Raw genomic sequence first — 57,671 nt, forward strand, 5'->3', positions numbered from 1 at the left:
TCACAAGTACATGAAGCAAGTAACAGGTTCTGACGACGTTGCGATTGGTCACTTCTCTACCCTTTCTTACGTACTAGCGGGCTTTATTGGCAGCAAGTTCGGTAACAAAGAACACTCTACTGAAGAGATGAACGTACCTAAGAGCTTATTGTTCCTACGTGATACGCCAGTGGCAATCTCGTTCACCATGGGCATCATCTTTATGGTGACATGTATCTTCGCTGGCGGCGACTTTGTACGCGAAGTCAGCGGTGGTAAGCACTGGTTCATGTTTGCGCTGATGCAATCCATCACATTCGCCGGTGGTGTGTACGTTATCCTTCAAGGTGTACGCATGGTTATCGCAGAAATCGTTCCAGCGTTTAAAGGTATCTCAGACAAACTAGTACCAAACGCAAAACCTGCACTTGATTGTCCGGTTGTATTCCCATATGCACCAAACGCAGTATTGGTTGGCTTCCTATCGAGCTTTGCGGCGGGTCTTTTGGGCATGTTCCTACTTTACGTGATGGGTCTTACTGTGATTATCCCAGGTGTCGTTCCACACTTCTTCGTGGGTGCAGCAGCAGGTGTATTTGGTAACGCTACAGGCGGTCGTCGCGGTGCAATCTTGGGCGCTTTTGCACAAGGTCTACTGATTACCTTCCTACCTGTATTCCTAATGCCAGTACTTGGTGACCTAGGCTTTGCTAACACGACCTTTAGTGACGCAGACTTCGGCGCTGTTGGTATCCTACTGGGTCTGATTGTTCGCTAAGTGGTTAGTCTGAATATGACTAGCTGATAACTGACTTGATTGATGCGGGAATAGGCTCAACGGCATCAATCCTAAACAATCTCAAGTCATAGCAAATGACTGACTTTAGAAGAAACCAGTTATAGAAAGTAATCATAGAAAGAAAACAAACGCCCCTCACGTGAGGGGCGTTTTTCTTTTTGGCACTATCTTAAGAAAGCTTGGCTTATTGAAGCGTAGTTCCGTTAGATAGCAGCTTTCTTGTCGGCTCTTGCTCGGTATATTCGACCGCATCGTGATCCGCGAGCTTCTCGACTTCCGCCTGTTCGCCCACCACAACCAAGACGTGTTGTTTCACCAGAGCGTCGACCACTTCAATGTTGTGCTGACGAAGAAGCGCTCTCACTTCGCTCTCTTTCCCTTCATGATACTTAACAAAGTAACGTGCAGGTTGCTGCTCGGCTTGATCTTGGCGTTCATCCGCGAGAGGAAATCCTTGATTGTTTGCCAAGCTGCTTGAGCTCAGTCCGATTGCCAATAGTGCGGTAGCGCCTACCGCAGACAAAGAAAGTAAGGTCAACTTCTTCATAGTCACTCCTTATTGAAAGGTCAGAGTCCAACTGTTGATGGTGCCTGTGTCTCTTCTGGCATTGTCCACCGCTTTAAGTTCCCATGTGCCTTGTGATTCAAAACCAGAGAAGTCCGCTTGGAACGTATTTTTTATATCGTTAGCGCTGCCGCCGGTATTATTGTGAAGTACAACTTCTCCACCAGTCGGTGACGTTAAAGTCACTCGTAGATCACCGATGTAAGTGTGGCTAATATCAACGTCAATACTTACTGTGCCTGAATCACCAGAGCGATCGACTTCTACTGCACTGATTGCGCCAGAAGATTTATTATCTGGAATCGCGACAGGGCTGGTATTTGAGAAGCTAGAATCCGAAGAGCTACCACCATCAGGTCCATTACAGCCAGCGTCCAAGAACAGCTTCGCCGCTTCAGCATTAACTAGGCCGTGGCCAGTACGGTTGTCTCGACCAGCAACATCAATATCTGTTGCAGTTTTCACTAGGGCATTACGCACTTGCGCTGCTGTACAGGTTGGGTGGTAACTCCACACCAAGCCAGCTACGCCCGTTACGTGCGGTGTCGCCATTGATGTACCATTGTAGTATTCGTAATCTTCACCAGAGGTTGTTGCAACAGTAATTTCCTGACCAACATACCCCAACAGCTCTTGACCAAATGCACGATCAACCGTTACCGAAACCATACGATAAGCGTTGTTTGTGTCTACCAAGAATGGGTTTTGTAAACCAGGTAGTTCAGAGTTGCTGTATACGATTGCAGCTCGCGCACCCGCATTGTAACAAGCCTGAACCGCATCCACTTCAGGGTAGTTTCCTGAAGACTGGTTGCCAATACGCTCAGTCAAACAAATTTTGCCCGACATATCACCACAGTTAACGTTACCGCCAGAGACATCACAGCTATCTAGCGTTGCCGTTACTGAACCCGCGATTGGATCCGGAACATACGAAGAACCGTTATTGATCAAACGATTGTGAGGAACAATCCCACGATCAAACTGACTGACACCATTCAAGGTAATATCAGAAAGTTTACCTTCACCTACCGTAACCGTTGATAAGATCGCCACACCCGGGCCTGAGATCTCAACTTGATTAGTAGATTGTGAGAACGCTGCATGATCATTTTGATTATCAACGGCCGCAACAGACATCACTGAGTCATAAGAAGCTGGATAGCTGTGCGCTGTATTGCCATCATTACCCGCAGCGGCGATCAATAGAACGCCTTGATCGTAAATATTTTGCAGTGCATTTTGCTCAGTTCGGCTTGATTGACTACCACCAAGGCTCATGTTCACAACGTTAGCACCATTATCGGCACAGGTCTGGATTGCTTTAACAAGCCCAGATGAGTAACCCCAACCCGATTCGTTAAATACTTTCACGATGTGCAAATTCACATTCTGGTTTGGCATCACACCCTTTACACCTTCGGTGTTGGCAATCGCAGCAATCGTACCCGCGACGTGAGTACCGTGGGCATTGTTGTTACCCGGATCACTCCATGCTCCCGTACCACTATCGTTAGTACCAGCAACGCGGTTACCGCTTAGGTCGTTGTGCGAAATGTCGTACCCTGAATCGATAATACATACAGTGCGATTACCCGCATTGAAGTCAGCTAGCAGTTGAGCATTAACCGCTTCATATCCCCATGGGGTCGTTTCGCTGAGCAAATAGCGAGGTGGATCGACTTCCACGTATTCCACATCACTACGATTGCGAAGCGGCTCTAAGTCATCGCCATCCAATTCAACGCTGTAAATGGCGCGATTGCCCAGTTTTTCCACCTTACGTGCCTTCACCTGTTCTAGAACAGACTCCTGCGCGATTCGTGGCCCCCAGAATGAGTTACCACCCATTGAAGAACGGCTGACTGCATCTTCTTTGAATTTGACGATGTACTTCGTCGGTAACTTAGATTCATCAAATCCCATTGGTGGAGCCGCAAACGCTGACATCGAAGTGGTCAGTGCTATTGCTACGGCAGACAACGAAAATAAGCCTTGTTTTTTACTTGTTGTGTAGTGCATTTGCCCTATTCCTTATTTGAGCTAATTTTTATTCACTATATTCTCATGAAAAGTCATCATCATGATATTTGCATGAGAGCTTCAGCTATAGTTTACAGAGCAAAAATGCCAAACAATTTGTTTCATGAATATACAAATTTGTACAAAAGATCATTCAATAAACACTTTAAGTTAACATTAAAAATCATAAACAAAGCCTTATAAAGCAATTACTTAATTAACAAAAAGTGAATGTTAAATTAATGTTAGTGAGTAATTATTCTAAATATCACCCATTTAATCGATTGCTATGCTGAATGGATTTTTTGACCGTGGTGCCAAAACTGAAATATTGAATATTTAGTTGTTGACTGTCTTGAGCATTTACTCAGAATTAGAAGGTTTAGTGAGAAAAATTCTCATCTAAATACTGTTATAGCCGAGCGTATTCACGCATTCGGAACAATAACCATTACAAGAAGAGTGAATGATGAAAAAAACAATCACACTATTAACTGCATTACTTCCGCTTGCCTCCGCCATTGCAGAGGAGCCAACTTTATCACCAGCAATGGTTTCTGCGGCTGAAGTGGTTAGCGCGCAAGAAAATCAAACTTATACGTACGTTCGATGCTGGTATCGTACGAGCCACTCTAAGGACGATGCGGCTACCGATTGGAAATGGGCAAAAAACCAAGATGGTAGTGACTTCACTATCGATGGCTATTGGTGGAGCTCTGTTTCATTTAAAAACATGTTCTACACCAATACCTCACAAAACGTAATTCGTCAGCGTTGTGAAGAAACACTAGATCTAGCGAACGAGAACGCAGACATTACATTTTTTGCTGCTGACAATCGTTATTCTTATAACCACACGATCTGGAGCAATGATGCTGCAATGCAACCAGATCAAATAAACAAAGTAGTGGCTTTGGGCGATAGCTTGTCTGATACAGGCAACATCTTTAACGCGTCCCAATGGCGCTTCCCTAACCCGAATAGCTGGTTCTTGGGTCACTTCTCAAACGGTTTTGTTTGGACGGAATACGTTGCTAAAGCCAAAAACTTACCGCTATACAACTGGGCAGTTGGTGGCGCAGCAGGTGAAAACCAATACATCGCGCTAACTGGTGTCGGCGAACAAGTTTCTTCTTACTTAACCTACACAAAGCTGGCGAAGAACTACAACCCTGCTAACACATTGTTTACGTTAGAGTTTGGTTTAAATGATTTCATGAACTACAACCGTAGCGTGCCGGAAGTAAAAGCGGATTACGCTGAAGCTCTGATTCGTTTAACAGACGCTGGCGCTAAGAACTTCATGTTGATGACACTGCCTGATGCAACCAAAGCACCACAGTTCAAATACTCAACACAGGAAGAAATTGAAACGATTCGTGCGAAAGTATTGAAAATGAACGAGTTCATCAAAGCACAAGCGATGTACTACAAAGCCCAAGGCTACAACATCGCATTGTTTGATACACACGCACTGTTTGAGAAGTTAACCTCGGCACCAGAAGAACACGGTTTCGTAAATGCAAGCGACCCTTGCTTAGACATCAACCGTTCATCCTCTGTTGACTACATGTACACTCACTCATTACGTTCTGAATGTGCAGCATCTGGCGCAGATAAGTTCGTGTTCTGGGATGTGACTCACCCAACCACAGCAACGCATCGTTATGTGGCTGAAAAAATGTTAGAAAGCAGCAATAACTTAGAAGAGTTTCGCTTTTAATAAGCCGTTGTTGTTCATTGCAAGTTAATCTGCATAAAAATGACCACGATGCTTCGTGGTCATTTTTTATCGATATCGACCCCCGATAACGGGTTTATTTGAGCTCGCTTAGTTCAAGCCGTTGATTTAGAGACGTTGACTTTGAGCAGCCTCATTCAGCTTTCTGTTTTTGGTACGTTACCGCGGAAGCTGTCCACCATAATAGAGATCAACGTCTTTAAGGTTACATCATCACTACGGTATGAGTAGGCTCGTATACCCGTAAACTGAACCTGGAACAACTGAGCAAGAAGCAATGTATCCTGAGCTTCAATTTCGCCATTCTCGATTGCTCGCTCAAACAGCTTTGCAAGAAAAGATTCAAATTGGTTTGCTAAGCTGTTTGTTTGATTGCGCAGCGCATTAAAATCCTCAGCAAATTCACTTGCTGATTTGACTAACATGCACACTTCACTGGGATTGGAGTCTCGCTGATTGATAACCACATCAATCGCGAAAGCTTCTATTGCATCTAGAACCGTTGTGTTCTGAGCTAAATGCAACTCAAACAGGGCTTGTAAGTTCGCAACGTACATTTTTAGCGCTTCACAATATAGCCCCTCTTTTGACCCAAACGTCGCATAAATACTTCCAGGACGCAGATTAACGCTATCTTGTAAATCACGTGTAGATGTTGCATGAAAACCTTTCTTCCAGAATAGATCCGAGGCAGCTTTCACCACTTCATCACGTTGGAATTTCTTTGTATTCGCCATGAGCAATTATCAATTTTGAACATATGCTCAATTTTATATTGAGCGACCGCTCAAAATCAACTATCCTGTTCTTGCCTAATTCGCTCATATCCAACTACAGGAGATTTAAACATGGCAGAATTTAAACTGTATACCGCAGAAAACGCACCCGAAGGATCAAAGCATCTGATTGAAAATTCAGTCAGAGCGTTTGGCATGCTACCAAATCTTCATGCTGTTATGGCTGAAGCGCCAACCTTGCTTGAGGGTTATCAAGTTGTGCATGAGCTCTTTCAACAAACATCATTTAACGCAGAAGAATTGACCGTCGTATGGCAAACCATCAACGTTGAACATGGTTGTCACTACTGCGTTCCTGCTCATAGTGCGATCGCGGCGTCAATGAAAGTGGATCAGGAGATTGTCGATGCTCTCGTCAACCAAACACCATTGGCAGACGAAAAACTTGAAACACTACGAGAAACAACGCTTCAAATGGTGCGTCAACGTGGTGTAGTGGAAGAGTCTCAGATAGAGAAATTCTTTGCGGCAGGTTACGGACAGCAGCAACTGCTTGAAATTGTTCTTGGTCTAGCGCAAAAAGTGATGAGTAACTACACCAATCACCTAGCTGACACCCCGGTTGATGCACCTTTCAAGAAGTTCGCCAAGTAACTTAAGCTTTTATTACTGGTCCCATTCATGGGACCAGTAATACCTTCAAAAAAGGCTTTGTTGCATGGCGCTTCGCTAGTGTGAGCTGACACCTAATTACAACGGCGCAACGTCGGCTCCTCCTAAAGACTGGTAAAGCGTAACCTGAGTGAGAAACTGGTTGTAGCGGTTCTCCAACAAAGAAGCTTGTGCGTTTCTGGTGTCTTCTTGGGCATTCAAATAGTCCATGATCGATGTCGAGCCATACTGATACCGCGCGGCATATATGGACTCAGAGGCACTTGCGGCATCATATTGTTCTTGTAAACGCGCCGCCTGATACTTCAATTTCTCGCGTGCCGACAAGGCATTTTCGACATCTTGGAATGCGGCGTACAACACTTGGCGATAACTTACAATAGCCGATTGATAGTCTAAATCGGCAATGGCTTGGCTATTTTTCATCTCATTCCACTGCAAAAACGGCAACGTCATATCTGCACCTAAACTGCCGATCGGGTTGGAAAGCAGGTCTTTGAGCGCTTGTGACGATCCACCCAAAGCCCCAGTGAGCGTCAGCTTAGGCAAGTAGTCCAAATCTGCTGCGTCTTTATTTGCTAGCGCGGCTTTGACTTCATAAATCGCTGCTTTAATGTCGGGTCTGCGGATCAATAAATCAGACGGAGCACCAACACTCAACGATGGCATATCGCCTTCAGGCAGCATTTGGATGTTTGCACTGATGCTCTTCGGCGGTTGATTGAACAAAATCGCAAAGGCGTTGTTTGCCTCAAGTAAACTCTGTTCAAACTCACTTTGCTGCGCTTGTAAGCTTGCCAACGTACGTTTGGCTTCAAGCACATCTAACTGATCCACAGCGCCAAGTTGGTACTGTTTTTCAATCAATTGTAGCGTTTGAGCTGCGTCTTCCACATTACGCTGACTGAGGTTTAAGCGCTGTTTCAGATAGCCGATTTGCCAATATAACGATGCCGTCGTTGCCACCAAACTTTGTGCGGTCGCCTCGCGATCTTGTTGACTTGCCATCGCCGTCCACTTGGCTTGGTCAACGTCCGCCGAGATTTTTCCCCACAAATCCAACTCGTAATTGACGGACAAGTTAGTGCTGTAGCTATCTGCCGATTCCCCGCCATCAAGAGATTTTTGAACTTGTCCTGATGTGGAAGAACTCAACGTAGGGAAAAGGTCATCTTGCGCTAAACCCAGCTGTAAACGCGCTTTCTTTAGCGTTAGCGTTGCCAGCGTCAAATCGTTGTTTTGAGCCAACACCTGAGTAATGTATTGATTAAGCGTTGGGTCGTTAAACGCCAACCACCAAGGATCCATACTGACATCACCCGCAACATGCATCTGTTGCCAATTTGCAGGCACTTGCACCTCAGGAGCTTGATAGTCGCTACGCATAAGCGAACCACAACCTGACAACCACACTGCGCTTAAGGCAGCCGCGACCAATCGAGTTTTGAATTTCATTGTGTTACTCATTTTTAGTCTCTCGCTAGCGCTTCTATCGGATCGAGTTTGGCGGCATTGCGAGCGGGTAAAAAGCCGAAAGCGATGCCAATCAACGTTGAGCAAATAAACGCCCAGATGATCGAGTTCATTGAGTAAATCATTTGGAAGCTGCTGCCAGATGTACTGAATGCAAAACCAATCAAAAACGCCAAGCCAATACCAGCAATGCCACCACACAAACACACCAGTACCGCTTCAATCAAAAACTGACGCAAAATATCCGCTTGCCGCGCACCCACAGCCATTCGCACACCGATCTCTTTCGTGCGCTCTGTCACCGACACCAACATAATGTTCATTACGCCAATTCCGCCGACAATTAGGGAGATCACCGCAATCGCTGAGATCAGTAACGTCATGGTTGCGGTGGTTTTCTCGATGCTCTGACGAATGGTGTCAGTGTTAATCGTGAAGAAATCTTCTGTACCGTGGCGCATTTTTAACAAGTTGATGATGCTCTGCTCTACCGCCGCACTTGGGGCGTTCTCATCAATCCGTACAGTAATGCCGTTGAGGTAGCGTTGTCCCATCATGCGTCCCGACATAGTGGTGTATGGCACCCAAATTTTCAGCGCGTCGCTGTTACCAAACGCGTCTTCTTTTTTCTGCGTGACACCCACAATACGCACTGGCAATGAACCAAGAAAAATCACTTCACCAATCGGATTTCTATCCGCAAACATTTCCTTTCTGGTGTTGTCATCAATCACTGCTTCTTGGGCGAGTGAGTTCACGCTCTCTTCATCCCAAAACTGACCTTTGGCAATCTCATAACCGCGCACACGGAAATAATCTTCCCCAACCCCTTCCACAGACGCGGTTGCATCCTGATTGGCGTAACGCACGGTTAAGCTGTTGGATAAAGACGGCGTGACACTGTCGACAAAAGGTAGACTCTCCAACGATTTAGCATCGTCGGCGGTTAGCGTTTTCACTCGTCCGGAGCGGCGGTCACCAAACCCTTTGCCCGGCCTGACATCAATGGTGTTTGTTCCCATGGATGAAATATTCGACAAAATTTGCTGTTGTGAACCATTACCTAGTGCCACCACGGAAACCACCGAGGCTATACCAATAATGATGCCGAGCATGGTCAAAAACGTGCGCATTCTGTGGCTAGACATCGCCAGCAGCGCCATTTTTAGCGCGTCAATAAAACTGTCCCACTTCCACCACTTACTGGCGGCTTGCGCTGGGCGATGAAAAGATGCGCTCGGTGTCTTTGCTGCTTGCTCATTGATTACAACTTGTGCATTTGGCGTATCTGCAATGATTTCACCATCTTTGATTTCAATGATGCGATCCGCAAAGTTCGCCACGTTCATATCATGAGTCACTAAGATGATAGTATGCCCAAGTTGATGCAACTCTTTAAGCAGTGCCATCATCTCTTGCCCACTGTGACTGTCTAATGCGCCAGTGGGCTCATCAGCGAGAATCACCTCACCACCGTTCATCAGTGCACGAGCAACACTCACGCGCTGTTGCTGGCCACCACTCAGTTGGCTGGGCTTGTGGGTCAAACGATCTTCCAGCCCCAAGCGAGCCAATAGTGACTGCGCTCGATCCGTTCTTTGACGATGAGGAACTCCCGCGTAAACCGCCGGTACTTCCACGTTTGCCACCGCGGTTAAATCCCCCAGCAGATGGTAACGCTGGAATATAAAGCCAAAATACTCGCGGCGCAGTTCCGCCAGTTGATCAGATTCCAACGTCGAGACATCTTGCCCATTAATGAAGTATCGACCGCTGGACGGTTTATCCAAGCAGCCGAGCACATTCATCAGCGTCGATTTACCTGAACCTGATGCTCCCACGATCGCGACCATTTCACCGCGTTTTATCTCTAAATTAATGTGGTTCAACACAGTAAGCGATTCGTCGCCAGAGACAAATCGTCGAGTTAAATCCTCAACTTTTAAAAGCACGTCACTCATCTTAGAACCTCATTGGAGGTCGACGACGATCACCTCGGCTTGATGATTCTCCATCCATAGCATTGCCAAGAACAACTTGGTCGCCCTCCTTCAAACCTGAGAGAATTTCTGCGTTCACTTTGTTGTTAATACCCACTGTCACGGGCTTTTGCACCACTTGGCCCTGTTCAAGCACTGGCACGGTATAGTTGCCTTTGCCGCCAGATTTTTGCAGCACTTGTGAAGGGACAATCAAGGTATTTTCCGATTGCTCAAGGACAATCGAAACTTGCGCAGTCATGCCGATGCGCAAAATACCTTGCGGGTTCTTCACATCAAATACAGCGTTGTAGTAAATGGCGTCGCTATCTGAAATGCTCAAATCGCTGTCATCGCCATCCATGATGGTTGGCCCCGGCTCAATGGCGCGCAATGTACCTTTAAACTGCTGATTCGGTTTGCCTAAAATGGTGAACAGCGCCGTTTGGCCTGGGTGAACAAAAATCACATCGGCTTCCGAAATTTCGGCTTTCACCGTCATCGTATCTAACTTGGCTAACTCGATAATCGTTGGCGTGGTTTGATTGGCGTTTACGGTTTGTCCTTCTTCCACCGCGGTGTAGACCACCGTGCCATCCATCGGTGCGTTGATGGTGGTGTAACCGAGATCTAACTGCGCATTGTCGACGTTGATTTTGGCTTTCTCGATTTCAGCATCCAGTTGCGCTAACTCGGCTTTGTAGATGGCGAGCGTCGCTTCGGCATTCTCGTAATCAGCTCGTGAGCTCGCTTTCGCTGCCAACATGCCTTTTTGGCGCACGTATTCATAGTTTGCTTGTTTAATCTGCGCTTGCTTAGCCTGGTACTGAGCGTTGAGACTATTAAGAGACGCTTGGGCTTCTTTGAGGCTGTTTTGCTGAGTCAGGCTGTCAATCTGAGCAATCAAGTCTCCCTGTTTTATCTCATCCCCTAAGTTCACAGCGAGACGTTGAATTTGCCCAGATACTTGCGCACCTACATTCACCAATTTGGACGCTTGCAACATGCCGTTGGCTAATACCGCCTTTTCGATATTGCCTTTGCGAACGACTTCTGTCGCGTAAGGAGAAATGGGTTCTGGACGTTGCAGATAATGATAACCACCAGCACCAATAGCAAGTAGGCCACACAAAACGAGCCATTTTTTATTGAGTTTCATAGCAGGATTGAAGTAAATAATCGTTTTGATTTTATACTGCTATTTTTCTTAGCCGTACAGGGTACGAGACGTAAAGATAGGTAAATTAACGTCAAGAAACTGAATGAATAACTTCACTAACGTGAAAAATCCGAGATATTATAGTCACTTCAAAACTATATTATTCAATACGTATAGCAAAGACCATTTTTAATATAGAAATTCAAGTTATAAGTATTATAAACAAAATTTTTAAATACCAACAAACCAGTAAAGTCCAAAATTATTCAATATGCCATCAATTTAAATTTCATTATGGCCATTTTTAATTATTGAATTTCAAGAGGAGTTAAGTGACAAGTTAAATAAAAAATACCCACATAACACAGGTAAGACCGAGAGGAGTGTGTCATGTGGGTTTAAAACGATAGTTCTCTTGCTGATTCGAACTACCAACGTTGGGATGCAATGGAAATACAAATGACTCAGAGTTTCCATCACGGACACTTTATCGCTGGATTTGCCTCTGTTTGTTAGGGAACAGTCAGCACAATAAAAATAGAGAAGTAATACCGCAAAAATAAAAATAGAGGCTCTGAGTTTAATTTACACGTAAAATAATCACCACATTCACGACATGAACCATTAATAAATTCATCAATAAATATTTATTAAGTTAAATTTATTTATTGTCAACATACTGTTAGTTTTACTCCTAAATATACTGGTCAGATTTGTTTATTTTACTGCTTTTCGTTGCAATACAATCTCTAATTAATTCATGAGAAAAAACATGCAGCGACAATTCACTCTTTCACCGATTTATTTATTAATCGGTTTAGCCTCATCGACGGCGTATGCCGGTGGTTTTCAAATTAACGAACATTCGGCGACGGGTCTTGGTCGTGCTTTTGCTGGTGATGCCGTCATTGGTGATAATGCGTCTGTAGTCAGCCGCAACGCCGCAGCGATGACGCTGTTTAAACAAAATGCCTTATCGTTCGGTGTCACTTACGTCAAACCTGGCGTTACCGTTAAAAATGCGCAATATCATCGAGCTAATATTAATGCGGATGTCGATGTTAGCATGGGAGGTGGATTGATACCCAACCTTCAACCACCAAGTGTAAGTGTTACCCCATCAGAGACCGTGACCGACATTGATGACGTCGATGGCGTTGGTCAACCAGCCGTTGTACCCAATTTTTACTTTATTCACCCTATCAACGACGACTGGTATCTAGGCTTATCGGCATACTCCAACTTCGGAACCGACATGGAGTTTAAACCAAACTATGGCGCACCTGTTTTTGGCGGTGTCACCAGCGTAGCGAGTGTCAACCTTGGCGCAAGCTTGGCATACAAGGTGAACGATCGTTTTAGTATCGGTGGTGGTATTGATGTGATTTACGGCTCTGGTGAGCTGTACCGCGATATGGACGTGGGTGTTTGCGTTGGTGGGAACATACTTGGAAACGAACTAGACCAACGTTGCGGAGCAGTAAAAGGCAACGCACTTGATGTGGAAGCTGGCGGCATTGGGCTTGGCGCGAACATTGGCATGATGTACGAGTTTAACGAACGTCATCGCTTAGGTTTAAGCTACAAGCACAGCCCTAACATAGATGCCAAGGGCGACATCCACTTTGCTGGCGAATCGTACGACTCGCTTGCTATGCCGCTACCGGATATTGCGGAGTTTTCCGGTTATCACCGCGTCTTACCTAAATTTGCCCTGCACTATTCTGTGCAGTGGATTGGTTGGTCAGCATTTGACAGCTTGAAAGCTGATGATCAGTTGCTAAAAGATTTTCAGTGGCAAGACTCCGCGCACTACTCCATCGGTGCGACTTGGTACGCCAATGAACGTTGGACACTTCGCACGGGTTACATGTTCGACAAAACACCTGTCGATGAGCTGACTTCGCTTTCTATCCCAGATTCGAACCGTCACTGGTTATCTGCGGGTGCCTCTTACCAATGGTCATCAGATACCACGGTTGACATCGGCATGACGTACTTGATTGGTGAAGATGTCAACGTAGAAGAGTACGCGTATGAAGGTGTTCCTGCACCGATGGTAACGGGCGTGACCCATTCAAATGCGTTCCTAATTGGTGCCCAACTCAGCCACCGTTTCTAATTTGTCAGGCAGTGATCAAACCTCTAGGTCATTGCCTTGTAACAACGCTTATCAAAGCGACCGAACAGAGACATTATTATGAACAAAACACTACTTGCTTTTTCACTCTCACTTCTCACTCTAAGCGCGGCTCAGGCTTCGGAATGGGGCTATGGCAATGACAAACACGGGCCAGAACACTGGGGAGAAATCGCCAAAGACTGCGCAACCACGAAAAACCAAAGCCCAATCAACATCGACAACCCAGCCGATGCAAAACTGGAAGCACTGAACCTTTCGTACACAGGTCAAGTCATTGGTTTAACCAACAATGGTCATACGCTGCAAGCGCAAGTGAACGGACGTAACAGCTTCACCATCGATGGCGAGACGTTCGAGCTGCAACAGTTCCATTTCACACACCTTCAGAAAACCAAATCAAAGGCCGCCAATATCCACTTGAAGCGCACTTTGTGCACGCCAACGCAGATGGCGAGTTGGCGGTAATTTCGGTGATGTTTGATGCTGGCGATCAAAACGCAGCGCTGTCTAAACTGATCAACGCAATCCCACAAGAGAATCAAACCACTTTCTTTAAAGATACGTTTGAGATTAACGACTTACTGCCAAAAACTGCAAACTACTATCGATTTAACGGCTCTTTAACCACACCGCCATGTTCAGAAGGTGTGCGCTGGTTTGTGCTTAAAGACACTCAAACCTTATCCAAAGATCAAGCCGCGAAACTGATGGAAGTCATGGGACAAAACAATCGTCCGCTGCAACCGCTAAATGCGCGCGTTGTACTTTCTAACTAAACGCCACATCCGATAAGGGGCATCGTATTTGCCCCTTATTTTGATTCGCTCTAACCTCACTTCGTTACAGGAACCCCCAATGAAAACTCCATCTGTTCTGTCACTCTTACTCGCACTCGCCCCGACATTCGCCTTCTCTCATAACCTTTCTGTCGGTCAAACCACCCCCTCCGTCAGCATTGATACCTATGGCGAAATGACGCTGCAAGGAGACGATGTGGCTTATCAACCTTGGGCAACTCAGCAGATGTTAGGCAAAGTCCGTGTGATACAAGCCATTGCAGGTCGTAGTAAAGCCAAAGAGATGAACGCGCCGCTGATGTCAGCAATCACTGCCGCTCACTTTCCTGAAGATCAGTATCAGACCACAACCGTGATCAACCAAGAAGACGCCATATGGGGAACCGGTACATTTGTAAAATCGTCGGCAGAGGACAGCAAAAAGACATTCTCTTGGTCTTCCATGGTGTTAGACAAAAATGGCGTATTAGCAACAACTTGGGATCTGCAGCAAGAAAGTTCTGCGATTATCGTACAAAATAAACAAGGTGAAATTTTATTCGTGAAAGAAGGGGCTTTAACTCAAGACGAAGTCACACACGTCATCGAACTGATTAAACAGAATATCTAAACCTAAGGTAAGGAAAAGTTATGAAACTGTTCAACACCATCGCGCTCTGTCTTTTAGCGGCTGTAGCCTCTTTCCAATCGATTGCTGGAGACAACGATTGGGACAAGATTGCAGATAAAACCGTCAGTTTTAAATCGGAAACCGACACAGTCAATCCACTGTCACCATTTGCTAACGCTCGTTTCAGCCACATCAAAATCAAATGTACGCAAGGTACGGTCGATCTGAAAAGCGTTAAAGTAATCATGAAAGATGGTCAGGAAAAGACGTTCGACAGTTTAGGTGTTCTGACTAAAGGCATGTCATCAAGAAGTTTAAGCCTACCAACAAAAAATAACGCGAAATTAGACAAGATCGAGTTGAACTATGAATCGGTTGGCAGCACAGCGCTGCAAGTCGCGGGGGTGACCAAAAAAGCGCAAGTGGAAATCTTAGGTAAGAAAATCGACGAGTAAGCGATGGCTCAACGAACTCACCCAAACTAAAAACAGCGGCACTAGGCCGCTGTTTTCATTAAAAAATCGTCATGGATAACTAAATGAATTTCTTCAGCTTCGCCAAACCATAAGCGGCGATGGTGACACAATCTTTGATCGTGCCGTCGATCATCATCTGTTCGAACTCCTCAACAGAAAAAGCGCGAGTGATCAAATCCTCTTCTTCACTGTCGAGTTGATTGCCCACGTCCGTTAAATCAGTGGCGAAGTAGACGTGACATGTCTGATTCAAAAAGCCGTATGCGATAAACTGCGCGCCGACATACGCCATTGCGCTCGCCTGCATGCCCGTTTCTTCACGCAGCTCGCCTTTGGCAAGCTCAAGATGATCCGCATCTGGGTTTGATTCCCACGCCCCTTGTGGGATCTCCCAACAACGTTGACCTACGGTGTAACGGTACTGCTGAACCAAGTGAATCATCCCGTTATCGATAGCCAGAATCGCAGCACAATCAGGTTTGTCGACCACACCATAGATGCCCTCTGCGCCGCTCGGACGTAAAATTTTGTCCTCACGCACCGTCATCCACTTATTCTGGTAAACGACTTTGCTGTCTAACTGTTTGATGTCTGACATGGTTATTCCTTGATTTTTCTGAGGGTTACTGCGGAATAATACCCGATTCGGTTACGCCACCAAAATGTTCTTTAGTTCACTCAAAGACTCAACGGTGTAATTTGGTGCGATACGCTCATCGACGCTTGCGCCTGTGGTATTTAACCAGCAAGTTTCAATACCAAAATTATTACCACCCAGAATATCGGAATGCAGGTTGTCACCCACCATCAGTACGCGCGTTTTGCATGGGTTGCCCATTTGCTGCATCGCGTATTCAAAAATACCTAAGTCCGGTTTTGCTACGCCCACTTGTTCAGAGATCACCACTTTATCGAAGTACTCAGTCATCCCTGTGCGCTCAAGGCGAATTGCTTGCAACTCTGTAAAACCGTTGGTGATGATGCCCATTTTGGCTTTGCCTTGCAGCGCTTCCATCAGCTCTTTTGCACCTGGCAACAAGCTGCAAATATCGGCCATTGCTTCTAAAAATGCGCTATTGAGATCTGCTGTTGTGGTATTCAGCTTCTCAGCCCACTCGGTAAAACGCTTATGTTTTAGCTCATCTGCCGTTACTTTGCCATCTTGGTAATCCACCCAAAGCGGTTTGTTTACGGTTTGGTAATGAGCAAAATCTTGTTCAGTAAAATCTACGCCTTTGCGAGAAAACATAAGCTGCAAACCTTTGAAAGCATCAAAGTGGAATAAGGTTTCGTCAGCGTCAAACAGGATCCAATCGTACTTCATTTTCTTCTTCCCAAAATCAAGGTCGTAATACTGGTGCATAGTCTAGATTGTTTTCTTCTTGAAGATAATCTCTATAATTGGAAATTAATTGTATCCTTGTGCTCAACAATAAATGCTTCACGATAATAGGAGATTGATGTGAACGCGATTGCCTCCCTGCCCGTTTTTGTTGCTGTTGTCGAATGCGGCAGCTTTTCCCTTGCGGCCAAACAGCTGAATCTGACGAAATCGGCGATCAGCAAACGCATCAACCAACTAGAAGACGATTTGGGCATTCGTCTCCTTAATCGAACTACGCGTAAGCTGAGCCTGACCGAAGCAGGAGAACGCTATTTTGAGTACGCCTCTCAAGCGCTCAACCTAGCCCAGCAAGGCGTAGACGCGGTATCGGAACTGCAAGGCTCTCCACAAGGTCGGCTCAAAATTACCGTGCCGATGTCTTTCGGTGTGCTGCATATCGCGCCTTTGATCAGCGAGTTTCTCGCTCGTTACCCGAAAATTGAAGTGGATTTAAACCTCGAAGACAAAATGGTCGATTTGGTTAAGGACGGTTTTGATTTGGGGATACGTATTGGTGAACTCACCTCTTCCAATCTCATCGCAAAACGTCTCGCCCCTTGTAAAAGTGTGCTTTGTGCCTCGCCAGATTACTTAGCGGAGTTTGGAACACCACAAAAACCAAGTGATTTAGTCAGTCACAACTGCCTGCGCTACTCCTATTTCCGTGGCGGCGTCGAATGGATGTTCATCAACAACGGCAGCGAATACAAGGTGCTTCCAAAAGGACACTTTATCGTCAATAACAGCGAAGCTATTCGCCAGTTGCTGTTAAGAGGTTCGGGCATTGCGCAACTGCCAACATTTATTGCAGGAAGAGACTTTGCCGCAGGAAATCTAAAACCGGTGATGGAAGAGTATTCTCTACCAGAACACGCCATTTATGCGGTTTTTCCTGAGCGCAAGCACATGACGTTGAAAGTAAGAGCCTTTATCGATTTTATCAGCGAAAAACTCGGTACAGATTTACCTTACTGGGATCGTTACAACAGCCCAGAAAAATAGCCATATTGATGATAAGTGAGTGAGATTTCACTACTGACATGTTCTGACATTCCATCCGCGTAACCTTATTTGGAACTCAACAGGCAATCCGCCAAAACCAATAAGGAATCACAATATGGAAACCGTTATCGAAACTGTGCAATTTCGTCTAACCGCAGGCACAACAGAGCAAGACGCGATCGCCGCTGCCAAACAGTCACAAACGTTTGTGAAGAATCTGCCGGGCTTTTTGTATCGCTCACTCAGTCACGAAGCGACGGACGATGTGTGGACAGACATCATTTACTGGCGTTCAATGGACGATGCAAAACAGGCGGGAAACCAGATTAAGCAAGCCGTTGAATTTCAGCCTCTGTTATCAATGATTGACTGCGAAAGCTTCGAGCTTAAACATCACAACTTAAAAATGTGCAGTGAGCTAGAGAAGTAATCAGCCACACTACCACTAACAACCAGTAGGTCTAGATAAGGAACATCATGAGCAAATCAGAACGACTGTTTGAGCTACTGACGCTTCTGCGCGCAAAGCGTTACGCCGTGACAGCGAAAGAGCTCGCAGAAAGAATGGAAGTTAGCGAACGTACGATTTATCGCGATATTCAGTCGTTGCTCAGTTCTGGTGTTCCGATTCAAGGTGAAGCAGGTGTCGGCTACCTGTTGCAAGCTGGCTCTCATCTGCCGCCTTTGATGTTCTCAGAAAAAGAGATGATGGCGCTTGAACTGGGTATGCGGATGGTTCGAGCCTGGTCGGATGTTGAACTCGCCGAAGCGTCTCACTCTGCGTCCACCAAAATACTTTCGGTATTGCCCGATAAGCTCAAACAACAAGTGGAAGATTGTCCGCTGATTGTGCCCGATTATCACACCCAATCCGAGACTGCCAAACGAGGGCAGCTTCTGCGCCACGCGATTGATCATCAGTTTAAGGTCAGTTTGGATTACCAAGATGAAAGCGGACAAGTGACCGAAAGAAAAATCCAACCGTTAGGCCAGTTCTTTTGGGGCAAAGTCTGGACGCTGGTCGCCTGGTGCGAATTGCGCGATGACTACCGCCAGTTCCGCCTCGACCGTATCCAAGCACTGCGTATGCACGATGAAGAGTTTCAGAGTGCGGAAACCAAATCTCTCAAACATTATATTGCGCAGTATGAATCGAAAGATTGAGTGTTCTTCATCCTTCCATCACAAGGATTCTACATTGCTCTGCTCAATGCGAGATATTTGGAAAGGCACATTTAGTTAAACTAATGTTTCATTTTTAACAGATGCGCAACCAACCTAAGATCGTTAACTTAAGTAGCACGTCAACCACACCGGAGCGTGAAGCTATGAAAGTACTGATTCAATACACCCAAGCAGGGAAATATCGAGATCAAGCGTGGGAGTCTTTAACTCTTCGATCTAAAGGTGATATGCAGGCAGTTACCCCTTCTTATGCTGCCCAACTTATCGAACAAAGCAAAGCGACACTTGTGATGACAGAGGAGCAACAAATCGTTATTCATCCATAACCGACTATTAGCCTTGTTTAACCAACCTTTGTTAGTTGTGCAAGGCTTACATCTCGCCATTTAAGTTTATCAATTTTATACACGACCAACTATATTTGGAGGTTGGCCTTAAGCATTTTTCCGAACATTGATGTTTGTTCGTTTAATCATTCAACCTAGCTCAGGTGAAAAGCGAAAGTTACCCGATGTATCCCAAGAGGTGCCTAGGTGGTACCGCCTATTATCCTTCATAATAATATGGGTAATTATCATAAACTCTACAATGTTAGCACTTGTATTTTTTATCGCAGGTTTTTTATCACTAGCAAATCATGTATGACCTTCACTTATCCAACCAAGTTTAATATCACACTTTAAATGTAAAAAATCACATTAACAATTTCATACAAATAATAAATACATCAGCTAATTTTTAACTTTTTAAAATGAAAGTCTAGAATACAAAAAATAAACCTTATTAAATATAGTTTTTTGTTAGTATCTGCACAAACAAATTATTAGCTAGAGGTGCTCTGTGTCGGGATTATTTGAGTATAAAATAAAAACTCATGATAACTTATCATCAATTATATTAAACATGTATGGTGCTCCATATGGTAGCAAGGACTATCAGATGGTACTGACTCATATAATGACATTAAACAAGCATATTTCAGATCCTAACCGCATTAGAGCTGGCGATATCATTTGGTTATCAGCTCTACCCAAATCAAGCTCTCAACTTAAAACTCAAAGTAACAATGCGTTACCTCCTAAAAGTATCGCGAAGCTAGGGACCTACCCAGCGTCTAAACCTCAAATGCCCAGCTCTCCTCCCCATAAAGTTTTGCCTCCCAATCTTCTCAGCTACAATCAACCTCCAAAATCAATCTCAAATCAAGTTCCACCGCAACATGCTGACATGTTTTGGGCGTTGGCATGGTTAGAAAACAACGCCAATATGATTACTATTCCAGGAGGTACCTTGATGGGTGCTACAGGTAACTTGATGAGTAAAGGAAATATTAAGCTCATTGAGAACATCAACGACCTTTACGCAAACTATAAAAACGGAGTAATAAGTAAAGGACAATATGATGGTCGACGTAAAAAACATTTAGACCTACTAAAGAAAAATGTTGGCCCTATGGAAAAGCTGTTATTTGGCAACAAAACGACTCACCAGTCTATTCGCATAGCTCGAAGTGGAGGGTTACCTGCGAATGCTCATATAGTTAAACAAGCCGAAAAACTGAATAAAATAGCTCAAGCATCTAAAGTGGGCGGACATGTTTTAGTCGGTGTTGGTCTGACGGCTTCCTGCATTCAGATTGCGAATACACAAGACCAACATGAGAAGAATGAAATTTTTGTTGAGTCAATAACTAGCACAGTTGTAGGAATGGGTACCAGCGCGTTAGTCGGTCTATTTTTAGTATCAAACCCTATTGGCTGGGGGACTGCCATTGTACTCGCTGCCGGTACTACCGCTATTGGGTACGCCTCCGGTAAAGCAGCTGTGCTTACATACAACAACTTAGGCTCTCAGCCTGACTTAGTTTCAAAGACAAACTTGGGTGCCATATGCAATTAGTTTGGAATATTATTGGATACTTAATGTTTTCTGGAATATTGATTATTTTTCTCCAGACATTATTTATAGGTATCATGCATATTTTAATGCCAAAAAAAGTTGTCAATAGTTACTTTACAGAACCTTATTTTAACACTTTCGAACTAGCTCTATTTACGGGATGGCCTTACGCATTTTTCCGAACATTGATGTTTGTTCGTTTAATCGTCCAACCTAGCTCAGGTAAAAAACGAAAGTTACCCGATATCTCCAAAGAAGTGCCTAGATGGTACCGCTCACTATCAATTCTATTAATAGGAATAATTATTATAAACTCCTCTATGCTGATAGTCGTATTCTCTTCAGCTGGAATACTCGCATTAGTAGATAGTTTAAACCCTTAATACCTTATTGTTTTTCAAGTTCAAGTTGAAACTTTGAAGTTGAATAATGTAGAAATAGCTTATTTGGGCTTAATGTAACTCGAATAAGCTATATTCTTCTCGAAAGCTATATAATTGTCACAACGACGCTTGCTCTCTTACAATAATTCTTCTTCGTTGAGACGACGAATCAACTTAGCTGGCGTGCCTCCGTATAGACAATCTGGCGGCACATCATGGTTAACGACCGAGTTCGCCGCAATCACCGAGCGAGCGCCAACTGTTACACCTTGGTTGATGACGGAATTTCCGCCAATCCACACATCATCTTCAATCGTGATAGGTTTACAAAACGTTTCCCAACGTCGACGACTTCGGTAATCAACAGAATGAGAAGCGGTATAGAATTGCACGCTCGGTCCAATGAGCACGTGGTTCCCAATGGTAATTTTGGCACCATCGAGCATGACCACGTTCATGTTGATAAAGGTTTCTTCACCTATTTCGATGGTCTTACCAAATTCACAATGAAAAGGGGACTGGACAATACAACGGCCTACCTTGCCAAATAGCTGCTTTTGCAATTCGTCGCGCTGACTTTCGTCGGTGTTATTGTTAAGTGCTCTAAGTGCTTGAAGAGCATGGCTTCTAATGGCGTCAATTTCTTTGTCCATGCCATCAAAGACCTGGCCAGACATCATTTTTTCTAGTTCTGTCACTGGAAGACTCCTACAACCTGCAATTACTGCTTTCAGATTCTTCACAAGGTACGTGAACTGTGAAATAAAAAAAGAGAAAAGCCCGGACTTTTCTCTTTCCTGTTTTTATATTTTGTGGAGTTTGTCGACTTACACAATTTCCCAACTGTGGGTCATCTCAACACCTTCGCCTAGCATTAAGCAAACCGAGCAGTATTTTTCTAGCGAGTCAGCCGCCACTTTTGCTACGACTTCTGGGTCAAGCTCGTCACCTGACACTTCAAAGTGGATATTCACTTGCGTAAAGATACGCGGCGCGGTTTCACGACGCTCTGTGGTTAGCTTGGCATTAACTGACGAAACCTTTTGGCCTGCTGTTTTCAAACCATCAACAACATCGACAGAGCTACAGCCACCAGCAGCCATTAGTACCATTTCCATTGGGCTTGGTGCGGTTGCACCGCCATTGCCATCCATCACTACGGAGTGGCCCGACTGAGATTGCCCAAGGAATTTAAAATCTTCTATCCATTTAACTTCAGCTTGCATGATTTACCTCATTTAGCATCGCTTATTCAAGGCATCGTTGCCCTTACTAGCGGTATGTTTCTTGTCGATACTTTAGCTCTATCGCATAAAAGGGCAACGGAATTTTCAACATTACTGTAATTTTTTCGCTCGGTTACCTTTCTCTATACGTAACACTTTTTATTCAAGTAACACTTTCTACAAAAATAACGATGAGGTAGCTATGAAGAATATGTCTAAGTTATTGGCCGGTTTCTCCTTCGCACTTCCAGTCTTGTTTCTACTATTGAGTAAAACAGGTACCGCCGATACGATGGATAAGCTGAAGGCTTCAGAGAATACAAGAATCGCAACGCTAGCTGGCGGTTGTTTCTGGTGTACAGAATCGGATTTAGAGCAACTGCCCGGCGTAATCGATGTTGTATCAGGTTATTCAGGTGGTCATATTGAAAACCCGACTTACCGCCAAGTCTCTTCTGGTAAATCTGGTCATATTGAAGTGATTGAGGTGAAGTACGATCCTGCTGTTGTGAACTACGAACAAGTGCTGGATTACTTCTTCCGTCATATCGACCCTACCGACGATAAAGGTTCATTTGTTGACCGTGGTCCTCAATACCGTCCGGCGATCTTCTATCATAATGCGGAGCAAAAGCAGATTGCTAAGCAGTTTATGATGGAAATCGACAAGGCGATGATCTATCCAAAACCGTTGAAAACAGAGCTGATCGAGTTTGAAAAGTTTTACCCTGCGGAGTCTTACCATCAGGATTACTACAAAAAGAGTAGTCTGAAATACAAATACTACCGCTACGCATCAGGTCGCGATAAATACCTCGACGAAGTGTTTGGTGAAGATCGAAAAGAAAGCCCTAAAACACTTCGACAGTTGATTGAAGAAAAAAAGCTGCTTTCGAAAGTGAAAGCGTACAGTAAACCTGCTCAGTCTGAAATCAAATCAAACTTAACAGAGCTACAGTATTACGTGACGCAAGAAGAAGGCACGGAGCGTCCGTTTGATAATGAATACTGGGACAACAAAGAAGCGGGAATTTATGTTGATATTGTGACCGGTGAGCCGCTATTTTCTTCTACTGATAAATACAAATCTGGCACAGGTTGGCCAAGCTTTACTCGACCAATTAACCCGGGTTACATCGTGGAGAAAACCGATTATAAACTGCTCTACCCTAGAACGGAGATCCGCAGTAAGTTTGGTGATTCACACCTAGGTCACGTGTTTAAAGATGGTCCTAAGCCGACGGGATTACGCTATTGCATGAACTCTGCTGCGATGAAATTTGTACCTGTGAACAAGATGGCGAGTTTAGGCTACGGCGATTACCTGTACCTATTTGATAAGTAATTTTAACCAAATTAGGAGTGAACATTCAGCGCGATGAAAGGTTTTAAATCCAACCTTCCCATGAAAGTCTGTCCGGTCTGTCAGCGCCCGTTTTCTTGGAGAAATAAGTGGGCGCGAAATTGGGAGGAAATCGTTTATTGTTCTGAGCGTTGCCGAAGAAATAAATCAACGAAAACGTAGGTCACTCCGACCCTCTCTGGAGTATGTTATTTCATTTGTATTAACGTTTGTACGCGTTCTCTTACCAAGGTAATAACGTCCCATCATAAGCCCAAAACGCCCCGCTATCTTGCGGGGTTGCTTTTTCTATCAAGCCTAATAAATCCTTAGCAACTCGCTCTGGCGTGAACAACTTTCCCTCTGGGACATTGGTTTGAAAAGGTGCCGACAAAGCGGTATCTGTGGTTCCAGGGTGAAGTGAAAGCACCGTGCCATGTTTGACCATTCTTTGCCATTCGATCGACATGGTTTTGAGGAACATGTTTAATGCGGCTTTTGATGCTCGATAGCTGTACCAACCACCTAACTGATTATCGCTAATGCTGCCAACTTTGGCCGAAATGGTCGCAAACTTAGGTGCAGTACTGCGTTTTAGCTTGGGCGTGAAGTATTTCGCCAACAGTAAACTTGGCAAAGTATTAACCGTGATGGTTTGCTGAAAAAAGTCAGTGTCGAGCGAGCTAAGGTTCTTCTCAGGGCCTTTCTCTTGGGTGTGCAACATACCAACGCAGTTCACCAACCAATCGACGTGTTCAATCTGCTCACTGAACGCTTTTACCTCCCCTTCTTGCGATACATCCACTTGATGCCAAAAGACATTTGGGTGTTGCCAATCTGGTTGCTGCTTACGATAAGTGGCATGCACGCGAGCTTGAGGGAACCGAACTGCGGCTTCTTGTACCACCGCCAAACCAATTCCACCATTGCCACCGATGATGAGAATTTCCATCACAAGTTCTCCACGTTTTCTATGTAATGCTCTGCGGTATCGAGTATCGCTTGGCGCTGCTGTTCTTCCATGTTGTCCCAAGAGCGGAAAATCATCCCGATTCGTGGATTGGTTGCGAGACGCTTGTCGTGCTTGTTCATAAAGCGCCAATAAAGACTGTTAAACGGACAAGAGCCTTCTCCACTGCGCGATTTGTTGTCGTAATGGCAGCCCTTGCAGTAGTCGCTCATCTTGTTGATGTAAGAGCCACTCGCTGCGTAAGGTTTGGTGCCAACAATGCCGCCATCTGCAAACAATGCCATACCACGAGTGTTCGGCATTTCTACCCACTCAATTGCATCCACATAGATACCGAGATACCACTCATCCACTTGATCTGGGTCGATCTCGGTTAACAAGCAAAAATTACCAGTCACCATTAAACGTTGGATGTGGTGTGCGTAGGCATAATCGAGAGACTGACTAATCGCATTGCGCATACAGGCCATTTTGGTTTCGCCATTCCAAAAGAAGTCTGGCAACTTTCTTTCTGCGCCCAACTCGTTCTTTTTCGGGTAATGAGGCATATTCGCCCAGTAGACGCCTCGGATATACTCTCGCCATCCTAAGATTTGGCGAATAAACCCCTCTACTTGAGAAATGTCGATGTCCGCGTTGGAATGAAATGCCTTGAGTGATGCATCTATGACTTCTCTCGGGTGCAGCATTTTGCTGTTCAGCGAGAATGAAATTCGGCTGTGATACAAGCTCCACTTAGCATCGTGCTGACCTGTCATGGCGTCTTGAAAACGACCGAACAGCGGTAGACAGACTTGGCAGAAATGCGCGAGTAAAGACAAGCTCTGCGCGCGATTGTTCGGCCACAACAAGTCTCCTTCAAGATTTCCGATGGTTTCGATGTCATGTTTTGCCAACCGCTCAACAATGCCACGCACGTCGGTACTGAACATCAAAGGTTGTGGCAGTTGTTCAATGTCTTTGGCTTTGAGCTTGTTACGGTTGTTGGCATCGTAATTCCATTTCCCGCCTACAGGCTTTCCGTCTTGCATCAAGATGTCGAAGCGCTTGCGCATGCGGCGATAAAAGTGCTCCATCATGATGTGTTTGCCTTGAGGAAACTGCAATTCTATTTCTTCAAACGGCAACAAAAAGTGTTCCGAATCGACACAACGTGCCACGACCCCATCAAGCTTTAGTTTGGCTAACTGTTCTAGTAAACGGTATTCATCGGGGCGTTGATATTCAAACTTACTTGCACCAACTTCGCTTACGTAGTGTTGCAAGACTTGCTCAAGATCGTCGAAGGTTTGTGTGTCATCCAATGTGAGGTGCAGAACTTGGTGACCCTCGCTCTGACGCTCTTTCGCAAACTGTTCCATTGCAGAAAAGAACGCACACACTTTCTGAATATGGTGCGTGACGTAAGTATTCTCTTGCTTGAGTTCTGCAATCAGGTAAAGCACTTGCTCATCCGGTTGCTGAAACCAAGAGTGCTCACTGTTAAGTTGATCGCCCAAGATCAATCGTACGGTTTCAAATCGCATTACGGTTTCTCCGATGACGAAGCTTTATCACTGCTGCCCATTACGATAGGCCAATCGACCATGTCTACACTATCCAAATGTGCACCAGCACAACGACCTTGCCACTTATCGATGAACTCCATGTGCGGATCGTACATTTCGGTTTGCTTTTCGAGGTTGAATTGTCGTGAACCACGCGGATCAGCACCAACGCCTGCTAAGTATTGCCAGTTTCCCCAGTTCGATGCCACATCGTAATCAACCAGTTGTGACTCAAAGTATGCCGCGCCATAACGCCAATCGAGGCCAAGCTCATGCACTAAACAACTGGCGACTAACTGTCTGCCACGATTCGACATATAACCGGTTTCATTAAGTTGGTGCATACACGCATTGACGATAGGAAATGGCGTTTCACCTTTCTTCCATTGTTGGAAACGGTGCGCGTAAAAGCTGGTGAGTGGTGCTCGATTTTGGATGCCACCGAATCGGAAGAGCTGTCGCTTGTATCGACGGGCATACCAATAAAAGTATTCACGCCAAAGCAGTTCGAAGTAAATCCAGTAGGTTGAATCATTTGCGCCATTCTCCGCTTCATAACGTTTCAACATGGCATAAACAGTTCTCGGAGAAAGGCACCCATTAGCTAACCAAGGAGAGAACTTGGTAGAGTAATCCATGCCATCTAAACCGTTGCGTGTTTGTTTGTATTCACTGGCTAGTGTGGAAGCAAAATACTGGCGACAATGTTCAAGCCCGCGGCTTTCTCCACCATGAAACGCAGCTTTTGTGTCAAAGTAATATGCAGTAACGGAAGGAAGATTCACACCTAAAGGAATTGGAGGTAACGAACGGATACTCTCGTGGGGCCGAGAGATGTCTAAACCTTCAACTTGCTTTCTAAACTGCGTGAAAGTCGTAGGCAGATTGCTCAAGTCAAATGGCAGTTGTTCTTCCCTTAACAGGGTCCGGATTGCTTGCTGTTTTATTTTTACATGAGACGCGCCTTCAACTGCGCGATCTAACGCTTGTTGCTCATCCGAACCGGGAAAGGCGTCAGCATATATATGTGTGACGCCGAAGCGATTAACAGCATACTTGATTGCTTGATCGGGCGTTAGTTCAACCGCCCATAATCGCTGACCAAGATGATTCAAAGATTGATTGAGTTCACTAAGCGATGCGTCGAGAAACTGCAATTTCGCACGCCCGAAAGAGGCTTCCTGCGCAAAGTGATGCAAGTAAGGCGTCATTGAAGGGTAGCAATACAAGCAAATTAACTCGTCCATTTCTACACTGGCGCTTTTCAACAGTGGGTTGTCGTGCAATCGCAAGTCGTTCGTGAACCAATAAAGTCCTATTTTCTTTTTCAATTCGCACCCTCAGATGTTAATTCTTCGTCTACGAGTTCTTTTCACGGAGACCCTGACGTTAAGCCTTTTGATTTACTTGCTTTTATACGAAAACGAGAGTTTGACGATCATTAGGTTACTAACGTTCACACGGAATCCATTTGCTGGATATCTCAAAACACGCAATACCACCAAATGCCTGTACATGTTTCATACTGATATTTTATAAAATTTGAATCCAACGGTATTGATCACGATCTTAATCACTCATTTTCTATATAAACCATGCAAAAGTGATAAAAATTAAAGCGACATTAGTTAATATCCGTTAATCTAAGCCCAATCCCATTTTGCTAGTACCATCGCAGAAATGACCGACGAGTTTAAGAAATCAACCGCTAATTTAAAAAAAGCGGTCCCACTGATGATCAAAAACCATGTTGCTGCCACGCCAGCCAACTACGCGCTTTGGTATACCTACGTTGACAAGACCATTCCAGAACTCAACTTTGAGTTAGACACGGTGTTAGAAAACTACGGTATTTGCCCGCCAGCAACCAATAAACAGCTTTACAACAACTATGTGGCCAGCAAAGCAGAAACCAGCCTTGAAGATCTTAGAACCAATGTAGAAGTTCTGCTACATGAAGTATCCAGTTCAATGAGCGATACGATTTCAGATACTTCCTCCTTTTCTGAGATGGTAGACAAAAGCTTTAATAAACTGGAAAAAGTTGAGGACAATAGCCTAAGCATTGAAGAAGTGATGGTGGTGATTCGTCAACTTGTCGCAGAGTCACACGAAATTCGTCACTCAACAAAGTTTTTGAATAGCCAATTGACTAACGCGAGTGAAGAAATTTCTCGCCTCAAAAATCAACTGGCTGAAGTACAGCAAGATGCGTTGTTCGATGGTTTGTCAAACCTATACAACCGCCGAGCATTTGACAAAGATCTCTCTTCACTTATCGCATCAAATCAGGCAATGACCTTAATCATGCTTGATATCGATCATTTCAAATCATTTAACGACAATTACGGGCACCTTTTTGGCGATACAGTATTAAAAGCCATTGCCCGCCGGCTACAACAAAGCTGTCGAGATGGGATATGTGCGTACCGTTTTGGTGGTGAAGAATTCGCGTTAATTGTACCTAACAAATCTCTGCGAATTGCTCGCCAATATGCAGACACACTACGCCGGATGATAGAAAAACTGCGTATCAAAGATAAGCGCTCAGGCACACAAGTTCACAGCATTACCGCTTCTTTTGGGGTAGCAGAATTTGAGCCGGGTGATACGCCTGAAGCCTTAATCAATAAAGCCGATAAACAGCTTTATGAAGCAAAACAACTCGGTCGTAACCGCGTGATGCCAATTTAAATAAACTGGCTAAGAGAAAACGACTTTTATGATGAAAAAGAAAACCCCGCGCTGTAAAGTGCGGGGTTTTTGTATCTAATCATGAGTATCTTAATCGACGCTGTAACAGTAACTTAGAATGTAGTCGTCACCATTTTTTGCGGTATATTCTTTATCTTCACTGCATGCCATCGGCTTACCTTTTTTGTCGCCTTTGATTAGACTTATCCAATGGCGCATCGCGGTTGGTGCATTGCAAGTTAGTTCAGGATGAAACGTCGTGCGAGTTTCCAATTGAATATCATCAATGTCCACTAATTCCACGCAACCAGTGCCTTTATGACAGCCAAACAGCACTTCTACATGATTGCCCGAATCATCTTTAAACAAAATCGATTTTGGATCTTCCTTTTCACCAGTGTACGCCACGAAGTGTTTTGGGCTTTTCAGGCCGCTGTGTGTACCGTCTTTGAAATAAGCCAAAACATGGCGGTAATCAATCACGTAACTTGATACATCTTGGTGCGACCCGTTCTCCAATGGGAACATGCGGTCAAGCAGTTGCTTCGCTTTTACTTGTTTCTCACTCTGCTGCTCAGCACTTACCGCTTCGACGGCAAATACGGCTTCAGCGATAAATGGGCGTTGTTGTTGTTGCATCTCTTTTTTATCGAAGTTCAGCATATTCATCGTCATATCCTCGCACTTAAAAACTCGTCCTAGAGTAAAAACTTAAATCCTTTATTTAAGTTTCAGGCAATTCTGTGAAGTGGATGGTTAATTTCCTTGCCTGCTCATTATGTAGACTAGCGAAATATTGACTACAATTTCACAACAAAAATTTTACAATGTGAATTTTACAAAATGTCTGTGTCAAAAAGCCTTATTCGTCAGTCTCATTTTCTTGGTACGAAAATTCGTAACCTAAGAAAAAACAACCATTTAACGATGGAAGATTTGTCTGCCCGTTGTGTAAGAATTAATCCAGAGTACGCTCCTTCGGTTTCTTACCTTTCGATGATTGAGCGCGGAAAACGCGTACCGAGTATCGATATGCTCGAAGTGATCGCGGAAGTTTTTCAAAAAGATCCGGCGTGGTTTTTAGATGATGAACCCGAATTAGAAGCCATCACACCCAACAAAGGAAATCGTGGCGGGATTAGTGGCATGGCGTTGGAGCCGAGCTTCCTGTTTTCCAATGATATTCTTCAAATCGCGATACCAGAAATGCTCTCCCAAACAGGTATCACGGGGCGTCAATTCGCCCACTTACTGATCCGCGCACACCAAGAAAACCATCAAAACCATTTTCCTGATTTAGAGCGCGCCGCCGAAGAGGTCGGCTTGAAGCGGTTGAATCTATCTGTAGAAGATCTCGTAGACATTGCAAAGAGTATGGGATTGGATATCCGCTGGGTAGATCGAGCGCCACAAGATGTGATTGATGAACTGGGCGTCAGCGCCAAACAGTTGATTACGTCTTTCATGGAGCCACCTGGGACTATTTATCTCAATAAACGAATGCGTGACTATCCAACCCGATTGAAGTATGACTTGGCGGTATATATCGGCCATCGAGTGCTCCATAGCAGCGATGCAATGAATAACGTTTTATCTATCGGGCATCAAAACAATTGGGAGCAAATGGACAGCCCTGTGTCTAACTCTGAACTCAATTCGCAAGATATCCTGCAAGCTTGGCGTGATTTTGAGTCCAGCTTCTTTGCCGGTGCCCTACTCTGCCCCAAAGTACCCTTTCGTCAGTTGCTTGACCGTTCTGGTTACGAGATTGATGTTCACAAAAAGGCGGGGGTTTCTCCTTCTGTTGCAATGCGTCGCATGACGGTGGTCTCGCCTTACCCTCATTGGCACTATTTTGATGCCTATGGCCCTGGCAAGTTAAAAGCCGTGTATCGCGGAAATGGTATTCCATTGCCTTGGGGTAACATGCGCAAAGTGAACGACCCTTGCCAGCACTGGGCGGTATTCCGACGCCTTTCCCAGCCTTTGGATACCAGTTCAGCGCAAATTTCGATTTTAAATGTTGGCGACGAGCCACGTATCTACTGCTGCGAATCGGTCAACGTATTTGATCCTGCGGGGAATAATCGCGTGCTATGTGCCGGTATTGATCTTAACCCTGCCATTTCTGCACAAGGTGGCGATGCCGTTTCCATAGCGGAAGAACTTAAGTCCCTTTGTGTCGCTTCCGGCGGAAGTAGTGTTATTCCTCCCCACATCAAAAAAGACTTAACGACTATCGCTAAGATATTAAACATCAACTGGATAGAGCGCGGGATTCAAACCCAAGCAAGGTTGATCTGCTCCAGAGGGGCGGTTTGTCCAAGACAACCTAGTTGTTACAGCAAGTGCGGAGAAGCTGATGAGACGGGCAGCGACGTGAATATCATCGGGCTTTAGAAAGAAAAAACGCCAATCACAATAAACGTGATTGGCGGTATATACTTGTGAACAATTTGTATTCACTAACAACGTCAGTTGGCTAGGTGACCCTCGGCTTAATAAGGGTCACTCTAAGTAATGCACGATGCGTGCCAACTTTAAAAAAGCCGTTTTTTAGTAGATCCAGATGCATATCGTTGCTTTATTAACCATTAATTTCGCAAACTGCATTTGCAAAATGCAACATTATGCAAATATGCCACTGAATGCACTGCTAATAACGACTCTCTCAGCAAAGTGTCTGTGAACATATGAAGTCACATATTCTTGCACCTCAATGATGATGAGATTTCGGGCTCCCAACTTTACCATTCTTCTAACCCCTTATTGAAACTGGGTTCAGGCTCATCCGCCATGCTTTTGTTGATACATTCTCTCATCGGCTATTTTCATCATTTGCTCAGGAGATGACATTTTCGGGTCAAATATCGCGTACCCAATACTGGCTTTCAAATAGATAAGCGTTTCATCGTAAATGACGGGCGTCGAGCATAGCGCTAATCGAAGTTTTTGTAGAAGGGACTGAACATTTTCTTCCGTTCCTGGGTGATGAACTACAACTAAAAACTCATCACCGCCCATTCTGGCCACGATGTCTGATTTACGCAGAGAGCTTTTTACCCTTTCAGCCGTAGCGATTAAAACTTTGTCACCTGCGTCGTGACCATAGGTGTCGTTAATGTGTTTAAACCTATCTAGGTCAATATTAATTAAGGCGAAGCTATAACGCTTTTTATAACGTTTCGCTATTTCGAACTGCTGCTTGTAAAACTTCATAAAATAGCGACGGTTTGGTAAATTCGTGAGTTCATCGTGTAAAGCTCTGTCATCTGCAATGGTATACAGTCGATAAATGGCGAACAGCGCGAGGCTAAGTGCGAATATAATGGGATAGCCGATTACTCTAGCTAAATGCAACTGATGCCAAGAGATTTGGCGATCAGCTTTGCCTCCAGAGAAAACCACCATACTCCACCCACCATAAGGAAAATGAACCATCTCTTTTGCATATACCATGCTATTTACACTTTGCGCGCCAAAGAAAGCATCACCAAATGAGCCACCGCTATCGTAACCACGGATCATTAAAGGGTAACGATACGAGAAATCAATTACGCCGGTTTCTCTCATCAGAGCATCGAAATCAATCACCGCACTGATCACTCCCCAGTAGTCCTGATTCATTGGAGGATCAAGAAAAACAGGCACACGCACGATCAAACCTCGGCCACCTTGAATCAAAGTCACTGGCCCTGCGATGAAAATTTCTTGTACATCCTTGGCTTTTTGCACCTGTACCCACTGCTGTGGCACTGCGCGGTAATCAAGGCCGATTAGGCGCTCATTACCTTGGCGTGGAAATACATGACTAATTACATCATTTTTCGCGATACCGATGATTGTAATATGTTTACTTTTATTTAGGATTCGGTGAGCGGCGATACTCAATTCTTCTTCTTGGTTTTTAGGAAGTAACGTAATGAGTGTCGCTAAAGTACTGGCTTTGTAGATATCCGCCATAAGTACCGCTTCCAAATTGGAACGGAGAATGGAAAGTTGTTCTTTGGCCTCAACTTGAACTCGCTCTTTGTGAAGCTCTTGCTGGTTTCGATTTAACAGCTCGATAACCCCAATACACAAAGCGAAAAAGGTGAGGAAGAACAATGCAAAATAGCATCGTTTTCTGGGTAAATAACGCATTTTCTCCCCACAACTCGTATACAACTACGAGATTTTTTATTTATTGTTAAAATTCTTATTATCACAAGAATAACCAATCATAATCAGAAAGGTAACAGTGATTGACAACTTTTATGTTTTAGGTGTGAGATGATGCATCAACAAGGCGATTTATTTGGCGGCGATCTATGGCAAGAAGTAGAAAGAGGAAAACTTTATTATGATCCTCAATTTCTTAACCATCTTGAGGCGGATAATTACTTTGACCAACTTCGAAAGACACTGCCATGGCACCAAGAAGACATTACTATGTTCGGCAAGTCAGTACTTCAACCTCGCTTACAAGCGTGGCACGGTGATGCAGCATATACTTACTCAGGCTTAACCATGCAGCCTCACCCTTGGACTCCTGAGTTAACTCAGCTCAAGGTGCGTTGTGAATCAGTTGCTGATGTCACTTTTAATTCTGTTCTCGCTAACTTATATCGACACGGCCAAGACTCAATGGGCTGGCACCAAGATAATGAACCAGAGTTAGGTAGAAACCCTGTTATCGCATCTTTGAACTTAGGTGAAACACGTCGATTTTTGCTTAGAAATTTACATTGTAAAACTGAGATTGAATACGAGCTTTCTCACGGCTCCTTACTGATTATGGCTGGCGAGCTTCAGCATCACTGGAAGCACTGCGTACCAAAAACCGCGAAAACCAAAGATGAACGTATCAACCTGACTTTTAGGCAAATTTTCAACTATTGACTCAGCTTTTACATTCTCAATTAATATTGATGGTAGGTTTAGGCTCAGGACTTCATAGGGAATGGATTTATGCGTATTAAACCTCTTAGCTTAGCGGTCTTACTCTCTTGCTCACTTACCTTTGCTGCTCAGGCATCACAGGAAGACGTACCGCTTCTCGATAATACTCAATCAGCGCAGTTGATTCGTAGTACCTACGAACAAGAACTGTTCACTTTCCCGGCGTTTAAAGAGGGCCATTTTGGCTTACGCATGTACCGCCAAACATTAGATGAGAAATATCACGCTGCCATTTGGACCGACATGGCACAAGTAGCCAGCCGGTTAAACCAATTTGCTAATGAAGTCGTTGAACCAGAAGACATCATTCTCTATTCATCTCAAAGGCTGACCACGTATCAAGAGAAAGAAACCGAACGAGGTCAGCGACGCTATACCGTGACTAAACACCATCCTGAGTACCTTTATCTTGGTGTGGATTTGCTTGGCGCAATAGCAAGAGCAAACGAATACGGCCTACAACATAAACAAGACAAAACGCTGAGAAAAATTATTAGGCGCTACGATTTCTCGCGTTACGTTACGGACAAAGAGATGATAGAAGCATGGGCAGCTCAGCTTGCAAACCAAGTCTACTGGCTTCGTCAGTTAGGAGAGCAAGATGTGGTCGAGAAATTCAATCAAACCTTCCGTGACACCTACCCCGACGATAAAGATAAGATGCTTTCAGCTCAGCAGTATTGGAACAAACTCTATGGTATGACGCACATCATCTTTGCCGATTCACAGTATTATCAGGAGCGAGTAAGCGAGAAGAAACACCAATGGATTTATGATTACTTTCGCAACAATATCGACACTATCCTACTGCGCGCCAAAGAAGACGTGATTGCGGAAGTCGGCATTTCGTTTTTGTTAGCAGGCTTGGACCATGATCCGGTCGTAAAGAAAACCCGCCAAGCCATTCGTCACGCAATCAACGCAGAAAAAGGGATGATTCCGTCGGTCGACGGTAACTTTGATCTCAAGTACGGCGAACACCGTAACGTGCTAGCCATCATGCTGCTCGATTGGAAAGGCGTACATAAAGCGCCAACTTATCAAGAGCACCCAGAGGCTTTTAAATCGATACCTTACGGCTTAATGCCCAAGCCTTAGAAATAACAAAACCCGCCATTTAGGCGGGTTTTTAGTGTGGATCTTCAATCTAAATTAGAGAGAGATAAAAATGCCCGCTAAGCAAGCACTCATCAGGTTAGCGAGTGTACCAGCAGCAACCGCTTTTAGGCCTAGACTTGCAACATCTTTGCGGCGCTCAGGTGCCATCACGCCAATAGAGCCCAACTGAATCGCAATTGAGCCAATGTTCGCAAAACCACACAACGCAAAAGTGATAATAATTTGAGCATGCTCAGACAGTGTCGCTTTGTGCTGCACAAAATCGATAAACGCAACAAACTCATTCATCACCACTTTCTGACCAATGTATGAACCCGCAGCTAGGATTTCGTGGCTTGGCACACCAATCAACCACGCTAGAGGTGCAAACAAATAACCCAAAATCGCTTGTAGCGTTACGCCAGAGAAACCAAGTATCTCGCCCAAGTTTTCTAGCCCCGTGTTCACCATCGCGATAACACTCACGAAAGCGATAAGCATGGTACCAACAGCAACAGCAACTTTCATACCGCCCATAGCACCGCTTGCTAGCGCATCAATTACGTTGCTTTCTTCTGATTTATCTAGCTCAATATTGTTGTAATCGCTTGGCGTTTGACGCTCAGGAACGATGATTTTTGCCATCATCAAACTACCTGGTGCTGCCATAAAGCTTGCCGCGATCAAGTATTTGAGGTCGACACCCAAACCAGCATAACCACCAAGCACACTGCCCGCCACTGAAGCCATACCACCAGCCATCACAGCAAACAGTTCAGAGCGAGTCATGTTAGAAAGAAATGGACGAATAAGAAGTGGTGACTCGCCTTGAGATAAGAAGATGTTCCCTGTTGCAACCAAAGACTCTGCTTTACTCGTACCCAAGAACTTCTGGATAGCGCCACCAATAAATTGAATCACTTTTTGCATAATGCCCAAGTAGTAAAGGGCGGAGATAAGAGCACTGAAGAAGATGATGATAGGGAGGACACGAATAGCGAAGATAAAGCCAGAAGAAGCGAGGTCACCAAAGAGGAATTTAATCCCCTCATCAGCAAAGCTGAGTAGCCCCGCGACACCATTACTTAAACTCGCCAGCGCCGCTTGACCCAACGGGAAATAGAGCACTAACGCAGCAAACCCCATTTGTAGCATCAAGGCGCGAGATACAGTTTTCCAATTAATGGAAGAACGACCCTCAGAAAGTAGGAAAGCACAACCTAGCAGTGCAACAATACCAAATAGACTAAATAGAACACTCATGAGCTGGACCTACTAAACGTTGAAAAAGAAAAAAGAGCCAAAGGAATTGGCAGAAGAAAGGGACAACGCAGTGAGTGATAACTCACTTTTAGATCCAGAATGTAGACAGAACGAATAGTTCGACATCTTATTTTTACCTTATACAAGCAATTGAACGTAGCTGGTCCGGTCCGTGGGGTCATTCACTGCTGGCGAGCATGTTGCTTGGCCTGCTCCATGTGACGGCTTGTATGGGTAAGGGTCCTGAACAACTAAACCCTAATTCCCGCTTAAACGGGACGCAAGTATAGCCAACAAAAAGAGATATTCATCACATTTATTTACGCAAACGTTCAAGCGTTCAAAATTTAGGCAAAAGCACTCTTTTATCGTCATACCATTAATAAAAGTAAGGAAATAACGATAGGCGTTGATGGTAAAAAACATAAAAGTGACCAATAAATATGCAATCAAACTCGAAAGAGCCAAAATTCGTCATTTTGCTCTCGCCAACAGGTGGATTTTGGTTATAATTCGCGTTGCTTCTTTCGAGGCCTCTGAGTATTCAGAGCATCATGATGCCGAGATGGTGAAATTGGTAGACACGCTAGCATGAGGTGCTAGTGCCTTTGGTGTGAGGGTTCGAGTCCCTCTCTCGGCACCATTATCCTTCTTCCCTAATTTTGTTCGAGTGTAATGCAAAGTTCTAAGCAGGCAAGACAGTCTACAGATGCTAATCAACTTCTGAGTGAGCTTGCGGTTCACGCTTTATTACACCTGCACTTTAAAATTCACGCGTCCTCGCATGGCCTCTCCCTTAAAGAACGTAATGACTTACTTCAGAAATGGCTGAAACCAAAACTGAAGAGTAATCGCTATAAGCTGATTAAAAAGCCGTTAAAGTCTTTGACTCAGCAGGCAAAAGGTGAGAACGGAAATCTGGAAGTATTACTCGAGCGCTGCGTCGGTGCAGACAAACCCAGCAACCCTCAACCCGATCTAGATAGCTACTTGCTGCTGATCAACGAGATTGAGAAGAAACTGGGGACTACCGTGTTATTATCGCGACCGGAAGACGTCGACTTATCTCACGACCAACACGGCTGTTTGCTGTGTGTGCTTTCTGAGAACTTAAATCAGCACTTCGATGATAATAACGCCCTAATCGCTCCTATTTCGATGCTGTTCCGCGGACCAATGAGTCAACGCTCACTTTTCCTTGGCAGCATTTACGCCAGTGGTACCTTCAATTATGAAGTGCAGTATCAAGACGACCAGTTCGTTCGCATCACGTTAGAGTTAGCCTAACTGTAACGCTAAGAAATAAACGAATCGAAAAAGGCCGCGAAACTCGCGGCCTTTTGATTATCTAGATTTAAACTTGAGTTAATCGATCTCTTTAAATCGAGCAGTAAAGTGGCGCAGCACTGGTGGCTCGTACTCGAAAGTGAGCCCTTTTAACTCATGTGCACGATTTTTCAGTTCGATAATCGCATCCGCAATGTAATCCATATGATCGTTTGTGTAGACACGACGTGGAATGGTCAAACGCATCAACTCAAGCTCTGACGCTTTTTGTTTACCCGTTTCCGGATCTCGACCAAGCAGCAACGATCCTATCTCTACTGCTCGAATACCCGCTTCCAAGTACAAAGCATTACACAATACCTGCGCAGGAAACTGATCAGCTGGAATATGTGGCAAAATCTTAGCGGCATCCACAAACACCGCATGACCACCCGTTGGGTATTGAATCGGAATACCGCCTTCACGTAAGCGCTCACCTAAGTATTGAACTTGGCTAATTCTATAGTGAAGAAAATCCTCATCCGCGGCTTCATACAAACCGCGAGCGAGCGCTTCCATATCACGCCCAGCCATGCCGCCGTATGTTACAAATCCTTCCATGGGTACGCAGCGCGTCTGCACCGCCTGGAACAACTCCTTATGATCACGAATACAACACATGCCACCAATGTTTACCATCGGGTCTTTCTTAGCTGACATGGTGAGCATATCACCGTACTGGTACATCTCACGGATGATTTCCAGAATCGATTTATTCTCGTAACCCGCTTCACGCTGCTTGATAAAGTAGGCGTTCTCACAGTAACGAGCCGAGTCAATCACCACTGGAATATCGTACTTGGTTGCAATCTCGTACACACTGCGCATGTTTTCCATCGACACAGGCTGACCACCGGAGCTATTACAAGTAATCGTGGTGATAATTGCACAGATGTTATGCGAACCGTGCGCTTCAATTGTTGCCACCAGCTTATCGATATCAAAATTGCCCTTCCAATCATAAGGCGTAGTGGTGTCGAATGCTTCTTCCGTTACCACGTTAATCGCTTTACCGCCATTGAGTTCAATGTGACCCGCTGTGGTATCAAAATGGTAGTTCGAGATAAAGACTGGCGTTTCGCCACCACGCACCTGACGCATACGCTCAATCAAAGCTGGGAACAAAATTTGCTCGGCACCACGCCCTTGGTGTGCAGGCACGGTGAGCTTATAACCGAAGAAGTGCTCCACTGCATCACACAGGTTGTAGTAATTTCGACTCCCCGCATAGGATTCATCCCCCATCATGATACCAGCCCACTGATTATCACTCATGGCACCAGTGCCTGAGTCAGTCAGCAAATCGATATAAACATCATCACTACGAAGAAGAAATGGATTATAGCCCGCTTCTTTTAACGCGACTTCACGGTCTGCCAAAGTCGTCATTTTGATTGGCTCAACCATTTTGATACGGAAAGGTTCTGGAATACGTTTCATTGTTAATTTCCTTATACTCATTGCCCTACGCAGTTTCACGTAAGACTAAAAAACAAATAGATAGAATGCTTTTCAATGCGATTGCATTGAGGAAATCAACGAGAAGAGATTTTACTAAGAAGAGACAAGCAGTAGTCTAGGTTATACCAGAACGACAGCACCAAACGGCTATCGAGAATATCCTTTATTCTCATCGTCTTCGTCCTCCTGATAAAAATAAAAAGTCAGAAACCCCATGTCTCTGACCTTTTCAATATAGTGCAGTTTTCAATCAATTTTCAGTGAGGTCACCCTCATTTTAAGAAGGTCTCGCCCTTTTCATTCTGCGTTTGATATTACTTTCTTTGACTAGGTAATCGAAAAGTGGCGCGAATAAGTTAGCAAATAAAATCGCTAACATGATGCCTTCTGGATAAGCCGGGTTCAGCACTCGGATAAAAATCGTCATCACGCCGATTAATAGTCCGTATGCCCATTTCCCGTTATTGGTAAAAGCTGCCGAGACAGGGTCTGTCGCCATAAAGAAGGTACCAAACGCAACCCCACCAATCACGAAGTGCCAGTAGAACGGCATGGAGAACATGGGGTTAGAGTCTGAACCGATCGCATTCAATAGTAGTGAAGCTCCGATTAAACCGACCAACACGCCCGCAACAATTCTCCACGATGCAATCTTCATAAAGATGAGAACCAAGCCTGTTAGTGCGATCAACAACGTGGAGACTTCACCCATCGAGCCTGGTAAATTACCAACAAAAGCATCTCCCCATGAAATTGTTTGTCCTGTCATATTATTTATCAAAGCACTTTGCCCGCCTTCATACCATTGACTAAGTGGAGTAGCGCCAGAGTAACCATCAGCCGCGACCCACACAGCACCACCGGACATGTTGGCAGGATAGGCAAAGTATAAGAACGCTCGCCCTGCTAAAGCTGGATTTAGGAAGTTTCGTCCAGTACCACCGAAAATCTCCTTCGCCACAACAATACCGAAAGTGATACCTAAAGCCGCTTGCCATAGTGGAATTGTCGGGGGAAGGATCAGCGCAAAGAGTATAGAGCTGACAAAAAAACCTTCATTTACCTCATGCTTTCGCACAATAGCAAACAGAACTTCCCAGAAACCACCAACGATAAACACCGTCGCATAAGCCGGGAGAAAGTAAGTAGCACCAAGCCACATTTTACTTCCCCACCCCGCTTGTGAAACCGCATCTAACGAGCCCCATACCCAACTCAGTTGCCATGAAGAAACAAGCGCTTGCTGAGCTGAGGCTTGATCCATTCCATACAACAAGGCATCACTCGCTTGCTGGCCTATGTTGTACATACCCCAGAACATGGCAGGGAAGACCGCCAGCCACACCATGATCATAATACGTTTTAAATCGATGCTATCTCGAACGTGAGTCATGCCCTGGTTTACCTTACCAGGCGTGTAAAAAATGGTTTCGACAGCTTCGAAAAGTGGGTAGAACTTGTGATACTTCCCACCTGGACCAAACTTAGGTGTCGCTTTCTCAAAGTAATGTTTAAGGCTCATAACGCTCCTCCTTTATCTAAAAGATGGTACGCACATGTGTAAAAAGCGATCGTTTTTTAATCTCTTCGTCTTCCTTCTTCGTATTTCACCTTGTTCGCCACTCTTCTGTCTCCTCTTTAAATCCGGCGAACAGTTTATCCAACGAAAAAGGGACCGCTCATGGACACACTCGCCATTGACCTAGCTAGATTCCAATTTGCCTTTACTGTCTCTTTCCACATTATTTTTCCAGCTTTTACGATTGGTTTGGCAAGTTATCTCGCTGTATTAGAGGGCTTGTACTTAAAAACGGGCAACAAACAGTACATGCAAATCTATAAGTACTGGATCAAAATCTTTGCCATCAGTTTTGGTATGGGTGTGGTGAGTGGCATCGTGTTGAGCTATCAATTCGGTACTAACTGGAGCGTGTTTGCCGACAAAACAGGCCCAATCCTAGGCCCGCTAATGGGTTATGAAGTTTTTACTGCGTTTTTCCTCGAAGCTGGTTTTTTAGGCGTGATGCTTTTCGGTATGGATAAGGTGGGTAAGAAGCTTCACTTCACCGCGACTTGTATTGTTGCATTCGGGACGTTTTTGTCTGCGTTTTGGATACTTTCGGTTAATAGTTGGATGCAAACACCAGCGGGCTATAGTATCAACGAAGCCGGACAGTTTGTCCCAGAAGACTGGTGGGCGATTGTCTTCAACCCTTCTTTTCCTTACCGGCTCGTTCATATGTTGCTCGCCGCTTACCTTACTACTGCCTTTGTTGTAGCTGGCGTTGCCGCTTATCACTTACTAAAAGCAAACCATAACCCTCTAGCCAGAATTATGTTCTCGATGGCAATGTGGATGGCTGCCATCGTGACACCAATTCAAATCGTTGCTGGAGACATGCATGGATTAAACACCCTTGAACATCAACCCGCCAAAGTCGCCGCGATGGAAGGGCACTATGAGTCTCACCAAGGCGCGCCATTGATCCTCTTCGGTATCCCTAACGATGAAGAAAAACGCATGGAATACGCACTGGAAATCCCCAAACTCGGTAGTTTGATTTTAACTCATGACCTCAACGGTGAAGTGAAGGGATTAGATGCTTTTCCAGAGGAGGAACACCCTCCTGTATCTATCGTTTTCTGGTCTTTCCGAGTAATGGTCGCGCTTGGTTTTGGCATGCTTGTTATTGGTTTGTGGAGCCTTTGGCTAAGAAAACGTCGCAAACTTTTTGATTCAAGGGCACTTCAACGTATTTGTGTGCTGTTTGCCCCAGCGGGGTTCATTGCAGTTTTAGCAGGCTGGATAACTACCGAAGTCGGTCGACAGCCTTACACCGTATACGGTCTTTTAACCACAGCCAATTCGGCATCGCCTATTGATGCCGCCGCGGTGAGCGTCTCCCTGACGGCGTTCATCGTGGTTTACTTTGTGGTTTTTGGAGCTGGCTTCTTCTATCTCCTACGTTTGATGCGTAAGTCTCCAACTCGATATGAAGAAGGTCTAGATAGCCGACTTCCTGATGGCACGAAAACCGATGCCATCACACATTCTAACCATCTAACCTAGGAGCTAACTCATGGATTACGCATTAATTTGGTACGCTTTGATTGGGCTCGCCGTTCTGATTTATGTCGTGTTAGATGGCTTTGATCTCGGTATTGGTATCCTATTCCTCAGCGCTAATGACGATGAAGAGCGCGACATGATGATGAACAGCATCGCTCCTGTTTGGGATGGGAATGAAACTTGGCTAGTTCTTGGCGGTGGTGGGCTTTTTGCCGTGTTCCCCCTCGCCTACGCGGTCATTATGCCAGCACTCTATGCTCCCCTGATTTTAATGCTGCTCGGGTTAATTCTGCGCGGGGTTTCTTTTGAGTATCGCTTCCGAACACAACGCGGAAAGTTTTTATGGGATAGCGCTTTTTTCATTGGTTCACTCACCGCGGCATTGATGCAAGGCATTATGCTCGGAACCCTGCTCCAAGGTATAGAGGTTAGTGAACGAGCATACGCAGGTGGATGGTTTGATTGGCTTTCACCATTTAGCGTATTTTGTGGCCTGGCGCTTGTTTGTGCTTATATTCTGCTCGGTTCATGCTGGTTATTAATCAAGCTTCCAGAAGAGCTGATGGGGCGCTATTACGTGGTCGCGCGACGATGGGGACTAGCGATGGTAGCCTGTATATTCATCGCCAGTTTGTGGCTGCCATTGAGCCAAAATATCGTATTTGAACGTTGGTTCTCATTACCAAACTCGCTACTGTTTTTCATTTTACCAATTATTACAGCGGCACTTATTTGGCAGCTATTCAAAGCCTTACTCGACCACAAAGCCGTCCGAGCCTACGTTCTTGCGATCGGCCTGTTTCTTGTGTCCGCGATGGGTTTCGGTGTCAGTACATTCCCTTACTTGGTCCCATTCGCACTCACTTATCAAGACGTCGCCGCGCCAGACAAAAGTTTGGCATTTTTACTTGCCGGTGCGGTGGTATTACTTCCTCTGATCATAGCCTACACGGCTTATTCGTACTGGGTGTTCCGCGGCAAGATGAAACGTGGAGAAGGATATCACTGATGAAACTAAAGCCCATTTTGTGGTTCATTGGCATTTGGCTGGCAAGCGTGGTCGCCTTGTTTATCATCAGTTCGTTGATACGAACTGCGATATTGTAGGCCCAGAGTCTACTGCACCACATCTGAAGCCATTGAGGTCTATACTCAAGCAAGAGTAAAACAACGGAGTGTTTTTATGACCTTAAAGCGGTTTCTGGTAACTTTGATTCCTTTGACGGTTCCACTGTTTTCACCAAATGCTTTGGCCGTAGACAAGCAGATGTCATCCGCCATGAAAAGTAAAATGCGGTCTATTTGCTCCGCAACAAACGAGCAGGGCCATTGGCAACTTGCTGAGGCAACTCCTGACGCCAGACGCTCACTCAACATGGTGCTTTATCAAATGAATGCCGATGATAAATTGAAAGCAATTCATGAGGTGAGAACGAAAATAGTCGGCGGCACCCATTATGCGTTTGAGTTCGAGTTGCAAGATGGTAAAGTCTGGAATGCAATTGTATTGCACAGTGCCCGAGGCGATTACATGATAGAAAGACACGCCAAGAAAGGGGAACTCTGCCCTAAATAGCAATAGACACTACAACTTTACAGCCGACACAATAAAGTCGACTGATTCAGTCGCCTTTATTGTTGGTATGTTTAGGTATCGCTTCAAAAGCTTGGGAAAAGTAATAGCTTTCAACCTGAGGCCTAACTAAATCACAAGCTAACCCAAGGTCATCATTTTTTGTGAAAGGTAAATGTTCTGACACTAATTCCTGGGAATCTTTGTCCACGGTCTGGAAAGATTCAACAATTCTAAGTGGCCAGTAAGCTTTATTCTCAGTAACAAGAAAAAAGTAATATTGGAGCTGCTCTCCATGAGTCACGGCATTGTTAATTTCACTTCTAATTTTAACCACTTCGATTTTGCTACCAACACAAGTGAAGTCATATGCATCAGTAATTTCCGCTCCCTTCGCGCCCGGAGTATATACCATATAATCCGATTCAAACTTATTATCAGTCAACAAATAACCATCGTCGACACTAGTTAACTGAAAGGAAAATGCAGGGTAATGTACTATCAAACAAGCTCCAAAAGCCCTACTTAAAAATTTCTTTGAAAATACCTTTTTTATACAGTTCGGTAAATATCTCATGTCGTTGTCCATATGAATCTGTATTTTTATTAATAACCCTAGTAATACTATCAGTCACCGTTCTAGATGCTCCCTTATCGGCTTTTAAATATAGTTTATTCTTCAGCCAAAAAATCATAGCAGTCCTGATGGCATATTTAGGTTGAGCAACTAACTGGGGCGAAGAAGAGAAACTCGTATTTTCATTCCAAATATTTGCGTGTATGCTTTCTGTCGCTAAATAGTTTCCTTTCCCTGTTAACTGTATCATTCCTCTACCGCGATATTTCCATCCATCTCCGGTACTTGCATCACCATTGCCTATTTTCATGGCATAGGCATTATTTGCTATCGCTTCTTGGTTTGCTTTTTGATTGATGGCATTTTTTCTCCCGTGCTTTTCAGCTAACGCCGGCCTATTCCGATAGACTCTGAAAGTGCTTTTCAATCCTTGAACTGAATAATTCAGGTTTTCCTCCATTCTCATTCCAGGACCAACCTCTTTTGCTAATTGAGCGACAAAGTGTGACAGTCTCAGTTCACTGTCTAACTTACATTCAGAGATCTTCATAGAAAGTTCTTTGCTTATAATCACTAAATAGTCTTCTGAAACTTTAGTTTCATTCTTCCATACTTTTCTAAGGTGCTGTTTTGTAATCATAGTCCCTCCATCTGATGAAGATTAAAACTGAAAGAACAAAAAATCACCTATAAAATTTGAAGTTGACATTGTATTACGACACTTTAAAACCATTTCTTACATACTAATTACATTATTGTGCGGCAAATAACATACCAGTCAATATTCTAGAAAAGCATTCTTTTCGCTCATATATTTTAACATGGCTTTTTACTGTTAAACCGTCTCGGTTTTCGCCTCTATCTTCTCATTCACTTTATCGCAAATGTACTCTCCAATCGGCATTGCAGATGTCGCTGCGGGAGAGGGCGCGTTGCAAACGTGTAGGCTTCTGGCGCTCTCGGCAAACAAAAAGTCATGAACCAAGGTTCCGTCGGATAACACCGCTTGTGCGCGAATACCCGCAGGATATGGTTTGAGATCTTCTACCTTGATGCTAGGGCAATATTTGTTGACCAACTTGAGGTAGCCCGGCTTCCACCACGAGTTCTTAAACTCATCCAGTCCGGTTTTTAGATGCTTTTGTGTCACCTTCCAGAAACCGGAGAAACTGAGCATTTGCATGGTATCTTGCAAGCTGAAGTTAACCTTGTCGTACCCTTCCCGCTTCCAGCCTTGAACCGCATTTGGACCAACAGTCACACTGCCATCAATCATGCGAGTCAGGTGGACGCCCAAGAATGGCAAATCAGGGTCGGGAATTGGATAAATAAGATGATTCACCACTTGGTCGTGTTTGCTATCTAAGCGGTAGTATTCACCACGATAAGGGATGATTTGGAAATCGGTTGGAATAGACATCATCTTCGTCATGCGATCCGCCATCAAGCCGCTGCAAGTAACCAAGAACTTGGTATTAAGTTGCATGGTTTGCCCGTCTGAAATGCAGGTCAGTTGAACTTCTTCATCCTTCTCTTCGGCAGCCACCACTTTGGTTCTCAGACTGATTTGACCGCCGAGCTTTTTGAACTCTTCCGCCATCTGCTCAGTGACCAAACGATAATCGACAATACTGGTGGTTTTGACATAAATCGCGCCCAAGCCCGTGATGTTTGGCTCAGCCAGCTTGAGTTGAACTTCATCGAGTAGCTTTACGTCGATGCCGTTGACATGACAGCGCTCATAGAGGGCATTCATGCGTTCGACTTCTTGCTCATTAGTCGCAACCAACAACTTGCCACAGTTCTCCACCGGAATATCGTGCTCAGCACAGAACGAAATGGTTCGCTCTACCCCACGCTTACAAAAGTCGGCTTTTAAACTGCCCGGAGCGTAGTACACCCCGGCATGAATCACGCCACTATTGTGTCCGGTTTGGTGCTTGGCAAAACCGGACTCTTTCTCAACCAATAAAATGGATTTGTCTGGATGACGTTGCTGCAGTTGCCATGCTGTCGACACACCAACGATACCGCCACCAACAATGATGTAGTCATAGACTGATTTCATACGACCTCTTATAAAACCGATAGTTGAGATTGTTGCAATTTGAACTTGCGACCACTGTAAATGAACACCGCGACAAATACCGCGCAGCTTGCCACACGAATCAACATTGGGATGTCGTGCCAAACCAGCAATGTACCCACCACAATCAACACAAGACGCATCAGAATGTTTAGAGGACCTTCCAAGTAGCCTTCAATCGCACCAATCAATGCATAGGTACCGATGATGGCAAAGAAGCCTACGGTAATCACTGACGTCACATCCCAACTGACTAAGCCTGTGTAGGCAATAAGTAGCGGTACAAGATACAAACCTTTGGCGATTTTCCACGCCATCAGACCAGTACGCATTGGCGGTGTTTTCGCGATGGTTGCCGCAGCAAATGCGGTCAAACACACTGGAGGCGTTACGTTGCTGTCTTGCGATAGCCAGAAGATGATGAGGTGAGCAGCCAGCAATGCCAAGCCTACCGCTTCCATACCCAAACTTTGTTCTAGTAGAGTTTCCATAAAGTCCGCGGGTACTAGCGCCACCATTTCTTTCGCCGTTTCCAACGCCATTGGTGCATTAAGCAGTTCCAGCTTTTCTGGCGCCGCCAACATAAAGATGGCTTTTGCTTGTTCAGGCAATTGACCTGACACCATCAATTCAAGCAATTGGTTTTCCGCAATCAACTTGTAAAGCGCAGGGGCGGACAGTGTGCCCAATACAATATACGCCGCTGTCACGGGTAAACCCATACCTAAAACAAGAGAAGCGAGCGCAATCAGAACGATCATGATGAACAAATCACCATTCGCCCAACCGTCGATCATCAATGAGAAGGTGTTGCCGATGCCCGTTGTACTGATCACGTTGATCACCAAACCGATACCCACCAGCAATACGGCGGTTGTCGCCATGTTTTTCGCACCTTGTGAAAGTGCTTCGATGATCGCTTTTGGTCCCATCTTGTGATCTTTTGAGAACCAAGAAGCCACCACCACAGAAATGATCGACAAGCCAGCAGCGTAAGTTGGCGTAAAGCCTTGAACCAACAGAGTAACCAATACCGCCAGCGGGATAAGGTTGTGCCAACCGCTGATCAGCACTTTCAGTAGAGACTCATCACTGGTCGTGATTTTTTGAACGCCGCTGCGTTTGGCTTCGATACGCACAAAGAACGCCACAGACAAGAAATAGATAAGAGCAGGAATAAAAGACACCGCAATGATATCAACATAAGGAATTTGCGTGTAAGACGCCATGATGAAAGCACCCGCCCCCATCACTGGTGGCATCAACTGACCACCTGTCGACGCTGCAGCTTCAACCCCCGCCGCAAAGCGCGAAGGGAAACCTGCTTTTTGCATTAAAGGAATACTGATAACACCGGTGGAAACCGTATTTGCCACACTAGAGCCCGATACTGAGCCCATCAAACCGGAGCCAATCACTGCGATAAAACCCGGACCACCAATGATTTTGCCAGCCGCAGCACGTGCCACATTGATGATGTAATCACCAACACCAGAGCGAACGAGAAACGCACCAAACAGAATGAACATGAATACGAAAGTCCAACTGATGCGCGAAATAGAGCCAAACATGCCCTCAGAGGAATAGAAACTGCGGTAGAGCAAGGTTTCCATGCTCAAACCCGGAAAGTGGAAAATACCTGTTGCCCACTTACCCCAGAGCACAACGTAACTGAGACACACCACAATCAGCACTGGAATAAACCAGCCCATGGTGCGTCGAATCAGCTCAATAACAATCAGAATTGCCATGATGGCGAAGACCCAATCGCTGGTCACGAACTTCACACCGCGTTCGTACAGCGCATCTTCGGCATAGGGAATGTAGAGCAAACACGCGACCGCGCCCATAGCAATTAACACATCGATACCGAGTGCAATCTTACTCTGCTTGAGAGAGATATGAGCCGGATACCAAAGCGCACAAATCACCGCAAAGCCAGCAAAGTGGGTCGCGGAAATCCATAACTCTGGTAACGTCGATAAGGTATTAAACCAAATGTGCAAAGCAGACAACACCACGCCAAACACTGTAATTGTGGTGGTTACCCACGGAAAATCAGTGCGCGTGGGCAGCTCAAACTTCTGCAATTCCTTTTCTATTGAGTCGCTCATCTCATACTCCAAGCTCTAGCGGCTTTTTCCATCTTAGAAATCGGTAGGGATAAAATGCCCCGAGCCGAAACTCGGGGCGAAGTAGGCGTTATTTCGCCATTAGGTCTGATGGGATTTCGATGCCCATTTCTTTGTAGTAACGCGCCGCGCCTGGGTGAAGAGGCACTGGCAAGCCAGCAATCGCTTTCTCAATCGCCATTGCTTTTGTTGCTTTGTGGATGCCTTGTAGGAAAGGCAGGTTCTCGTAGATCGCTTTGGTTAGCTGGTAAACGTCTTCTTCCGAGATATCTTCACGAACTGCCAAGAAGTTTGGCTGTGCAATGGTGGTGATCGGCTTATCTAGACCCGGGTACGTGTTCGCTGGGATCTCGTACTTCGTCCATAGGTTGTAGTTACCGTTCGCCTCTTTAATCTGCTCATCGGTAAACGAAAGAATCGAAATGTCTTTACCCAACGCAGCAAAAGCTTGAGTAACCGCACCAACAGGTACACCTGCAGGCGTGTTCATGCCGTCAATGGTACCGTTTTGAAGTGCGCTCGCGCTGCCGCCGTAGCCCATGTAAGCAAGATTGAATTTATCAGGGTCGACCTTCAGACCTTTCATGATTTGGCGACCCGAGTTCTCAGTACCAGAGTTCTTCTTACCGATAGAGAACTTCTTGCCATCTAGGTTGTTCAGGTCAGTCACTGTGCCAGTTTTTGCTAAGTCAGAGCGAACAATAAAGTGCTCAACGTTTTGCCACAGCATAGAGACTGAACGCAGCTGCTCTTGGCGACCGCTCTTCTCATAAGGACCTTCTCCAGACCAAGCCCACGCACCGTAAAGACCTTGTAGAATCGCGAACTGTGCTTCGTTTTCGTTCAGCAGTTTGACGTTTTCACCAGAGCCCGCAGAGCTGATTGCAGAAAGGGAGAAGTGGTGCTTTGGTGCCAATTTCACTTTGCTTAACGTCGCCAACGCTACGCCCACAGGGTAGTAAGTACCACCTGTCGATGCCGTTGCAAGAATGTAACTACGATCTTCTGCCGCAGCGTTAGCAGCAATACCAAAAGAAGTCACAGCGACAGCCAAAGCTTTTACCAGCTTATTCATTTTCATTATTACTCTCCGTGTAGTCGTTTCACGATTGGGGATTTACATCATGTTAAATCTTTATTAACAACAAATTCCCTAAAGCAATTGAAATGCCAACTTTTAAGTCATTGTATTTATTGACATAAGTACAGAAAGACATCAAAAGTGAGCAAAATTATGCTGATTTGATAGCAAAGCGATGAGCAAGATCTTGCTTATTCAAGAGGAGAAGGTTGCACGCCTAGATCGCAAAAGGTTAATAAAATGTGATCAAGACAAAATAAATGCACGATTGGCTGATAAGCAATATTTTGCCGACGTGATTTTGGATTGGACTACAACTAATGAGCGTCTTAACAATAAGAATAAAAAGCGCATCATTCTAAACTGCTCACTTTACCAGCGGAGGCTTATAGCCTAAACGACTACAAATAGCACAAAAATACAGCAAAACAAGCCATGTTAATGAAATGAAAAGTCATTTATTCTAATTTTGAATTTAAAAACCAGTTCGATCCACCAGTTCAGAAACAAACATTGACCGTATCAACTTATTTTCTACTTCGGGGTTGTGCCAATAGCCTCATGTTCGTTAGGGTAACTACACACCAAGGCAAACGTATTCCTTGGTGCTTTTTTGTCACTCAGGATCACTCATGTCAGCAACTGCGCAATCACAATTCGCTTTAAAACGCCCATCTGGCGTTGCTGCTGCGATCCTCCTGCTCTCTCTGGAACTGATTCAGAGCTGACAGGCTATATCTAAACTTTCTGTCAGCTTGAGAAGAAGCTGACGGGAACACCACATACTCCTCCCATTCCTTTCAGTTTCTTCCAAGCGAAACATAAGAGGAATAACAATGTTAAGCGCACGCAATATCGCCGCTTTGGGCTTCATGACTTTCGCCATGTACTTAGGCGCGGGTAACCTGATCTTCCCTCCATTTTTGGGTTACCAAGCAGGTGAAAACTTTCTGAGCGGGATGTCTGGCTTCCTCTTGACGGGTGTAGGTCTGCCTGCGATGGCACTGGTGATGGTGGCTATCGTAAACGGTTCAGACAAATTAACCGCCGCCCTACCTAAACCTTTGGCGACCAGTTTTTGGGTAATGGTATTTATCGTGATTGGTCCTGCATTCGTAATACCACGTGCGATTACCGTGGCTTACCAATTTAGCTTTGCACCAATGTTTGGTGATGCCGCTTTGGTACCTTTCACAATTGCTTTCTGTGTTATCACCATTTTGTTTGCGCTATACCCGGGCAAATTAGTCGACAACCTAGGCAAGATCTTAACCCCGGCATTGATGGCTATTTTAGTGATCATGTCTGTAACCGCTCTGGTTTATCCAGCCGGCGAGCTTACTACTGCAACGGGACCATATGTATCTGGCGCATTTGCTGAAGGCTTAACCCAAGGCTACATGACCATGGACGCGCTAGGTTCTATCGGTTTTGGTTGGATCATCTTCCGAGCGATTCGCAGCATGGGTGTGGATTGTCCGAAAGCCACCGCAAAATACACGCTAATTGCAGCTTTGATGTACGCCGTTGCCATGGCATTTGTTTACATCTCATTGGCTTACATTGGATCAACAAGCTCATACTTAGGTTCTGAATTCAGTAACGGTGGCGACATCTTAACGGCATTCACCTTCAGCCACTTCGGCGCATTTGGTTCACTATTACTAGGTGCCGTGATGGTATTGGCGTGTTTGACTACTGCTATCGGCGTAACCACCGCAGGCAGTGAGTTCTACGACAACACTTTCAGCAAAGTGAACTACAAAGGCTGCGTTATCACGACCATGGTATTGGCTGGTTTGATCGCCAACGTAGGTCTAGAGCAACTATTGGCTATCACATTACCAGCGGTTGTGGCGCTTCACCCAGTAGCGATTGCGTTGATGATCATGGCACCAGTGCGCGACAAGATGTCGCAAATCATGGTCGTCGCAACCGCGTTCACTGCTCTAATGTTTGGTTGTGTTGATGCGCTGCACATCCTAGGTTACATGCCAAGTTCCACTGATGAGTGGATGGGTAATTACATGCCTCTGTACAATGACTTTGCTAGCTGGATTGTGCCTAGCGTATTTATGATGATTGTTGGTCTGCTGTTTACGACGAAAACCAACCAAACCGAACAATTCGAGCTGGTGAATGAATAGCCGTTTAACATAAGACATCGCTCAATAAGTGCGTTACTATGTAGCTCGCTTATTGATATCAGGCAAAGGAGTTGCCTGAATGAAAGATTGATATGGGTCGCCTATGGATAATCAGTATCTAGACATCAGAACACTGAACTTTATCGTTATTCTGTTCTCTTGCATTTACTCTATTAGTCTGCTTTGTTATCAATACACTCAGGGTAGAGTCAAAGGCTTAAAAACCTTCTCGATATCACTACTGTTTATTGGTTTAGGCCCTTTTTTACTTGGCTTTAGAGGCTCTGCGCCAGAATGGCTGACCATCGTCATAGCCAACACTCTCATATTAGTCGGCTTCTTGCTTACGCTATATAGCGTAAGCATTTTTCGTCAATATCCTTTAAAATTGGCTCACTGTCTTACCTTGTTAACACCTGTTTTCAGTGGTTCATTTTACTATTTCACCTTCCATGACCCTTCTATCAAAAGCCGCATTATTTATCTGAGCATGTATATTTGTATCGTCACCTTCTTTAGTGGTGTCGCCATGCTTAAAGGTACCCAAAAGGACTTAAAGCTCCCTGTTAAAGCAATGGCTTACTCTTTCTTTGGATTTAGTTTTTTTATGGGATTTAGGGCGCTTTGGAGTACTTTTTCAGGTGAGTTACCAAGTTTTATGGTCGCAGGCCTTATCCATCAGCTGACTTTCTTATTTAGCATCTGCCTGATCGTTGCTTTGAGCTTTAGTATGCTGTGGTTAATTAACGGACGCTTGGTGCAATCCATAAATGATCTCTCTCATTTAGATGCACTCACAGGGCTATATAATCGTCGAGCCATGGAAGAAATCGTTCCAAACTTGGTTAGTAAAGCACATAAAAAAAGCCAAGCAATCAGCATTATTATGACTGATGTCGACAAGTTCAAAGCGATTAATGATCACTATGGTCACACGGTTGGCGACTCCGTCATGGCAACGATCTCCACTATTTTTAAAAAGCATCTTCCTGAGTCAGCCTGCATTGTGCGATTTGGTGGTGACGAGTTCATGATTGTTTTGCTCGAAAAAGCACAGCAAGCCAAAATTTTCGCAGAGCAAATTCGCCTTGCGGTCGAAACTGAAACCGCTTTGCAATCATTTAAAACTGAAGTGACCATGAGCTTTGGTATCAGTCAGTTATCTGAGGGGCAATCACTTCAAGAGGCGCTTGCTGAAGCAGACGAAGCGCTATATAGCTCTAAACATACTGGAAGGAACCTCGTTACCTTGTTTGGAGAAGGGAAAGACCTAAATTATAAGTTTGTCCCAGCTCCAGCCAAAAGCGCATAACGTGTTTGTTATGCCAGTAATTTCGAATTAGCTAGAAATCGCACTAAGTATAGTCGGAGCGATTCAAACCAAACTTCTGCATCTTTTGGTTAAGGGTTCGACGTGGTAAATCCAACTCCTGCATCACCTCATTGATGCGTCCATGATGCCTGACTAAAGAATCATGTAGCACCTTACGTTCAAAGTTATGTAGCTGAATCGCCAACGGCACGCCCGCATGCGTCTCTTCGGTTGTTGAGGATGGTCGACTGGAGAGAATTTCCATCACGGAGACGGTTTCATCCAATGCAAAACGCATCGCTACATTCCTAAGCTCACGTACGTTACCGGGCCAAGAGTAAGCAAGAACGGCCTTTCTATCGGCTTCACTCAGCGGACGACTCTCAGGATTACTTTTCAGAGCAAAGTGTTCGAACAAGATCAACGCATCTTCTTCTCGCTCACGTAGCGGTGGCAAATAGATCTGCGCCACATTAAGACGATAGTACAAATCCTGACGAAACTCGTCATGATCATTGAGATCTTCTTTCGCGGCGGCGATCACTCTTAAATCAACCGAGATCTGTTGGTTACCCCCAACGCGCTCAACCGTATGTTCCTGTAATGAACGTAAGACTTTAACCTGCATGGACAGCGGCATACTCTCGATTTCATCAAAGAATAAAGTGCCTTTATCCGCGTATTCCAACTTACCAATGCGCTTTTTACCCGCTCCGGTAAATGCCCCCGCTTCATGCCCAAACAGCTCACTTTCAAACAGGTTCTCAGGAATAGCGCCACAGTTGATTGGCACAAAGTGATGGGTTCTCCGTTGGCTTTCATTATGCAAACTGGTCGCCACCAGCTCTTTACCACAACCTGTTTCGCCGTAAATGATCACGTTGGTATCAATGCGTGCTAACTTGGCTACTTGTTCTCTAAGCTGTTGCATCACTCGGCTTCGCCCAATCAACACCTCTTCTAAACCGCTAACGCTAGATAGGTACTCTTGGCGATCTTGAGTAGACGTTTGTGCGCGATAGCTCTCGACCGCTTCGGTTACTCGTTGGGATAGGCGCTCAGGTTGGAAAGGTTTCTCGATAAAATCGAACGCACCGTTTTGCAACGCCCCAACTGCCATATCGACATCACCATGTCCGGTGATCAAGATAACTGGCGTTGGGATGTGATTAGCAATCAGGCTTTCTAGTATCGACAAGCCGTCGGTGTCCGGCAGGCGAACATCACTGACAATCGCATCAAATTCTTGGCTAAGAATGGCCGCTTTCCCTTCTTCTCCTAAACTGAATGCGGTCACGTCGAACCCCGCCAGTTGCAGCCACTGACTGGTAGCCTGACGAACAATGTCATCGTCTTCGATAAGTGCAATTTTAGGGATGTCGTCAAAAGCCATGAGTTACTGCCTGCTTTATGGGGTGGGAAAGAAATCGATCTTTATTAACGGTAGCAAAAACCACTGAGGAGAAAAGGAGCTAGATCTCACTTCTTGCTTACAAGTCTTTAACATCCAACCAGTTAGGCGCACTCTTTAATGACTGTTGGTGAGAACGCACTAGCTGAATGGAGTCGGTATGCAGCGCAAAAGGAATGGCAAAACATGGCTTGTGGTCGCAATTGCGGCAGTGCTGATGTTGTCTTGCTATAGCGCCAGCAGAGAGGTTGCCCGTCAGTGGTTGAGTGTACAAACTCAAACCGAAGCTCAACAAAAACTACTCGACTATATTGGTGAAGTTCGCCGTGCACTCAAACGCTTCTACCACTTACCTTACCTCGTAACCAATAACCCAGAAACCATCGCGTTTGTGAAAGGGAATCTGACTTATTACGAGCCATTGCAAACCCAACTGACTCAGCTAGATAAAGCCGCCAATACCGAAGGTTGGCTAATCCTGTCAAACTCTGGCGAAGTATTGGTCTCAAGTTTGATCGAAGAGCGCTTTAGCCTGTCTGACCGAAAAGCCATTGTGGAACAAATTCACAATCAAGGCGGTGGTGTTTCCTTGGTGAACAAAACCAAAGGTTCGAGTCCGTTGTATTACCTTGCAGCCCCTATCTACGACGGTCTGGATATCGCAGGCATTGTGGTGGTGCAGATCAACCTCAGCTTGTTGACCGAACAGACCATTACTAGCCAAGACATCATTACGTTGCAAAATCGCCAGCAACGCTTTTTCCTATCAAGCAGCTCGCTTTATAACGCAGACTGGTTTAACGAACCGAGCAACACCGTTCAGTTAGAAACGCAGCGCTTATACGACAACACCAATATCAGTGTGTGGACGCTCAATCAGCAACGCTATTTTGCGCACACCGTAAAATTGGATGATTTGAATTGGTACGTAAGCTACCTCACCCCTTCTAAGCCGATTCAGCAAACCATCAACGTAATTGGTTGGAGCGTAGCAGCGCTACTCTTATTGGTTATATTACTCGTCATCATTGGTCTACAACGTCGCCAAAAGCACATCAATCAACAGCGAATTCAAGCCCTGTTGGAAGAGTCCCAACGCCGCTTGAAACAGATGATCAATAAAACTCACGTTGGTTTGCTATTGATTGATGAACAAGGACAACTGTTCGATCTCAACCCAATGGCGAAGCGTTTGTTCTGTTTACCAGAAAGCGTCAATCGACACGCTTTTGCTTGGGAATTATTCGACGCAGGCAATCCTAATTCCACCACACTTAAGTTGCTCAAGGATTTACCTAAACATAAAGAGCTCGCAGAGATCAGCACGGTCGAAACCATTGCCAGACGCAGTGACGGAAGCGTCTTCCCTGTCCTGTTCTCGCTAACCAGTTTCCCTTGGCATGGCGAGCAGTTTTTCCTTGCGACGATCATCGACATCAGCAAGCGGAAAAAAGCCGAACAGTCACTGCAACAGGTCAACCAAGAACTGGCACTACGGGTTGAAGAGCGAACTCAAGCGCTAAAAGAAGCGCAAAGCCAGTTAATTGAATCGAGCAAAATGGCCGCCTTGGGTCGTATGTCGAGCGCGATTACTCATGAGCTCAATCAGCCACTGACAGGCTTGCGTACCCTGCTCACCACGAACGAGCTGCTAGCGGAACGTGGCGAAACCGAGATGATGAAAGCCAACAATGTTTTGGTACAGAAGCTGATTGATCGTATGGCAAGCATGACCAGTCAGTTAAAGACGTTCGCCTACAACAAACCAGAAAGCTTACAGGCAATTTCTCTCACCTCTGCACTCGAAGAGACCTTACGCGTTTATCAAACCCAATTAGACAAAGTGGATGTGCGTGTTCGAGTTCCTCATGACTTACCTAACATCATGGGCGAAGAACAACGACTGCTTCAGGTGCTCGGTAATCTTGTCTCGAATGCGCTAGACGCAATGAACCATACCACCAACCCGCAGCTCAGCTTGATCGTCAATCCAACCGACAATCAGGTCGAACTGATCGTCAGTGATAATGGCTGCGGCGTGTCGAATGAGATGCTTGAATCCATGTTCGAACCCTTCCAAACCTCAAAGAAAATTGGTGAAGGGTTGGGGCTGGGTTTAGCGATTACAGCCAACAATATGCGTGATATGCAAGGGAAAGTCAGCGCACAGCTCAACACTACTGAAGGAATGTCCTTCATCTTAGTATTTAAACTCGCTCCTCACCGAAGCTGACCTAACTTCTCCCATCTCTCAATCCTTTTCTCTCAATAAGAGAGCAATATAAATCCTGTTCAACTTTATAAAGCGAGTTGCCTAACCTACGCTTAACCTGATGAATCGCCACATACCATTCATCAGAACAATTTTTGGTGGTTGACACCAGTTTTAGCTCCCACCGTCTAATTTAATGATAAGTAATTATTTAAAAGTAAGAATGGATGCGTTATGAGAAAAATAACTTTAGCTGCAACAGGAGCGCTTTTTATATTATCACCTCACGCTTTTTCTGCACCTTACGCTGCCGACGCTCGAAGTCATGGTATGGGAAATACAGGCGTCGTTTCTGCTGACTATTTGACCGCGCCCCTACATAACCCAGCCTTGGGTGCCCTCTATCGAGAAAATGATGATATCGGTCTGCTCATTCCGGCTGTCGGGGTCAATATCCACGACGAGGATGAAGCGTTGTCAGCCGTAGATGACGCCCAAGACCTTTATGATAGTATTCAGGGCATTCCTACTCCAGCGAACGAGGCCGAGCTTAATCGCCTCCTCGATCAGTTGGATAAGAGCGTCCCAGTTGTCATTAACGGAGGGCTAAGCCTCGCAATTGCTATTCCGACGCGCTACATGTCTGTAAACCTGTTTAGCACTGGTTATGTGGAGATACTTGCTGCACCCGATATCTCAGATTCAACAAACACCGCAGATCGATACCTCAATTCTGCCGTTAACCTAGCTGCTTTCGGTAATGTGGAATATGGTATTGCTCTATCTCGTGCTTACACTATAGGCGAACAACAATTCGCATTTGGTATTACACCAAAATACCAACAACTTAAAACCTACACACAACGTACAACACTAGACGACTTTGATATCGAGGATTACGACAAAAGTGAAGTATCAAAGAATACTTTCAATATGGATCTTGGGGTCGCTTGGTATCACAACGCATTTAGAGCAGGCCTTTCATTAAAAGACGTCTTCGAGCAAGATATTGAAACAAAACTGGGCAACTATACCTACGAACTCACACCACAAGCGACAGTTGGCATCGGTTATGTCGGGAACTATGTAGCTCTGAGCTTAGACGCCGATCTCACCAGACAAAAGCGCTTTAAAGAGCTCGACGATGACACTCAGTTTATTCGTGTCGGTATCGAGGGGAATGCTTGGGGGTGGGCA

The 57,671-nt window shown here is 45.0% G+C and carries 49 protein-coding genes, 1 tRNA gene and 1 pseudogene (2 of these 51 cut by a window edge); 27 read left to right on the plus strand and 24 right to left on the minus strand.

Annotated elements, in window-relative coordinates; genetic code table 11:
* Nucleotides 1–757 carry the 3' portion of a PTS ascorbate transporter subunit IIC gene (locus R7M92_RS03515; RefSeq protein ID WP_005384349.1) on the plus strand. Its footprint begins 500 nt before the window's first position, so only the last 757 of its 1,257 coding nucleotides appear in the window; its start codon lies off the left edge, out of view; it ends in the stop codon at nucleotides 755–757.
* 205 nt (nucleotides 758–962) lie between these two features.
* Here R7M92_RS03515 and R7M92_RS03520 read toward each other — a convergent pair whose 3' ends face one another.
* Both R7M92_RS03520 and R7M92_RS03525 read right to left on the minus strand, forming a co-directional pair.
* Nucleotides 963–1,325, minus strand: coding sequence for an ATPase (locus R7M92_RS03520; RefSeq protein ID WP_318132715.1), 363 nt, complete (start codon nucleotides 1,323–1,325; stop codon nucleotides 963–965).
* A gap of 9 nt (nucleotides 1,326–1,334) precedes the next feature.
* On the minus strand, nucleotides 1,335–3,365 hold the full coding sequence (locus R7M92_RS03525; protein ID WP_318132716.1) for a S8 family serine peptidase: 2,031 nt from the start codon (nucleotides 3,363–3,365) through the stop codon (nucleotides 1,335–1,337).
* Nucleotides 3,366–3,831: 466 nt separating this feature from the next.
* On the opposite strand from R7M92_RS03525, the gene R7M92_RS03530 reads away from it, so the two are divergent.
* Nucleotides 3,832–5,088, plus strand: a complete 1,257-nt coding sequence (locus tag R7M92_RS03530) for a type 2 secretion system lipase (protein WP_017819748.1) — start codon at nucleotides 3,832–3,834, stop codon at nucleotides 5,086–5,088.
* Nucleotides 5,089–5,243: 155 nt separating this feature from the next.
* On the opposite strand, the gene R7M92_RS03535 is transcribed toward R7M92_RS03530, so the two are convergent.
* Nucleotides 5,244–5,843, minus strand: coding sequence for a TetR/AcrR family transcriptional regulator (locus R7M92_RS03535; protein WP_005374096.1), 600 nt, complete (start codon nucleotides 5,841–5,843; stop codon nucleotides 5,244–5,246).
* 111 nt (nucleotides 5,844–5,954) lie between these two features.
* On the opposite strand from R7M92_RS03535, the gene R7M92_RS03540 reads away from it, so the two are divergent.
* Nucleotides 5,955–6,497 carry a carboxymuconolactone decarboxylase family protein gene (locus tag R7M92_RS03540; RefSeq protein ID WP_318132718.1) on the plus strand — a complete coding sequence of 181 codons (543 nt, stop codon included), beginning with the start codon at nucleotides 5,955–5,957 and terminating at the stop codon, nucleotides 6,495–6,497.
* A gap of 96 nt (nucleotides 6,498–6,593) precedes the next feature.
* On the opposite strand, the gene R7M92_RS03545 is transcribed toward R7M92_RS03540, so the two are convergent.
* The 3 genes from R7M92_RS03545 to R7M92_RS03555 are packed head-to-tail and all read right to left on the minus strand — an operon-like array spanning nucleotide 6,594 to nucleotide 11,126.
* Entirely contained in the window at nucleotides 6,594–7,970 is a 1,377-nt protein-coding gene (locus R7M92_RS03545) for an efflux transporter outer membrane subunit (RefSeq protein ID WP_318132719.1), read from the minus strand.
* Nucleotides 7,971–7,984: 14 nt separating this feature from the next.
* Nucleotides 7,985–9,949: a MacB family efflux pump subunit gene (locus tag R7M92_RS03550; protein WP_064369486.1), complete on the minus strand. Its 1,965-nt coding sequence runs from the start codon at nucleotides 9,947–9,949 to the stop codon at nucleotides 7,985–7,987.
* Nucleotide 9,950: 1 nt separating this feature from the next.
* The gene (locus R7M92_RS03555) at nucleotides 9,951–11,126 is read right to left on the minus strand and encodes an efflux RND transporter periplasmic adaptor subunit (RefSeq protein WP_005384341.1); all 1,176 of its coding nucleotides are present in this window, start codon (nucleotides 11,124–11,126) and stop codon (nucleotides 9,951–9,953) included.
* A gap of 772 nt (nucleotides 11,127–11,898) precedes the next feature.
* Between R7M92_RS03555 and R7M92_RS03560 the strand changes: the two genes are divergently transcribed.
* The 4 genes and pseudogenes from R7M92_RS03560 (at nucleotide 11,899) to R7M92_RS03575 (ending at nucleotide 15,131) form a co-directional block, all read left to right on the plus strand.
* Entirely contained in the window at nucleotides 11,899–13,248 is a 1,350-nt protein-coding gene (locus R7M92_RS03560; RefSeq protein WP_005384340.1) for an OmpP1/FadL family transporter, read from the plus strand.
* Between the two features lie 78 nt (nucleotides 13,249–13,326).
* Nucleotides 13,327–14,045: pseudogene (locus tag R7M92_RS03565) on the plus strand (carbonic anhydrase).
* A 79-nt stretch (nucleotides 14,046–14,124) separates the two neighbouring features.
* The gene (locus R7M92_RS03570; protein ID WP_005480925.1) at nucleotides 14,125–14,676 is read left to right on the plus strand and encodes a YtfJ family protein; all 552 of its coding nucleotides are present in this window, start codon (nucleotides 14,125–14,127) and stop codon (nucleotides 14,674–14,676) included.
* Nucleotides 14,677–14,696: 20 nt separating this feature from the next.
* Nucleotides 14,697–15,131 (plus strand): hypothetical protein, encoded by a 435-nt coding sequence (locus R7M92_RS03575; RefSeq protein WP_053349371.1) that lies wholly within the window; start codon nucleotides 14,697–14,699, stop codon nucleotides 15,129–15,131.
* A gap of 79 nt (nucleotides 15,132–15,210) precedes the next feature.
* Here R7M92_RS03575 and R7M92_RS03580 read toward each other — a convergent pair whose 3' ends face one another.
* The gene (locus R7M92_RS03580) at nucleotides 15,211–15,750 is read right to left on the minus strand and encodes an NUDIX domain-containing protein (RefSeq protein WP_017635078.1); all 540 of its coding nucleotides are present in this window, start codon (nucleotides 15,748–15,750) and stop codon (nucleotides 15,211–15,213) included.
* A 51-nt stretch (nucleotides 15,751–15,801) separates the two neighbouring features.
* A complete protein-coding gene (yjjG, locus tag R7M92_RS03585; RefSeq protein WP_005374109.1) occupies nucleotides 15,802–16,476 on the minus strand; it encodes a pyrimidine 5'-nucleotidase in 675 nt (224 codons plus the stop codon).
* A gap of 138 nt (nucleotides 16,477–16,614) precedes the next feature.
* Here yjjG and R7M92_RS03590 point away from each other — a divergent pair, with 138 nt between their 5' ends.
* The 5 genes from R7M92_RS03590 to R7M92_RS03610 all read left to right on the plus strand — a co-directional run bounded on the left by R7M92_RS03590 (nucleotide 16,615) and on the right by R7M92_RS03610 (nucleotide 20,622).
* Nucleotides 16,615–17,538: a LysR family transcriptional regulator gene (locus R7M92_RS03590; protein ID WP_318132721.1), complete on the plus strand. Its 924-nt coding sequence runs from the start codon at nucleotides 16,615–16,617 to the stop codon at nucleotides 17,536–17,538.
* A 115-nt stretch (nucleotides 17,539–17,653) separates the two neighbouring features.
* Nucleotides 17,654–17,968 carry a hypothetical protein gene (locus tag R7M92_RS03595; RefSeq protein ID WP_031815349.1) on the plus strand — a complete coding sequence of 105 codons (315 nt, stop codon included), beginning with the start codon at nucleotides 17,654–17,656 and terminating at the stop codon, nucleotides 17,966–17,968.
* 47 nt (nucleotides 17,969–18,015) lie between these two features.
* Complete coding sequence (locus R7M92_RS03600; RefSeq protein WP_005374113.1) at nucleotides 18,016–18,702, plus strand: helix-turn-helix transcriptional regulator; 687 nt, start codon at nucleotides 18,016–18,018, stop codon at nucleotides 18,700–18,702.
* A gap of 164 nt (nucleotides 18,703–18,866) precedes the next feature.
* Nucleotides 18,867–19,049 carry a hypothetical protein gene (locus R7M92_RS03605; RefSeq protein WP_021035913.1) on the plus strand — a complete coding sequence of 61 codons (183 nt, stop codon included), beginning with the start codon at nucleotides 18,867–18,869 and terminating at the stop codon, nucleotides 19,047–19,049.
* 514 nt (nucleotides 19,050–19,563) lie between these two features.
* The gene (locus R7M92_RS03610; RefSeq protein WP_233272538.1) at nucleotides 19,564–20,622 is read left to right on the plus strand and encodes a glycine zipper family protein; all 1,059 of its coding nucleotides are present in this window, start codon (nucleotides 19,564–19,566) and stop codon (nucleotides 20,620–20,622) included.
* Nucleotides 20,623–21,142: 520 nt separating this feature from the next.
* Here the strand turns inward: R7M92_RS03610 and R7M92_RS03615 are convergent.
* Entirely contained in the window at nucleotides 21,143–21,703 is a 561-nt protein-coding gene (locus tag R7M92_RS03615; protein WP_053349374.1) for a sugar O-acetyltransferase, read from the minus strand.
* A 129-nt stretch (nucleotides 21,704–21,832) separates the two neighbouring features.
* Nucleotides 21,833–22,231: an OsmC family protein gene (locus R7M92_RS03620; protein WP_005374132.1), complete on the minus strand. Its 399-nt coding sequence runs from the start codon at nucleotides 22,229–22,231 to the stop codon at nucleotides 21,833–21,835.
* A gap of 202 nt (nucleotides 22,232–22,433) precedes the next feature.
* Here R7M92_RS03620 and msrB point away from each other — a divergent pair, with 202 nt between their 5' ends.
* Nucleotides 22,434–23,576, plus strand: coding sequence for a peptide-methionine (R)-S-oxide reductase MsrB (gene msrB / locus R7M92_RS03625; protein ID WP_005374134.1), 1,143 nt, complete (start codon nucleotides 22,434–22,436; stop codon nucleotides 23,574–23,576).
* 33 nt (nucleotides 23,577–23,609) lie between these two features.
* Nucleotides 23,610–23,756 carry a DUF2256 domain-containing protein gene (locus R7M92_RS03630; RefSeq protein WP_225474148.1) on the plus strand — a complete coding sequence of 49 codons (147 nt, stop codon included), beginning with the start codon at nucleotides 23,610–23,612 and terminating at the stop codon, nucleotides 23,754–23,756.
* Nucleotides 23,757–23,817: 61 nt separating this feature from the next.
* On the opposite strand, the gene R7M92_RS03635 is transcribed toward R7M92_RS03630, so the two are convergent.
* Genes R7M92_RS03635 through R7M92_RS03645 form a run of 3 tightly spaced genes read right to left on the minus strand, consistent with a single transcriptional unit; the run spans nucleotide 23,818 to nucleotide 27,421 of the window.
* Entirely contained in the window at nucleotides 23,818–24,525 is a 708-nt protein-coding gene (locus R7M92_RS03635; protein ID WP_225474156.1) for an SDR family oxidoreductase, read from the minus strand.
* On the minus strand, nucleotides 24,525–26,069 hold the full coding sequence (locus R7M92_RS03640; protein ID WP_225474147.1) for a cryptochrome/photolyase family protein: 1,545 nt from the start codon (nucleotides 26,067–26,069) through the stop codon (nucleotides 24,525–24,527). Before R7M92_RS03640 ends, R7M92_RS03635 begins: the two co-directional genes overlap by 1 nt.
* A complete protein-coding gene (locus tag R7M92_RS03645; protein WP_206958693.1) occupies nucleotides 26,069–27,421 on the minus strand; it encodes a DASH family cryptochrome in 1,353 nt (450 codons plus the stop codon). Before R7M92_RS03645 ends, R7M92_RS03640 begins: the two co-directional genes overlap by 1 nt.
* A gap of 349 nt (nucleotides 27,422–27,770) precedes the next feature.
* Between R7M92_RS03645 and R7M92_RS03650 the strand changes: the two genes are divergently transcribed.
* Nucleotides 27,771–28,784, plus strand: coding sequence for a GGDEF domain-containing protein (locus tag R7M92_RS03650; RefSeq protein WP_225474146.1), 1,014 nt, complete (start codon nucleotides 27,771–27,773; stop codon nucleotides 28,782–28,784).
* Nucleotides 28,785–28,874: 90 nt separating this feature from the next.
* Here R7M92_RS03650 and R7M92_RS03655 read toward each other — a convergent pair whose 3' ends face one another.
* On the minus strand, nucleotides 28,875–29,453 hold the full coding sequence (locus R7M92_RS03655; protein WP_225474145.1) for a hypothetical protein: 579 nt from the start codon (nucleotides 29,451–29,453) through the stop codon (nucleotides 28,875–28,877).
* A 174-nt stretch (nucleotides 29,454–29,627) separates the two neighbouring features.
* Here R7M92_RS03655 and R7M92_RS03660 point away from each other — a divergent pair, with 174 nt between their 5' ends.
* Entirely contained in the window at nucleotides 29,628–31,184 is a 1,557-nt protein-coding gene (locus R7M92_RS03660) for a DUF3612 domain-containing protein (RefSeq protein ID WP_080773721.1), read from the plus strand.
* 387 nt (nucleotides 31,185–31,571) lie between these two features.
* Here the strand turns inward: R7M92_RS03660 and R7M92_RS03665 are convergent, their stop codons facing one another.
* Nucleotides 31,572–32,927 (minus strand): diguanylate cyclase, encoded by a 1,356-nt coding sequence (locus tag R7M92_RS03665; protein WP_021035911.1) that lies wholly within the window; start codon nucleotides 32,925–32,927, stop codon nucleotides 31,572–31,574.
* A 132-nt stretch (nucleotides 32,928–33,059) separates the two neighbouring features.
* On the opposite strand from R7M92_RS03665, the gene R7M92_RS03670 reads away from it, so the two are divergent.
* Together R7M92_RS03670 and R7M92_RS03675 are read left to right on the plus strand one after the other, a co-directional pair.
* Nucleotides 33,060–33,665 carry an alpha-ketoglutarate-dependent dioxygenase AlkB gene (locus R7M92_RS03670; RefSeq protein ID WP_318132751.1) on the plus strand — a complete coding sequence of 202 codons (606 nt, stop codon included), beginning with the start codon at nucleotides 33,060–33,062 and terminating at the stop codon, nucleotides 33,663–33,665.
* Between the two features lie 69 nt (nucleotides 33,666–33,734).
* Nucleotides 33,735–34,823 (plus strand): DUF3541 domain-containing protein, encoded by a 1,089-nt coding sequence (locus tag R7M92_RS03675; RefSeq protein WP_318132725.1) that lies wholly within the window; start codon nucleotides 33,735–33,737, stop codon nucleotides 34,821–34,823.
* Nucleotides 34,824–34,877: 54 nt separating this feature from the next.
* On the opposite strand, the gene R7M92_RS03680 is transcribed toward R7M92_RS03675, so the two are convergent.
* Complete coding sequence (locus R7M92_RS03680; RefSeq protein WP_262634462.1) at nucleotides 34,878–36,086, minus strand: NupC/NupG family nucleoside CNT transporter; 1,209 nt, start codon at nucleotides 36,084–36,086, stop codon at nucleotides 34,878–34,880.
* A 559-nt stretch (nucleotides 36,087–36,645) separates the two neighbouring features.
* Here R7M92_RS03680 and R7M92_RS03685 point away from each other — a divergent pair.
* Both R7M92_RS03685 and R7M92_RS03690 read left to right on the plus strand, forming a co-directional pair.
* Nucleotides 36,646–36,729, plus strand: a tRNA-Leu gene (locus R7M92_RS03685).
* Nucleotides 36,730–36,761: 32 nt separating this feature from the next.
* Nucleotides 36,762–37,373, plus strand: a complete 612-nt coding sequence (locus R7M92_RS03690) for a DUF2913 family protein (protein ID WP_017819727.1) — start codon at nucleotides 36,762–36,764, stop codon at nucleotides 37,371–37,373.
* 78 nt (nucleotides 37,374–37,451) lie between these two features.
* Here the strand turns inward: R7M92_RS03690 and R7M92_RS03695 are convergent, their stop codons facing one another.
* On the minus strand, nucleotides 37,452–38,852 hold the full coding sequence (locus R7M92_RS03695; protein ID WP_005384172.1) for a tryptophanase: 1,401 nt from the start codon (nucleotides 38,850–38,852) through the stop codon (nucleotides 37,452–37,454).
* 298 nt (nucleotides 38,853–39,150) lie between these two features.
* Nucleotides 39,151–40,395: an NADH:ubiquinone reductase (Na(+)-transporting) subunit B gene (locus R7M92_RS03700; RefSeq protein ID WP_318132727.1), complete on the minus strand. Its 1,245-nt coding sequence runs from the start codon at nucleotides 40,393–40,395 to the stop codon at nucleotides 39,151–39,153.
* A gap of 159 nt (nucleotides 40,396–40,554) precedes the next feature.
* Between R7M92_RS03700 and R7M92_RS03705 the strand changes: the two genes are divergently transcribed.
* The 3 genes from R7M92_RS03705 (at nucleotide 40,555) to R7M92_RS03715 (ending at nucleotide 43,519) form a co-directional block, all read left to right on the plus strand.
* Nucleotides 40,555–41,943: a cytochrome ubiquinol oxidase subunit I gene (locus tag R7M92_RS03705; RefSeq protein ID WP_054576186.1), complete on the plus strand. Its 1,389-nt coding sequence runs from the start codon at nucleotides 40,555–40,557 to the stop codon at nucleotides 41,941–41,943.
* A 10-nt stretch (nucleotides 41,944–41,953) separates the two neighbouring features.
* Nucleotides 41,954–42,952, plus strand: coding sequence for a cytochrome d ubiquinol oxidase subunit II (gene cydB / locus R7M92_RS03710; protein WP_054574502.1), 999 nt, complete (start codon nucleotides 41,954–41,956; stop codon nucleotides 42,950–42,952).
* Between the two features lie 174 nt (nucleotides 42,953–43,126).
* Entirely contained in the window at nucleotides 43,127–43,519 is a 393-nt protein-coding gene (locus R7M92_RS03715) for a cystatin (RefSeq protein ID WP_262656193.1), read from the plus strand.
* A 46-nt stretch (nucleotides 43,520–43,565) separates the two neighbouring features.
* Here the strand turns inward: R7M92_RS03715 and R7M92_RS03720 are convergent, their stop codons facing one another.
* The 5 genes from R7M92_RS03720 to R7M92_RS03740 all read right to left on the minus strand — a co-directional run bounded on the left by R7M92_RS03720 (nucleotide 43,566) and on the right by R7M92_RS03740 (nucleotide 49,392).
* Entirely contained in the window at nucleotides 43,566–44,093 is a 528-nt protein-coding gene (locus tag R7M92_RS03720; protein ID WP_250156491.1) for a hypothetical protein, read from the minus strand.
* Nucleotides 44,038–44,733, minus strand: a complete 696-nt coding sequence (locus R7M92_RS03725) for a glycoside hydrolase family 19 protein (protein WP_005374179.1) — start codon at nucleotides 44,731–44,733, stop codon at nucleotides 44,038–44,040. The genes R7M92_RS03720 and R7M92_RS03725 overlap by 56 nt, the downstream gene beginning before the upstream one ends.
* A 195-nt stretch (nucleotides 44,734–44,928) precedes the next feature.
* A complete protein-coding gene (gene lhgO / locus R7M92_RS03730; RefSeq protein ID WP_262656194.1) occupies nucleotides 44,929–46,161 on the minus strand; it encodes an L-2-hydroxyglutarate oxidase in 1,233 nt (410 codons plus the stop codon).
* Nucleotides 46,162–46,169: 8 nt separating this feature from the next.
* Entirely contained in the window at nucleotides 46,170–48,293 is a 2,124-nt protein-coding gene (locus R7M92_RS03735; RefSeq protein ID WP_318132728.1) for a TRAP transporter permease, read from the minus strand.
* Between the two features lie 88 nt (nucleotides 48,294–48,381).
* Nucleotides 48,382–49,392 carry a TAXI family TRAP transporter solute-binding subunit gene (locus R7M92_RS03740; protein ID WP_005374185.1) on the minus strand — a complete coding sequence of 337 codons (1,011 nt, stop codon included), beginning with the start codon at nucleotides 49,390–49,392 and terminating at the stop codon, nucleotides 48,382–48,384.
* Between the two features lie 836 nt (nucleotides 49,393–50,228).
* Here R7M92_RS03740 and brnQ point away from each other — a divergent pair.
* Together brnQ and R7M92_RS03750 are read left to right on the plus strand one after the other, a co-directional pair.
* Complete coding sequence (brnQ, locus tag R7M92_RS03745) at nucleotides 50,229–51,539, plus strand: branched-chain amino acid transport system II carrier protein (protein ID WP_318132731.1); 1,311 nt, start codon at nucleotides 50,229–50,231, stop codon at nucleotides 51,537–51,539.
* 103 nt (nucleotides 51,540–51,642) lie between these two features.
* Nucleotides 51,643–52,851 (plus strand): GGDEF domain-containing protein, encoded by a 1,209-nt coding sequence (locus tag R7M92_RS03750; protein WP_053304666.1) that lies wholly within the window; start codon nucleotides 51,643–51,645, stop codon nucleotides 52,849–52,851.
* A gap of 43 nt (nucleotides 52,852–52,894) precedes the next feature.
* On the opposite strand, the gene R7M92_RS03755 is transcribed toward R7M92_RS03750, so the two are convergent.
* Nucleotides 52,895–54,244: a sigma-54-dependent transcriptional regulator gene (locus R7M92_RS03755; RefSeq protein WP_025768056.1), complete on the minus strand. Its 1,350-nt coding sequence runs from the start codon at nucleotides 54,242–54,244 to the stop codon at nucleotides 52,895–52,897.
* A gap of 178 nt (nucleotides 54,245–54,422) precedes the next feature.
* Between R7M92_RS03755 and R7M92_RS03760 the strand changes: the two genes are divergently transcribed.
* On the plus strand, nucleotides 54,423–56,495 hold the full coding sequence (locus R7M92_RS03760) for a sensor histidine kinase (protein WP_318132733.1): 2,073 nt from the start codon (nucleotides 54,423–54,425) through the stop codon (nucleotides 56,493–56,495).
* Between the two features lie 213 nt (nucleotides 56,496–56,708).
* Nucleotides 56,709–57,671: the 5' portion of a conjugal transfer protein TraF gene (locus R7M92_RS03765; protein WP_318132735.1), read on the plus strand. It continues 165 nt past the right edge of the window; 963 of the gene's 1,128 nt are visible here — the first part of the coding sequence; the start codon lies at nucleotides 56,709–56,711; the stop codon falls past the right edge of the window.

The organism is Vibrio sp. Vb2880 (assembly GCF_033337975.1).
Taxonomy (GTDB): Bacteria; Pseudomonadota; Gammaproteobacteria; order Enterobacterales; family Vibrionaceae; genus Vibrio; species Vibrio alginolyticus.

Coding starts and splice junctions, on each gene's coding strand:
- R7M92_RS03700 (WP_318132727.1), bottom strand. CDS start 40,395: ATGAGCCTTAAACATTACTTTGAGAAAGCGACACCTAAGTTTGGTCCA.
- brnQ (WP_318132731.1), top strand. CDS start 50,229: ATGTTAAGCGCACGCAATATCGCCGCTTTGGGCTTCATGACTTTCGCC.
- R7M92_RS03530 (WP_017819748.1), top strand. CDS start 3,832: ATGATGAAAAAAACAATCACACTATTAACTGCATTACTTCCGCTTGCC.
- R7M92_RS03525 (WP_318132716.1), bottom strand. CDS start 3,365: ATGCACTACACAACAAGTAAAAAACAAGGCTTATTTTCGTTGTCTGCC.
- R7M92_RS03620 (WP_005374132.1), bottom strand. CDS start 22,231: ATGCAAGCTGAAGTTAAATGGATAGAAGATTTTAAATTCCTTGGGCAA.
- R7M92_RS03640 (WP_225474147.1), bottom strand. CDS start 26,069: ATGCGATTTGAAACCGTACGATTGATCTTGGGCGATCAACTTAACAGT.
- R7M92_RS03555 (WP_005384341.1), bottom strand. CDS start 11,126: ATGAAACTCAATAAAAAATGGCTCGTTTTGTGTGGCCTACTTGCTATT.
- cydB (WP_054574502.1), top strand. CDS start 41,954: ATGGATTACGCATTAATTTGGTACGCTTTGATTGGGCTCGCCGTTCTG.
- lhgO (WP_262656194.1), bottom strand. CDS start 46,161: ATGAAATCAGTCTATGACTACATCATTGTTGGTGGCGGTATCGTTGGT.
- R7M92_RS03540 (WP_318132718.1), top strand. CDS start 5,955: ATGGCAGAATTTAAACTGTATACCGCAGAAAACGCACCCGAAGGATCA.
- R7M92_RS03715 (WP_262656193.1), top strand. CDS start 43,127: ATGACCTTAAAGCGGTTTCTGGTAACTTTGATTCCTTTGACGGTTCCA.
- R7M92_RS03760 (WP_318132733.1), top strand. CDS start 54,423: ATGCAGCGCAAAAGGAATGGCAAAACATGGCTTGTGGTCGCAATTGCG.
- R7M92_RS03630 (WP_225474148.1), top strand. CDS start 23,610: ATGAAAGGTTTTAAATCCAACCTTCCCATGAAAGTCTGTCCGGTCTGT.
- R7M92_RS03550 (WP_064369486.1), bottom strand. CDS start 9,949: ATGAGTGACGTGCTTTTAAAAGTTGAGGATTTAACTCGACGATTTGTC.
- R7M92_RS03580 (WP_017635078.1), bottom strand. CDS start 15,750: ATGTCAGACATCAAACAGTTAGACAGCAAAGTCGTTTACCAGAATAAG.
- msrB (WP_005374134.1), top strand. CDS start 22,434: ATGAAGAATATGTCTAAGTTATTGGCCGGTTTCTCCTTCGCACTTCCA.
- R7M92_RS03720 (WP_250156491.1), bottom strand. CDS start 44,093: ATGAGATATTTACCGAACTGTATAAAAAAGGTATTTTCAAAGAAATTT.
- R7M92_RS03575 (WP_053349371.1), top strand. CDS start 14,697: ATGAAACTGTTCAACACCATCGCGCTCTGTCTTTTAGCGGCTGTAGCC.
- R7M92_RS03570 (WP_005480925.1), top strand. CDS start 14,125: ATGAAAACTCCATCTGTTCTGTCACTCTTACTCGCACTCGCCCCGACA.
- R7M92_RS03755 (WP_025768056.1), bottom strand. CDS start 54,244: ATGGCTTTTGACGACATCCCTAAAATTGCACTTATCGAAGACGATGAC.
- R7M92_RS03705 (WP_054576186.1), top strand. CDS start 40,555: ATGGACACACTCGCCATTGACCTAGCTAGATTCCAATTTGCCTTTACT.
- R7M92_RS03665 (WP_021035911.1), bottom strand. CDS start 32,927: ATGCGTTATTTACCCAGAAAACGATGCTATTTTGCATTGTTCTTCCTC.
- R7M92_RS03655 (WP_225474145.1), bottom strand. CDS start 29,453: ATGAATATGCTGAACTTCGATAAAAAAGAGATGCAACAACAACAACGC.
- yjjG (WP_005374109.1), bottom strand. CDS start 16,476: ATGAAGTACGATTGGATCCTGTTTGACGCTGACGAAACCTTATTCCAC.
- R7M92_RS03660 (WP_080773721.1), top strand. CDS start 29,628: ATGTCTGTGTCAAAAAGCCTTATTCGTCAGTCTCATTTTCTTGGTACG.
- R7M92_RS03600 (WP_005374113.1), top strand. CDS start 18,016: ATGAGCAAATCAGAACGACTGTTTGAGCTACTGACGCTTCTGCGCGCA.
- R7M92_RS03675 (WP_318132725.1), top strand. CDS start 33,735: ATGCGTATTAAACCTCTTAGCTTAGCGGTCTTACTCTCTTGCTCACTT.
- R7M92_RS03635 (WP_225474156.1), bottom strand. CDS start 24,525: ATGGAAATTCTCATCATCGGTGGCAATGGTGGAATTGGTTTGGCGGTG.
- R7M92_RS03535 (WP_005374096.1), bottom strand. CDS start 5,843: ATGGCGAATACAAAGAAATTCCAACGTGATGAAGTGGTGAAAGCTGCC.
- R7M92_RS03695 (WP_005384172.1), bottom strand. CDS start 38,852: ATGAAACGTATTCCAGAACCTTTCCGTATCAAAATGGTTGAGCCAATC.
- R7M92_RS03725 (WP_005374179.1), bottom strand. CDS start 44,733: ATGATTACAAAACAGCACCTTAGAAAAGTATGGAAGAATGAAACTAAA.
- R7M92_RS03650 (WP_225474146.1), top strand. CDS start 27,771: ATGACCGACGAGTTTAAGAAATCAACCGCTAATTTAAAAAAAGCGGTC.
- R7M92_RS03605 (WP_021035913.1), top strand. CDS start 18,867: ATGAAAGTACTGATTCAATACACCCAAGCAGGGAAATATCGAGATCAA.
- R7M92_RS03735 (WP_318132728.1), bottom strand. CDS start 48,293: ATGAGCGACTCAATAGAAAAGGAATTGCAGAAGTTTGAGCTGCCCACG.
- R7M92_RS03545 (WP_318132719.1), bottom strand. CDS start 7,970: ATGAAATTCAAAACTCGATTGGTCGCGGCTGCCTTAAGCGCAGTGTGG.
- R7M92_RS03560 (WP_005384340.1), top strand. CDS start 11,899: ATGCAGCGACAATTCACTCTTTCACCGATTTATTTATTAATCGGTTTA.
- R7M92_RS03740 (WP_005374185.1), bottom strand. CDS start 49,392: ATGAAAATGAATAAGCTGGTAAAAGCTTTGGCTGTCGCTGTGACTTCT.
- R7M92_RS03670 (WP_318132751.1), top strand. CDS start 33,060: ATGCATCAACAAGGCGATTTATTTGGCGGCGATCTATGGCAAGAAGTA.
- R7M92_RS03520 (WP_318132715.1), bottom strand. CDS start 1,325: ATGAAGAAGTTGACCTTACTTTCTTTGTCTGCGGTAGGCGCTACCGCA.
- R7M92_RS03750 (WP_053304666.1), top strand. CDS start 51,643: ATGGATAATCAGTATCTAGACATCAGAACACTGAACTTTATCGTTATT.
- R7M92_RS03690 (WP_017819727.1), top strand. CDS start 36,762: ATGCAAAGTTCTAAGCAGGCAAGACAGTCTACAGATGCTAATCAACTT.
- R7M92_RS03595 (WP_031815349.1), top strand. CDS start 17,654: ATGGAAACCGTTATCGAAACTGTGCAATTTCGTCTAACCGCAGGCACA.
- R7M92_RS03680 (WP_262634462.1), bottom strand. CDS start 36,086: ATGAGTGTTCTATTTAGTCTATTTGGTATTGTTGCACTGCTAGGTTGT.